The sequence below is a fragment of the Caulobacter sp. HJHS_5 genome (genome assembly GCF_056683955.1).
In genome coordinates this window covers 169,003-221,810 of sequence record NZ_JBWZNC010000003.1, presented here as the reverse complement: position 1 = coordinate 221,810, position 52,808 = coordinate 169,003, and the positions used below count along the sequence as shown (strand labels likewise).

Below are 52,808 nucleotides of genomic sequence, written 5' to 3'. Positions count from 1 at the left end.
CCGAGAGCGGCGTCGACGACCGCGTCTTCCGCCGCCAGCAGGCGATCATCTCGTCGATGACCAAGCTGGAACGCAAGAAGCCCGATGTGCTGGCCGCTTCACGCAAGCGCCGCATCGCGGCCGGCGCCGGCGTCGACGTGGCCGAGGTCAATCGGCTGCTGAAACAGCACCGCCAGATGGCGGACGTCTTCAAGTCGATGAGCAAGAACGGCGGCAAGGGCCTGGCCCAGATGGCCCGCCAGATGGGCATGCCCATGCCCGGCGGCAATCCGCTGAAGGCGCTCGGCGGCGGCAAGGCGCCCAGCCAGGACGAGCTGCAGAAGATGGCCCAGCAACTCGGCGGCGGCGGTCCCGGCGCGCCCGACCTTTCGAAACTTCCCGGCCTCGGCGGCGGCCTGCCGCCGGGCTTCAACCCGTTCAAGAAATAAGCCCAACCCCTTTCAAGAACGACTCCTAGAGAACTGAGAGACCTGAAATGCTGAAGATCCGCCTCGCCCGCGGCGGCGCCAAGAAGCGCCCCTACTACTCGATCGTCGTCGCCGACAGCCACTCGCCGCGCGATGGCCGCTTCATCGAGAAGGTGGGCTCCTATAACCCGCTGCTGCCCAAGGACGGTCCGACGCCGCGCGTCACCCTGAAGCTGGAAAGCATCCAGGCCTGGATCGCCAAGGGCGCCCAGCCGACCGACCGCGTCGCCCGCTTCCTGGCCGCCGAAGGCGTCGGCCAATGGGCCCACGGCAACAACCCCAACAAGGCCAAGCCGGGCAAGAAGGCGCAAGAGCGCCTGGCCGAGCGCGCTCAGCGCGACGCTGACCGCGCCGAGGCGGAAGCCGCCGCCAAGGCCGCCGCCGCTGAAGCCGCCGCGGCCGCCGCCGCTGCTCCGCCGGAGCCGGAACCCGTCGCCGAAGAAGCGCCGGTCGAAGCCGCCGCCGAAGCCCCGGTGGAAGCCGAAGCCTCGGCCGACCCGCAGGCCGACGGCGTGGCTGAAGGCTCGGAAGAGCCGGCCGAAGGCTAACTGCGATTACCGGCCGGCTTATCCTGGTCGGCCGGGTGGCCGGCGGTTTCGGGGTGAAGGGGGAGGTGCGCCTCTCGACCTACACCGCCGAGCCGCTGGCGCTCGCCCACTACAAGACCCTGCTGCGTGAGGACGGCTCGCCCGCCCTCACGCTGCTTTCCGCCCGCGCGGCCAAGGACGGCGTCGTCGCCCGCTGCGCCGGGATCGAGAGCAAGGAGGCCGCCGACGCCCTGCGCGGTCTGCGCCTCTACATCCCGCGCGAGGCCCTGCCGGAGCCGGATGAGGACGAGTTCTACCTCACCGACCTGATCGGCCTCGCCGTCGAGGACCTCACCGGCAACCCGCTCGGCCGCATCAAGGCCGTGCCCAACTTCGGCTCCGGCGATCTGCTGGAAATCGAGCCGCCGCGCGGCGGCCCCACCTTCTATCTGCCGTTCACCCGCCAGGTCGTGCCCGAGGTGCGTATCGCCGAGCGCAGGGTGATCGCCGACCCGCCCGGCGAGATCGAGGCCGATCCCAACGAAGGCCGCGACGTCGAGGCCGACTGACGGCTTCCGTCAGCTGACAAGTTTCGGTGAACGCCGTCATGACAAAAGGGTCATGACGCAGGCTTAACTGGGGAACGAACCGGGGGCGTGCGATTTGACGAACGTCCCCTTCGTCACTTCAGCCGCTGGTCGCCATGCCCCGCCTCGCCCACCGTATCGCAGTCGTCCTCGGCGTTCTCGCCATGGCCGCCGCTTCGGCCGGAGTGACCGCCGCCGTGATCCTCTGGCCGCAGGGCGTCGAGATCGCGGCGGGTTTCTAGGTCCTGGGCGCGCGGACCCGCATCAGGGCTTCCTGCGCCATGGAGGCGACCAGGGTTCCGTCGCGGCGGAACATCTCGCCGCGCACCAGGCCGCGGCTCTCGGAGGTCGAGGGGCTGTCCTGGGCGAACAGCACCCAGTCGTTGAAATCCACCGGGCGGTGGAACCAGATGGCGTGGTCGAGGCTGGCCGGCTGCAGGCCCGGCGTCCAGAAGTTCAGCCCGTGCACGCGCAGGGCCGTCTCCATGAAGGTGAGGTCCGAGGCGTAGGCGAGGGTGGCCTGCTGCAGGCGGATGTTGTCCGGAACCGGCTCCTTGGCCCGCATCCACACTTCCTTGCGGGCCGGCTTGGGGCCGGGATTGACCAGGGTCGGCGGATCGACCCAGCGCACCTCGATGCGCCACGGGCGATCTGTGACCCGCATCACCTGCGGCGGGACCTTGTCGCCGAGACCTTTCAGGAGCTCGGCCTCGGTGGGCAGGCTGTCCGCCTCGGGGACCGTCGGGGCGTCGAACTGGTGCTCGGGCCCGTCTTCGGCGGCCTGGAAGGAGGCGGCGAAGTTGAAGATTTGCTCGCCGTGCTGGATGGCGGTGACCCGGCGGGTGGTGAAGCTGCCGCCGTCGCGGGCCCGGTCGACCTGATAGAGCACCGGCGCCGTCACATCGCCCGGGCGGATGAAATAGCAGTGCAACGAGTGGCAGACGCGGTCGGCCGGCACGGTCTCGTAGGCGGCCAGCAGGGCCTGGGCGATCACCAGGCCGCCGAAGATGCGCGGATAGCCGTCGTCGGGCGAAATCCCCCGGAACAGGTTCACCTCGATCTGTTCGAGGCGGAGGATGTCCTGCAGGCTGGCGAAGTCGGCGGAGCTGGGCATGGGCCGCTTATGACGCCGGTGACGTGGCGTCATCAAGCGCCGTCGGTCTCAGAGCACGCAGTCCGCGAGACCGTCGCGGCGGACCGTGCCGCTGGCGGCGTTGATGCGGCTGGAGCGGCGGCGGACATAGGGGCCGCTGTCGGCCGCCTTCCATTTCAGAGGGCTCGGCAGGATGGCGGCCAGGCGCGAGGCCTGGGTTGCGCTGAGCTTTTCGGCCGAGACGCCGAACCACTTCCTGGAGGCGGCTTCGGCCCCATAGACGCCGGGGCCCCATTCGACGCTGTTGAGGTAGACCTCCATGATCCGGCGCTTACCCCAGATCACCTCGATCAGCGCCGTGAAATAGGCCTCCAGGCCTTTGCGCACGTAGGAGCGATCGGGCCACAGGAAGACGTTCTTGGCGGTCTGCTGGCTGATGGTCGAACCGCCGCGGATGCGGGTGGGCCGCTTCTCGTTGTTGGCCATGGCCTTCTGCATGGCGTCGAAGTCGAAGCCGTGGTGCTCGCAGAACTGGGAATCCTCGGCGGCGATGACCGCGCGGGTGAGGGCTGGCGAGATCTTGCGGATCGGCCGCCAGCGATGATCGAGGCCGCGCCCCTCGAACAGGCGCTGCACCATCAGGAAGGTCATCGGCGGCGGCAGGAAGCGGTAGACGATCACCCCGCCGATTGGCGCGACAATGGCCACGATCAGGCAGGCGAGCGCGGCCCGGCGCACATGGCCCCAGAAGCCGCCACGCTTTCCCGTGCGGGGCGCGCTGCGGCGGCTCGGCTTGGCTTTCGACTTGCCCGGCATGGGGTGAAGCTTAGACGGCGGGCGTTGGGCGTCAAAGCGTCGGGATGGTGAAGACGCCGGCGGCGCCGGCCTCGTCGCCGAAGGCCACGCGGGCGCCGTCGGCCGAGAGCGCCAGGGCGCTGATCGGCGCCGCGCCCTTGCCGCGCAGATTGGCCTGCTTCAGCCCGCCGAGCCTGGCGGCCCACACTCCGCCGTCGGAGAGACCGGCGGCGATCAGGCCTTCGGCGGCGAGGCTCGCCACCTGGGTGACTAGGCTGTCCTCGCGGTGGCCGATCTCGGCGGCTTCCTTGCCCATCGGGCCGTTGGCGCCCACGAACGGCCAGATCACCGCCCCGTGCGAGCCGGAGGTGACCAGGGCGGCGCCCTTCTGGGCGAAGGCTAGGCTGCGGGGCTTGGCGGGATAGCCGCCCATCCGCATGTCCTTGCCGTCGGCCATGCGCCAGCCGTGCAGCTGGTTTTCCTGCATGGCGCTGATCAGGAACCTGCCGTCCGGGCTCCAGGCGACGGCGGCGTGGCTGCCGGCCCACTTCATGATCTGCGGCTTCTGTTCGGCGATGCGCGCGAACCACAGCCAGGCCCCGCCATAGGTGGCGGCGGCGAGGCGGCGGCCCTTGGCGTCGAAGGCGAGGCCGGCGACGGATTTCTCGTGCTGGAACGCGCGGCTGAAGGCGGGATCGGCGACGTCCAGAACCCGGGCCTCGCGTCCGGCGGCGAAAGCGATCAGGCCGGAAGCCGCGCTGGCGGCGACCACGTCGATCCATCGGCCCGGGGCCTCGGCCAGGACTTGCGGCGCGGCGCCGGCGCGGGTCCAGACCAGGCGGCCGTCGTCGCCGCCGGTGACGACGCCGTCGCCGCTCGGATGGGCGGCGGCGGCCAGCACCGCGCCGTCGTGCGCGACCTTGGCCTCGAAGCCCTCTCCGGCCTCGATCATCACCCGCCCGTCGCCGAGGGCGAACAGCGCGCGGCCGGCGGAATCGAACAGGGCGGCGGTGACGAAGGCGTCGAAAACGGCGGCAGGGGCGTCGGAGAGGTCAGGCATGGGCGCGAAATAGCGTCGCGGCGCCGATTTCGCCAGCACGACGGCGGATTCGTTCGCTTGGTGCGGGAAGCGCGGAAATGACCTGCCTTAGGCTTTGACTTACGTCTCCGGACGCGGCATTGGTTCCGCCGAGCAATGACAAGCCCGCTCGTTTGGCGGGCGTTTGGGAGAAGGTGGTCGATGGCCGCGAAACTCGCCGGTAGTGGCGGATCCAAGTACTCGCTCGGGCAGAACTCCGAGATTAACGTCACGCCTTTCGTCGACATCCTCCTCGTGCTGCTGATCATCTTCATGGTCGCGGTTCCGATGGCGACCGTGTCGATCAAGCTCGACCTGCCGCCGGCGACCCCGCCGCCCCCGGATGCGAAGCCGGTGGAGCCGACCTTCATCTCGATCCAGAAGGACGGCGGCATCTATATCGCGGACACCCAGACCCAGCTTGATCGCCTGGCGGTCGACCTGGAAGCCCGCATGAAGCAGAACAACCCGGAAATGACCGGCCCGGCCACGGAAGAGCGCGTCATGATCCGCGCCGACGCGGACGTGACCTACAACGACTTCATGACCGTGGTGAACCAACTGCAGACCGACGGCTTCTACAAGGTCGGCCTGATCAACGAAGACATCTCCTAAGCGCTTCCGAGCGCTGCTGGAGAACGGGCAAGCCCCGGCGTCCGAGACGCCGGGGCTTTTCTGTTTCTGGGGTCGATCTCTGTTCTGGGTTCATCCCGACGAAAGTCGGGACCCAGGAGTTTTATCGAAATGCAAAAGGCCGCCGGGTTCGCCCCTGCGGCCTTTTTCATGTGCTCGTGGCTGTCAGAAAAAGCCTGGGTCCCGACTTTCGTCGGGATGAACCGCGTTGGGGTCTACGCCGCGCAGGCCTCGAAGCCTTGGCGCAGGGCCGCCTCGTCGAGGTTGCGGCCGATGAAGACCATGCGGCTGTAGCGCTTCTCGTCGTCGCGCCATTCGCGCTGCAGGTCGCCTTCCAGGATCATATGCACGGCCTGGAAGACCAGACGCTTGGACTCGCCGGCCACGTCGATGATGCCCTTGGCGCGCAGGATGTCCGGGCCCTGCTGCTGCAGCAGCGCGTCCAGCCACTGGGTGATCTTGCGGCCGTCGATCGGCCGGTCGAGGGTCAGGGCCACGCCCTTCACGTCATCGCCATGGTCATGGCCGCCCGCGCCGTGGTGATGGTGGTCGTCGTGAGCGTGGTCGTGATCGTGGTCATGGTGTTCGTGGCCGCAATGCTCGTCGTGCACGTGGCCTTCCTCGCCGTGGGCCGGGTTCAGGAAGGCCGGCTCCAGGCTGACTATGTGGTCGAGGTCGAAGCCGCCGCGGCCGAGCACGGTTTCGAGCGGCACGTTCGAGCGCTGGGCGCGGTGGATCGGCGCCAGCGGGTTGATCCGGCGGATGCGGGCCTCGACCTGGGCCAGCTCGGCCGGGGTCACGAGGTCGGTCTTGTTCAGCACGATCTGGTCGGCGAAAGCGATCTGCTCGACCGCCTCCTTGCTGTCCGTGAGGCGCAGCAGAATGTGCTTGGCGTCGACCACGGCGGTGACGCTGTCCAGCCGCGTGCGGTCGGCGACGTCCTGGTCGACGAAGAAGGTCTGGGCCACCGGACCGGGATCGGCCAGGCCCGTGGTCTCGACGATGATCGCGTCGAACGCGCCCTTGGAGCCCTGGCGCTTCATCAGGCCCGAGAGCACCCGGATCAGGTCGCCGCGCACCGTGCAGCAGACGCAGCCGTTGTTCATTTCGAAGACTTCCTCGTCGGCGCCGACGATGAGGTCGTTGTCGATGCCCACCTCGCCGAACTCGTTGACGATCACGGCGTAGCGCTTGCCGTGGTCCTCGCTGAGGATGCGGTTGAGCAGGGTGGTCTTGCCGGCGCCGAGGTAGCCGGTGAGCACGGTGACGGGCGTTTTCGCCGAGGCGGCGGGAGCGGTGTCGAGAGCCATGGCGGCTATTTAAGAGAGCGCTCGCAGAATCCTAGAGTTCACTTTTGTTTGGTGCGCGACGGGCGCCAAAACCGGCGGCCGCCTTTGGCGGTCGCGCTTTAGAGTTCAACTGCGATCATCGCCACGCCGAGGGCGCACATCACCCCGCCCAGGATGGCCGGCTCGCGCCGCGCCAGCCAGTCGAGCTTCAGCCGCGAGGCCCCGGCGAGGCTGAGAGCGGTGAACAGCGTCATGCCCGCCGTGGTGGCGATCAACAGCACGGCGGAGAGGAGGGCGAAGGCGCCCCAGCCTTCGCCGACGTTGGCGAGATAGAGCGGCAGGAAGGCCTCGCAGGGGCTGACCGCCAGCAGGAGAAACAGGCCGGCCACGGCCGCCGCGTCGGAGCGGTAGCGGCGCGGCTCGCCGCCGTGGGCGTGGCCCGTCAATTGCCAGAGGCCGAGCGCGACCAGCAGGCCGCCAGCGATCCAGTGCAGGCCGTGACCCAGCCAGGGCGCGACGACCATGCCGGCCGCGAGTACGCCCGCGCCCAGCAGCACAGTGCAGGCCACGTGGCCCAGACCCGCGAAAGCCGCGACCGCCAGGGTGCGGGCCCGGCTCCACCCGCGGGCGCGCGACACCAGAACGAAAGGCAGCCAGTGCGTCGGCAGGGCCGCGTGCAGGAAGGCGACCACGAAGCCGGCGGCGGCGAGGGACAGGAGCGCGGGAGGAGCGGCGAGCATGAAGCGCATGTAGAGTGTTATGCTATAACAAGCTAGCCCGGCGCCGACGGATTCTGGGGATGACGCGCGCGCGCGGCGGCAAGCCTCGGTTTCGACTCGGGTTTCAGTGCGGTTTTGGCCCCGCCCCGCGTTGACTTGGAGAGTTTGGGCTGTATAAGACCGGCCCTCGCCCGCGGGTCCGGCTCGCGGGCGCACTCATTTTTGCGATTTCAGAATTCAAGGCGCGACCACGATGTACGCGGTGATCAAGACCGGCGGCAAGCAGTACCGGGTTCAACCGGGCGACCTGCTTGTGGTCGAAAAGCTGGATGGCGAACCCGGCGCGGAAGTCGCCTTCGGCGAGGTTCTTCTCCTGGGCGACGGCGCGGACGTGACCGTCGGCGCCCCGACCGTGGCCGGCGCCTCCGTGGCCGCCACCCTGGTCGAAACCCGCAAGGGTGAGAAGGTTAAGATCTTCAAGAAGATCCGCCGCCAGGGCTATCGCCGCACCAAGGGTCACCGCCAGCTCGAGAGCGTGCTGCGCGTCACCGGCCTGACCGTCGGCGGCAAGGAAACCAAGTGGGACGGTACGGTTGACCTGACCACCAAGGCCGAGCTGGACCTGCGCGCCCGCAACCTCGCCAAGCTGGTGAAGGCGGACGCCGCCGCGACCCCGGCCGGCGTGGAAGCCACCCCGGTGGTGACCAAGGCCAAGAAGTCGAGCCCGAAGGTCGAGGCCGCCGTCGTCGAACACGCCGACGCCGCCCCGGTCGAAGCCGCCCCGGCCAAAAAGGCTGCGCCGAAGAAGGCCGCCGCCCCGAAGGCCAAGAAGGACACCGGCGGCGAAGCCTAAGGGCCCGCCGTCAGTAGAGTTAGGAGAGCACAATGGCTCACAAGAAATCCGGCGGTTCCTCGCGTAACGGTCGTGACTCGGCCGGCCAGCGCCTGGGCGTGAAGAAGTTCGGCGGCGAAGCTGTGCTCGCCGGCAACATCCTCGTGCGTCAACGCGGCACCAAGTTCTGGCCGGGCGTGAACGTCGGCATGGGCAAGGATCACACCCTCTTCGCGCTGGAAACCGGCGCGGTGAAGTTCGTGACCAAGAAGCTCAACCGCACCTACGTGACCGTGGTCCCGGCCGACGCGCCGATGGCCGCCGAGTAGGCGATCCAGAGAATGCTCTCCGGATCGTCCCGTTAAGGCGATCCGGACAGACCATCCCAAGCGGGGAGTCCGGAACGCCGGGCTCCCCGTTTTTCGTTGTCGAGCCCCTGTTACAAAACCGGCCCACGAGGGCCACGATCGCGGCGCATCCCTTCCCCGCTTGGGAGGGCCCGGTCGAAAAAACAGAGGGAGGCGGACCATGTGCTCGATCGAGGCGCGGCCCACCATCGAAACCCGTCGGCTGAAGCTGCGGCCCCTGGCCAAGGGCGATATCGGCCGCATTGCCAGCTACGCCAGCGACTACGAGGTCGCCCGCATGACCACGCGCCTGCCGCATCCCTATGCGATGGGCGACGCCGAAGCCTTCGTGCAGCGCGCGGAACATCAGAACCTTGAGACCGAGGCCACCTTCGCCGTCGACCTCCAGGGCGAAGGCCTGATCGGGGTGACCGGCTTCTTCACGGCGCCGGGCCAGCCGCTCGAGCTCGGCTACTGGATCGGCAAGCCGTGGTGGAACCAGGGCTACGCCACCGAGGCGGCGCTCGGCGCGCTTAGCTGGGCGGGCCACGATTGGGGCAAGCGCATGGTCATGGCCGGCCACTTCTCCGACAACCCCTCGTCGGGGGCGGTGCTGTGCAAGGCCGGCTTCCTCTACACCGGCGACGTCGCCCTGCGCCCAAGCGTGGCGCGCGGCGAGCCGGCGGCTACCCGCATGATGGTCTGGCTGGCCTAGACAAGCCACAATGGGCGGGATCCGCGCGATCCCGCCCGCCCTTTCCTGATATTTTTGTGTCGGCCCGAACGAAGCTGGGCCAAAAGAAGCCCGCCATGAAGTTTCTCGACCAATGCAAGATCTACGTCCGCTCCGGCGACGGCGGCGGCGGGTCCGTCTCGTTCCGGCGGGAGAAGTATATCGAGTACGGCGGTCCGGACGGCGGCGACGGCGGCAAGGGCGGCGACGTGTGGATCGAGGCGGTCGAGGGGCTGAACACCCTGATCGACTACCGCTACCAGCAGCACTTCAAGGCCGGCACCGGCGTGCACGGCATGGGCCGCAACCGCCACGGCGCGGCCGGCGACGACGTGGTGCTGAAGGTGCCGGTCGGCACCCAGATTCTCGACGAAGAGCGCGAGGAGCTGCTCTACGACCTCGACGAGCCGGGGATGCGCGTGCTGCTGGCCCAGGGCGGCAACGGCGGCTGGGGCAACGACCGCTTCAAGGGGCCGATCAATCAGGCGCCTAAGCACGCCAATCCCGGCCAGCCCGGCGAGGAGCGCTGGATCTGGCTGCGGCTGAAACTGATCGCCGACGCCGGCCTGGTCGGCCTGCCCAACGCCGGCAAGTCGACCTTCCTGGCCGCCGCCTCGGCCGCCAAGCCGAAGATCGCCGACTATCCGTTTACGACCCTGACCCCCAATCTCGGGGTCGTCGACCTGTCGCAGGGCGAGCGTTTCGTCCTGGCCGACATCCCCGGCCTGATCGAGGGCGCCTCAGAAGGGGCGGGCCTGGGCACCCGCTTCCTCGGTCACGTGGAGCGCACCGCCGTGCTGATCCACCTGGTCGATGCGACCCAGGAGGATGTGGCCGGCGCCTACGCCACCATCCGAGGCGAGCTGGAGGCCTATGACGAGGGCCTGGCCGACAAGCCCGAGCTGCTGGCGCTGAACAAGATCGACGCGCTCGACGACGAGACCCGCGCCGAGAAGGCGGCGGAGCTGGAGGCCGCCTCGGGCGTGAAGCCCTATCTGATCTCCGGCGTCTCCGGCGAGGGCGTGCGCGACGTGCTGCGCCGCGCGGCCAGGCTGGTGCGGGAGGCCCGCGGCCTGGCGCCCGTCGAGGACGACGACGAGGATGAAGCGCCCACCCCCGGCGGATGGCGGCCATGAGCATCGTCGCGGGCGGCCCCGGAGGCCGCGAACTCGCCGCCGCCCGGCGCATCGTCGTCAAGGTGGGGTCCGCCCTGGTGGTGGACCCTCATACGGGTGCGCCCAACCGCGCCTGGCTCGCCGACTTCGCCGCCGACGTGGCGCGCCTGCGCGCGCGGGGCCAGTCGGTGCTGGTCGTGTCCTCCGGGGCTGGGGCGCTTGGCCGTAAGCGACTGGGCCTCGCCCGCCGCCCGAGCACCCTGCCGGAAAAGCAGGCGGCGGCCGCCGCCGGCCAGTCCCTGCTGATGCGCGTCTGGGAGGAGGCGTTCGAGCCGCACGGCGTGGTCTGCGCCCAGATTCTGCTGACCCGCGACGACACCGAGGTGCGCCGTCGCTGGCTGAACGGCCGCGCCACGCTCGAAACCCTGCTCGGGCTCAATGTCGTGCCGGTGATCAACGAGAACGACACGGTGGTCACCGAGGAAATCCGCTACGGCGACAACGACCGGCTGGCCGCCCGCGTGGCCCAGATGATCGGCGCCGAGGCCCTGGTGCTGCTCAGTGACATCGACGGCCTCTACACCGCCGACCCGCGACGCGACCCCGCGGCCCGCCACCTGCCGCGCGTGGGACGCATCACCGAGGAGATCGAGGCCATGGCCGGTGGCGCGAACGCCGGCGCGGGGGTCGGCACTGGCGGCATGGCCACCAAGCTGATCGCCGCCCGCATGGCGGGCGCCGCCGGCTGCGCCACCATCATCACCCTCGGCGCCCGGCCATCGCCGCTTTGGGAAGTGGAGGACGGCGCCCGCGCCACCGTGTTCGAACCCTCGACCTCGGCCACGGCCGCCTACAAGGCCTGGATCGCCGGCGCGCTGCATCCCCAAGGCGCGGTGCGTGTCGACAGCGGCGCGGCGATAGCGCTCGCCCAGGGCAAGAGCCTGCTCGCCGCGGGGATGACGGGCGTCGAAGGGCGTTTCGAAAAGGGCGACGCGGTGGTCATCCGCGACCTGGCCGGCCGCGAGATCGCCCGTGGGCTGGTGCGCTACGACGCCGATGACGCCCAGAAGATCGTCGGCCTGAAGTCCGCCTCCATCGAGCCGGTGCTCGGCTACACCGAGGGTCCAGTCGTTCACGCCGACGATCTGGCCTTCACGGACCGGCCGGTTCCGGTCTAGAGCGAAGACAATGGATGACGCTGATATGACGCTGGAAGCCCGCATGGGGCAGTTGGGCCGCGCGGCGCGCGTCGGCGCCGCGGCCCTGCGCACGGCGACGGCGGAGCAACGCACCGCCGCGATCCGCGCCATGGCTCGCGCCATTCCGCGCCACGCCGAGGCGATCCTGGCCGCCAACGCCCGCGACATGGAGGAGGCCGCCGCCAAGGGGATCAGCGGCCCGATGCTGGAGCGCGGCCTGCTCAACCCCGAGCGTGTCGCCGCCCTGGCCAAGGCCATCGACGAGGTGGCCGAGATTCCCGACCCCGTCGGCGGCGAAATCGCCCGCTGGACCCGGCCCAACGGCCTGGACATCGCCCGGGTGCGCACGCCCATCGGCGTGGTGGCCATCATCTACGAGAGCCGTCCGAACGTGACGGCCGACGCCGCCGCGCTCTGCGTGCGCTCCGGCAACGCCGCCATCCTGCGCGGCGGCTCGGAGTGCATCCGCTCGAACCTGGCCATCTACGCCGCCATCGCCGAGGGCCTGGCCGAGGCCGGGCTGCCGGCCACCTGCGTGCAGGTGGTCGGAACCACCGACCGGGCGGCGGTGGGCATGATCCTGGCGGGGCTGGACCGCAACGTCGACCTGATCATCCCGCGCGGCGGCAAGAGCCTGGTCGCCCGGGTGCAGGCGGAGGCGCGCGCGCCGGTGCTGGGCCATCTCGAAGGGCTGAACCACGTGTTCGTCCACGCCGCCGCCGACCCGGTCAAGGCGCGCGACATCGTCATCAACGCCAAGCTGCGCCGCGTCTCCGTCTGCGGGGCCGCTGAGACCCTGCTGGTCGACAAGGCGGCGGCCAAGACCTTGCTGCCCCTGCTGGCCGAGGGCCTGGCGAACGGCGGCTGCGAACTGCGCGGCGACGCCGCCGCCCGCGCCATCGCTCCGGGCATGGCCGAGGCGGTCGAGGACGACTGGACGACCGAATACCTGGAGCCGATCATCTCGGTGGCCGTGGTCGACGGGGTGGAGGGCGCCGCCGCCCACATCGCCCGCTACGGCTCGGGCCACACCGACGCCATCGTCACCGAGGACGCTGAGGCCGCCGAGCGCTTCGTCGCCCTGGTCGACAGCGCCATCGTGCTGGTCAACGCCTCGACCCAGTTCGCCGACGGCGGCGAATTCGGTTTCGGCGCCGAGATCGGCATCGCCACCGACAAGCTTCATGCCCGCGGCCCGGTGGGGGCCGAACAACTGACGACCTTCAAGTATGTGGTTCGCGGGACCGGCCAGACTCGTCCCTGAGGCGGGCCGGCCCGGCGCCCTGCGCACAGGCTTCGCCCTGGCGCCGGGGATGCGCGTGGGCCTTTACGGCGGCTCGTTCAATCCGGTCCACGAAGGTCACCTGCATGTCGCCGAGACGGCCCTGACCCGCCTGGGTCTCGACCGGGTGATCTGGCTGGTCTCGCCGCAGAATCCCTTAAAGCCGTCGCACGAGACCGCCGGCCTGGCCGACCGCCTCGCCGCCGTGCGGACCCGCGCCGGGGGGCCGTGCATGGTGGTCTCCGACGTCGAGAGCCGGGTCGGCAGCCGCTACACCATCGACACCCTGCGCATCCTCAAGGCCCGCTATCCGGGGGTGCATTTCGTCTGGATCATGGGGGCCGACAGCCTGGCGACCTTCCACCGCTGGCGCGGCTGGACCCAGATCATGCGGACCATGCCCGTCGCCGTGGTCTCGCGCCCCTGGGCGGCGCTGAAGTCGCGAACCTCGCCGGCCGCCCGCCGTTTCGCCCATGCCCGCATCCCCGCGGACGCCGCCGGGGGGCTCGCCACGCACCGGCCACCGGCCTGGGTCTACCTCACCGGACCCCTGAACTTCGCTTCTTCGACGGCGCTGCGCGAGCGGTCGCGCAAGGGCGGCTGATTCGACCCCTGACGGGGCGGGGTTTTCGTGCTATGCCTGCTCTTCGCGTAAACGCACTGGAGCAATCCGCTGAGTAACGACCCCGCGCCCCTGGCGCATGAAGCGAGCGCCGACAAGGCCGCTTCCGAGGTTCCCAGTAAGAGCCGGACCCTGCCGGCCGAACGCCTGGAACCTCTGATCCTCGCCCGTCTCGACGACGACAAGGCGCAGGACGTTGTGCACATCGACCTGAAGGACAAGAGCTCGGTCGCCGACAGCCTCATCGTGGCGTCGGGCCGCTCGCACCGTCACGTCGGCGCCATGGCCGACCACCTGCTGCGCGCCTTGAAGGACGCCGGCGTCGGCAAGGCTCGCGTCGAGGGCCTGCCGCATTGCGACTGGGTGCTGATCGACGCCGGCGACGTGATCATTCACCTGTTCCGCCCCGAAGTGCGGGCCTTCTACAACATCGAGAAAATCTGGTCGGTCGAGCCGCCGCCGCGCGCGGCCTTCGCCAACTAGGTGAAGATCACCCTTCTGGTGGACGGCAAGCTCTCGGGCGCGCCCGAGGGCAAGCTGGCGCTCGACTACGCCCAGCGGGCGACGGCGTCCGGCCGGTCCCTGGGGCTCGGCCCGGTCGAGATCGTCGAAATCGATCAGGCCAGGGGTAAGCTGGAGCCGCACCTCGAGGGCGCCCGCATCATCGCCTGCGACGAGCGCGGCAAGGCCTGGGCCAGCCGCGCTTTCGCCGAGCATATCGGAAAGTTGCGGGACGGCGGCGAGCGCAAGCTGGTGTTCCTGATCGGTCCGGCCGACGGCCATGACCCGGCGATCCGCGCCCGGGCGCACGAGATGCTGGCCTTCGGGCCGCAGACCTGGCCGCACGCCCTGGCCCGCGCCATGCTGGCCGAGCAGGTCTACCGCGCCGTCACCATCCTGGGCGGCGGCCCGTATCACCGGGATTGAAGCGCCCTACTGAGCGCGGTGAAGCTGTCCGAAGCGGTCCTGCACATGCAGGGTCACCGGCAGTTCGACGATCTGTTCCGCCAGGCGCTGAGCCACGAGCTTGGCTTCGTCCACGGTGGCGAACGAGCCGAATCTCAGACCGTCTCCGATGATCGTCCACCGCCCCGCGATGGCGACCACTCCATAGTTCAGATCGAGCATGGGGCGCTCTCCCTAATGACGGGAGGTTGCGCCTCGATCACTCGCCTTGCAAGCGAAGCTGAGGGCGATCTGGTTAACGCGCGGCCGTTCGTCGATATCGCTCAGGGCGGTGGCGGCGGCGTCGCCAGCCTTGTCCCGGCGCAGGCTGGCGCGTTCCGCATACAGCCTTCCAGACGCAACCGACGATAGATCGTCGGGGGTCGGTCGCCAAAGGGTCCGCACCGCGTTCGATATTTTTCGATATATCGGACTTGACGTCCGGGCGGGGCAAGTTAGATATATCGGCAAGTTCGTTATATCGGAGTTACATCGAACATGTTTGGACGACATCACCATCACTTCCACGGCCGCCATGCCTTCGGGCGCGGCCCGTTCGGCTTTCACGGCCATGATCGCGAGGGCTTCGGCCGGGGGGAGGGCCGGGAAGGCTTCCGCGGTCGCGGCCGCGGCGGTCGCCATGAACGTATTGGGGGCCGCTTCTTCGAGCAGGGCGACCTGCGCTTCGTGGTGCTCAAGCTTATCGCCGACAAGCCGGCCCACGGCTATGAGCTGATCAAGGCGGTGGAAGAAGCCGCCGGCGGCGCCTATGCGCCCAGCCCGGGTGTGATCTACCCGACCCTGACCCTGCTGGAAGATCTCGGCTATGTCTCGGCGAGCGAAGGCGGCGGGCGCAAGCTCTACACCATCACCCCCGAAGGCGAGGCCTATCTGGCCGACAACCAGCCGATGGTCAGCGGCCTGTTCGAACGCATGGCCCAGGTCGCCGCCGCCAGCGCCGCCTTCTCGCCGCAGATCCTGCGGGCCCGCGAGAACCTGAAGACCGCCCTGCGGTTGAAGCTCACCGCCGGCGCCCTGACGCCCGAACAGGTGAAGGCCATCGCCGAGGCGCTGGACGCCGCCGCCCAGGCCGTGGAGCAGGTCTAATGGCTGAACCGATCACCGTGCGCGTGCCGACCGACAAGTCGGCCCGCTACATGACCCAGCTGGCCAAGCACTGGAGCCACAAGTTCGAGGTGCAGCTGACGGAGACGACCGCGACGGTTCCGCTGCCATTCGGCCTGCTGACCATGCAGGCCGAGCCGGACGCCATCGTCGGCCGGTTCGAACCGACCCCGGAGGCCGACATCAAGCGGCTGAAGGAGGTGTTCGAAAACCACCTCAACCGCTTTGCGTTTCGCGAGGGCGAGCTGGTCTACGAATGGAGCGCATAGGGCGTTCGTCATCCTGAGCGGCCCGCAGAAGCGGGCAAGTCGAAGGACGCACCGCATTCCGCCTTGCGTGCTTCGACTGGCGCTACGCGCCGCTCAGCATGACGAAGTGTGCCTCAGTCCATAAGCTTGCGGCTGAGGTAGACGTATTCGAGGGCGTATCGCATGGCGGTCTCGTTCAGGTTGGCCGCCCCGGCGTGACCGCCGTCGATGTTCTCGTAGTAGAAGAACGGATAGCCCAGCGCCTTCAGCCGCGCCCCGGCCTTGCGGGCGTGGGACGGGTGGACCCGATCGTCCTTGGTCGAGGTCTCGATGAACGCCTCGGGGTATTTCTGGCCCGCCTTGAGGTTCTGCAGCGGCGAGTAGCGCTCGATCACCGCCCGCTCGGCGGGCACGGCCGGGTCGCCGTACTCGCCGACCCAGGAGGCGCCGGCCCCGATCTGGGTGTAACGCAGCATGTCGAACAGCGGCACCTGCACGACGATGGCGTTGTAGAGGTCCGGCCGCTGGGTCAGGGCCACGCCCATCAACAGGCCGCCGTTGGAGCCGCCCATGATCCCGAGGCGGCGGGGCGAGGTGATCTTGCGGGCGATCAGGTCCTCGGAGACGGCGAAGAAGTCGTCGTAGGCCTTCTGGCGGTCGGCCTTCAGCGCCGCCTCGTGCCAGGTCGGGCCGAACTCGCCGCCGCCGCGGATGTTGGCGACCACATAGGTTCCGCCGCGCTCCAGCCACAGCTTGCCCATCGAACCCGAATAGGCCGGGGTCATCGAGATCTGGAAGCCGCCATAGGCGTAGAGCAGGGTCGGGGCCGAGCCGTCGTAGGTCACGCCCTTCGGCCGGACGACGAAATAAGGAACCTTGGTCCCGTCCTTTGACGTCGCCTCGAATTGTTCGACCACATGGGTGGAGGCGTCGAAACGCGGCGGCAGGGCCTTGATCGCCTCGACCTTCATGTCGGCGCCGTCGACCAGCCACAGGGTGGTGGGGGCGAGATAGCCGGTGACGCTGACTAGCAGCCGGTCGTCGTCGTCGGAGGCGGAGACCAGGTCGACGCTGCTGTCGGCCGGCAGGGCCGCCGCCTGGAAGCTCCAGCCGCCGGGGCCGTGGCTATAGACGCGCAGGGCGCCGCGAACGTTGTCGTAGAGCGAGACGGCAAGCTTGCCGTGGCTGATCGCCGTGTTTTCCACCGACTGCCGCGCGGTCGGCCGCACGATCAGCGTTGGCTTGGCCGAGGCGGGCGCGGCCTTGAGGGCGGCGAGGTCGTAAGACGCCAAATCGCCCGACTTAAGGCTCTGCTCCGGCCAGTCCTGCTCCAGGCTGAACACCATCTGGCCGTCGACCAGACCCCGGATGCTGGACCGCAGCGGCAGGGGCAGCTTCACCGGGGCGGCGGCGCCCAGGAGATAGAACTCGGACTCGAAAAAGCTGACGGCCCGCAGGATCATCGACGCCTGGGCGACACCGCGATTGTCGCGCAGCACCATCGGCTGGACTGAGACGTCCTCCGGCTTGCCGCGAAACACCTCGACGGCCTGGTCGAGCGGCTGGCCGCGCGTCCAGCGCTTGACGATCATCGAATAGCCGGAGGCGGTGAGGGTGTTCGGACCCCAGTCGCGGCCGATCAGCAGCGCGTCCGCGTCCTCCCACTCGATGTTCTGCTTGCTGGCCGGGGAGATGAAGCCGTCCTTCACGAAGCCGCCGGCCGCGATGTCGAACTCGCGCACCGTCACCGCGTCCTTGCCGCCGTCGGACAGGTAGACGAGGCAGCGCTTGCCGTCCGGTCGCAGGCAGTCGGTCCCCTTCCACACCCAGTTGGCGTTCTCGGCCTTGGCCAGGGCGTCGAGGTCGATCAGCGTGCGCCAGCGCGGGGCGGCGGTGCGATAGCTGGCCAGGGTGGTGGTCCGCCACAGGCCGCGCACATGCTCGGCGTCCTGCCAGAAGCCCCGCAGGCTGCCGTCGGCCGCGAAGCCGGCGGGCGGGATGCGGTCCTTGGCGGTGAGAATGTCGAGCGCCTTCTGGCGGAAATCGACGTAGCGGGCGTCGCCCCGCAGCACGGCCAGCGAGCGGGCGTTCTCCGCCCGGGCCCAGTCCAGCGCCTGCTGGCCCTCGATCTCCTCCGTCCAGCCGAGACCGTCGGAATCGAGCGCGGGAACTTGGGACATGGCGACCGTGGAACTGAGGGCGAAAGCGGCGAGGGCGACGAGCATCAGACGCATGCCGACAGCCTAGCTGGGCGGCCTATGCCAGAGCCAGGGGTTATAAAGCCTTCGATTGACATGGGGGCCTGGCGGGCGTGTCCTCCGCCCGTCGAGGGAGCGAAGGCTCCCCGCTCAGAAGGAACTCGTCATGAAGCGTATGATCCTCGCCGGCGTCCTCGCGGCCGCCGCCTTCGTCGCCGGTACGGCCAGCGCGGCCACGGAGACCTTCACCGCCGCGCTCGCGCCGGGCGCGGGCATCACATCCTCCGGCAAGGGGACCGGGACCTTCACCTTCGACACCACCAGCAAGGCCCTGACCTATTCGGTGACCTACGAGGGTCTGACAGGCCCGGCGACCATGGCCCACATCCACGGCCCGGCCGACCCCGGCGCCAACGCCGGCGTGCAGGTGCCGTTCGCGAACCCCGCCAGCCCGATCACCGGCACGGCGACCCTGACCGACGCCCAGGCCGCCGACCTCGAGGCCGGTAAGTACTATGTGAACATCCATACGGCGGCCAACCGCGGCGGCGAAATCCGCGGCCAGCTGACGAAGAAGTAAGGGCTTATCCGCCCTGCGTGCTTCGACACGCGCCTGCGGCGCTGCTCAGCATGACGAAGGTGGATTGGCCCTCGATCCGCTGGGATCGTCATCCTGAGCGGGCCGCGAAAGCGGCCGTGTCGAAGGGGACGCAAAGACTGTAAGCGCGAGCGTGACCTTGCTGCACGTGCGCTTGGGCTCTGCTTGCCCTATATACCGCCGGCCATGGGCCGCTCGTTCTTGAAGATGAACGGGCTCGGCAACGACTTCGTCGTTATCGAGACCCGCACCCAGCCGTTCCAACCGACGGCCGAGGAGGTGCGCGCCATCGCCGACCGGGCGACGGGCGTCGGCTGCGACCAACTGATCGCCATCGATCCCTCGGCCAAGGCCGACGCCGGCATGCGCATCTGGAACGCCGATGGCTCGGAGGTCGAGGCCTGCGGCAACGCCACCCGCTGTGTCGGCTGGATCCTGATGCAGTCGTCCGGCCGCGACGCCGCCAGCATCGAGACCGCCGCCGGCATCCTGCACGCCCGGCACGGCGAGGGGACCGATGTCAGCGTCGACATGGGCGAGCCCGGTCTCGACTGGACGCAGGTGCCGCTCGCCGAGGCGATGGACACCCGCAACATCGAGCTGCAGCTCGGCCCGATCGACAATCCGCACCTGCACACGCCCGGGGCGGTGAGCATGGGCAATCCGCATGTGGTGTTCTTCGTCGACAGCGCCGAGGCCGCGCCGGTGAAGGAAGCCGGCTCGCTGATCGAGCATCACCCGCTGTTCCCGGAAGGCGTCAACGTCGGCTTCGCCGAGGTGCGCGCCCGTGACGACATCCGGCTGAAGGTGTGGGAACGCGGCGCCGGCCAGACGCTGGCCTGCGGCACCGGCGCCTGCGCGGCCTTGGTGGCGGCGGCCCGCCGCGGCCTGACCAACCGCCGCGCCAAGGTCGAGATGGACGGCGGCGTGCTGCAGATCGAGTGGCGCGAGAGCGACGGCCACGTGATCATGACCGGCCCGGCCACCTTCGACTTCGCCGGCCATCTGCCGTGAACGCGCCCTTCAAGCTCGCGGCGTCGAAGGCCAAGGCGGCGCCCGCTTCCGCGCCCGACGTCGAGGTCGTCACCTTCGGCTGTCGGCTGAACTTCTATGAATCCGAGGGGCTGAAGGCCCGCGCCGCCGCCGACGGCGTGACCGACGCGGTGGTGTTCAACACCTGCGCCGTCACCGGCGAGGCCGTGCGCCAGGCCCGGCAGGCGATCCGCAAGGCCCGCCGCGAGCGTCCCGGCGCCCGCATCGTCGTCACCGGCTGCGCGGCGCAGATCGATCCGCAAGCCTTCGCCGACATGCCCGAAGTCGACCTCGTGCTCGGCAACGCCGACAAGATCGAGGCCGGCGCCCTGCTGTCCAACGAGCGGGTGGTGGCCTCCGACATCATGGCCCTGACCAAGGTCGCGCCGCGCACGGTGACCGGCCTGCGTGAGCGGGCGCGCGCGCACGTCGAGGTGCAGAACGGCTGCGACCACCGCTGCACCTTCTGCGTCATCCCCTACGGCCGGGGCAATTCGCGCTCGGTGCCGGCCGGCGATATCGTTTCCGAAGTGCGCCGCCTGGCCGCCGACGATTGCCGCGAGGTGGTGCTGACCGGCGTCGACCTGACCAGCTGGGGGGCCGACCTGCCCGGCCAGCCGAGCCTCGGCCAGCTGGTCGCGCGCATTCTCAAACTCGTGCCCGAGCTGCCGCGCCTGCGCCTGTCGTCGATCGACGCGGCCGAGATCGACCCCGATCTGCTGCGCTGTCTCGCCGAGGAGGAGCGCCTCGCGCCCTATCTGCATCTGTCGCTGCAGCACGGCGACGACCTGATCCTCAAGCGCATGAAGCGCCGCCATCTGCGGGCCGACGCCCTGAAGCTGGTCGCCGATGTGCGCGCCGCGCGGCCGGATATCGCCTTCGGCGCCGACCTGATCGCCGGCTTCCCGACCGAAACCGACGAAGCGTTCGAAAACCTCCTGAGCCTGGTCGAGGAGACCGGCCTCGCCTGGGTTCACGCCTTCCCGTTCAGCCCGCGCCCCGGCACGCCCGCCGCGCGGATGCCGCAGCTGCCGCGCGGCCTGATCAAGGACCGCGCGGCCCGCCTTCGCGCCGTCGGCGAGACGGTGCTGGCGCGCCATCTGGCCGCCCAGGTCGGCCGCGTCGTGCCGGCCTTGGTCGAGAAGGAGGGCGTCGCGCGCGCGCCGGACTTCACCGAGATTCGTCTGCAGGGACCGGCGGCGCCGGGCGAGATCACCGCCATCCGCATCACCGGCCATGACGGCAAGCACGCCCTCGGGGTCGCGGCGTGAGCCGTTCCGGCGGCTGTCAGTGCGGCGCGGTGCGCTTCCACGTCGAGGGCGAGCTCGGCCGCGCTTCCATCTGTCATTGCCGCATGTGCCAGAAGGCGTTCGGCGGCTTCTTCGGCCCGCTGGTCTCGGTGCGGACGGCGGGCCTGACCTGGACGCGCGGCGCGCCCGCCCGCTTCCAGAGCTCCAACAAGGCCGCACGCGGCTTCTGCGCCGCCTGCGGCACGCCCCTGACCTTCGAATGGAGCGACAAGGTCATCGACCTGGCCATCGGCGCCTTCGACGATCCGGCGGAGATCGCGCCGGCGGTACAGCTCGCCGTCGAGCGGCGCCTGCCCTACGTGGAGGGCCTCGCCCGTCTGCCGGAGCGCGCGGTTGGTCTGTCGGACGAGAGCGCGGACTATCTCGGTGTTGTTTCGCACCAGCACCCGGACGAAGACACCGAGGTCTGGCCGCCGCGTTAGGAGGCCGGCGGGTCCGCCTTCTCGAACAATCCCTTGCGGAAGCCGGGCAGTGTCCAGCCGTAGTGCAGCGCCAGGCCGCGAATGGCGAAGGCGATGACGAAGCCGGCCAGGGCCGCCGGCCAGAATGGGACGTGCGCCACGCTCAGCGCGGTGAACAGGCCGGAGCCGAGCATGGCGGGGGTGACATAGATTTCCCGCCGCAGCAGCACATTGGGCTCGTGGGCCAGGATGTCGCGCACGATGCCGCCGAACGCGGCGGTCAGCACGCCCATCACCGCCGCCGGGACAGGATGGACGCCGAGCGACAGGGCCTTGGCGGCCCCGACCACGCAATAGGCGGCCATGCCGAGGCTATCGAGCCAGAGCAGGAGGTTAAGGCGCCCGCCCTTGCCCGGGCCGAACAGCCATACGCCGGCGGCCCCCAGCAGGCTGATCAGCAGATAGTCGGGCCGCTGCACCCAGAACACCGGCGCGCCGATCAGGAGGTCGCGCAGGGTGCCGCCGCCGACGCCGGCGACAGCGGCGAAGAAGACGAAGGTGACGACATCGCGCCCCTGCCGCGCCGCCGCGAGAGCGCCCGACGCGCCGAACACCAGCACGGCGCCGTAGTCGAGCCAGGGCAGGGCGGCGAGCAAGGGTTCCATCCGCCCGTTATGGCGCGGCCGGCATCGTCTCGAAAGCCGTCAAAGAGGGGCCGAAGCGATCCTCACGCCTCCCCGGCGATTTCGCCGAGCCGGGGTACGATCTGCCGCCAGCCCTTGCCCATGTTCTCGAAGGCGCCTTGGTTGCGCGGCATGGCGAAGCCGGAGTGGACGAGTTGCACGCGCGTGCCGCCCTCGGTCGGCGTCAGGGTGAAGGCGACGATGGTGTCGAGCGGGGCGCCGTAGCCGGTCACGTTGTCCGGGTGGCCGCCCTTCCAGGCGTAGGCCAGGCGACGTTCGGCGACGACCTCCAGCACCTTGCAGTGGATCACCCCGTCCCAGGCCCCGCCGGGCGTGGTCTGGTAGGTGAACTCCGTGCCGACCACGGGGGCGAATCCCTTGGGCGCCATCAGCCAGCGGCCGATAAGACCGCCGTCGGTCAGGGCGCGCCAGATCAGGTCGGGGGCGTGGGGCACGGTCTCGTCGACGACGATGTTGCGGGTTTCGGGCATGAGGGCGGCTTGGATCATTGTTCGGAGTCCTTTGGAGGATCGAGGTCCTTGAGGAGGGCGCGCAGATCGCCGAAGCGCTCGCGCCAGAAGACGGCGTAGTGGTCCATCCAGTCGAACAGCGGGGCGAGGCCCTCAGGCTGCACGCGGTAGTAGACTTTGCGGCCGTCCGGACGTTCGGCGACGAGGCCGGCCTGCTTGAGGGTCTTCAGGTGCTGCGAGACCGCGCCCTGGGTCACGCCGCTGACACGGGTCAGGTCGGCGACGGTGATCTCCTCGCCGCGCGCCAGGCGTTCGTAGACGGCGCGACGGGTGGGATCGGCCAGGGCGCGGAAGACGCCATCGATGGAAAATACATCAGTCATGGCTAATTCATTAGTCAATACTAATTGATGAGTCAAGCGAGACACGATGCGATGGCGCGCGGCCTTCCATCCCGCTATGAGCAGCGCCCATGACGCAGCAGAAAAAAGGCTGGTTCCAGCGGCTGACCGACGGGCTCTCGCGCTCGTCCAAGGCGATGGGCGACCAGGTGGCCGAGGCCTTCGGGGTTCGTAAGCCGCTCGACCAGGAGCAACTCGACCAGCTCGAGGAGATGCTGATCGAGGCCGACCTCGGTCCCGCCGCCGCCGAGACGATCACCGAGCGCTTCAAGGCCCTGCGGTTCGGCAAGGAATCCAACGAGCGCGAAGTGAAGGAAGCCCTGGCCGAGGCCGTGGCCGCCGAGCTGATCCCTCGCCAGGGCCGGTTCGATCCCCTGGGCGGGCCGAAGCCGTTCGTGGTGCTGTTCATCGGCGTGAACGGCTCGGGCAAGACGACGACGCTGGGCAAGATCGCCAACGACCTGACCGGCCGTGGAGCCAAGGTGCTGATCGCCGCCGGCGACACCTTCCGCGCCGCCGCCGTCGAACAGCTGAAGGTGTGGGCTGACCGCGCCGGGGCCGACTTCATGTCCAAGGAGACCGGCGCCGACGCCGCCGCCCTGGCCTATGAGGCGGTCGAGCGCGCCAAGGCCGAGCACTACGACGTGGTGCTGATCGACACCGCCGGCCGGCTGCAAAACAAGCAGGGGCTGATGGACGAGCTGCTGAAGGTCATCCGCGTGGTCAAGAAGGTCGACGCCGAGGCGCCGCACGAGACCCTGCTGGTGCTCGACGCCACGGTCGGCCGCAACGCGCTGGCGCAGGAGAAGGTGTTCGGCAACTCAGTGGGTGTTTCGGGCGTGGTGATGACCAAGCTCGACGGCACGGCGCGCGGCGGGGTGCTGGTGCCGGTGGCCCAGGCCTCCGACAGCCCCATCGTGCTGATCGGCGTCGGCGAGGGTATCGACGACCTGCAGCCGTTCGACGCCAAGGCCTTTTCGCGCTCGCTGGTCGGCCTGGACGAAGGATTTTCCGCTTAATGGCTATGACCGACAAGCAGCGCGGCTGGTTCCGTTACGGCGTCGACTACCTCGCGCCCCTGGCCTTCTTGGTCACCTACTTCGTGACGAAGGACATGATGAAGGCGTCCGGCGCCCTGGTGGTCGGCTCGCTGATCGCCCTGGCCGCCGGCCTGATCGTCGAGCGCCGCATCGCGCCGCTGCCGGCCTTCGCGGCGGTGGCGGGCATCGTGTTCGGCGGCCTGGCCCTGGCCTTCCACGACGAACGGTTCGTGAAGATCAAGGCCACGGCGATCAACGCCGCATTGGGGGGGCTGCTGCTCGGCGGCGTGGCGCTGGGCAAGAACCCGCTGAAGCTGCTGCTGGGCGAGGCGGTGAAGATGCCGCTCGAGGCCTGGCGCAAGCTCGCGGTGCGCTACGGGGTTTTCTACCTGTTCCTGGCCGGGCTGAACGAGATTGTCTGGCGCAACTTCTCCAACGAAATCTGGGTGCCGTTCCGCATGCCGGGCCTGATGATCCTGACGCTGATCTTCAGCCTCAGCCAGGTGCCGTTCTTCATGAAGTACGCCGACCCGAGCGACCCTGAGGCGGGTGAGCCCCCGCCGCCGCCAGTCGGGTGATCCCCAATGATCCCGCTCACTCCCGCGAAGGCGGGGGGTAGGCTTTTTATCGATAGGCGCAGTGGGATTCAGAAAAAGCCTGGGTTCCCGCCTTCGCGGGAATGAGCGGAATAGAAATCACACCTTGATGTCGATGAACGAGCCGGGGCGCAGGATGCGTTGCGGCGGCTCGTCGGGGATGGTCGCGCGCTGGCTGGCCTGGGGCGTGAAGCGGCCGGCGGCCTGAACCGGATCGACCGGCCGCGGCTTCGGCGTGGTCGGGGCCTCGACGCCGCCCATCGCCGCCTGGAAGAAGGCCCGCTGGGCGGCCGCGCGCGCGGTGTCGACGGTCGGTCGCGTCGGCGTCGTCGTTTGCGGCGTCATCGCGGTGCGGACGGGCGGCAGGGCCATGGCGATCTCATGCGGCGATTATGGTCAACGCGCAGTTAACCATAATTCGCACCGAGGTGTCGTCGGCGGTTGAAGCTCAGCCAGTGACGCGGAAACGGGCGAACAGCATCGAGCTCGTCGGGTCGCCATAGGCGGGTTTGATCGCCGCCGGCAGGTCGTAGCGGCTGACGAGGCCGCCGAGGTCGAGGGCGACGGGGCCGAAGGGCACACTGTGATAGGCGCCGAGGCTGAGCTTGCCGACGGTGAACACCCGGCCCGCCAGGGGATTGGCATGGTCCTCGCCGAACAGCTCGTCCTTGTCCACGCGCTCGGCGCGGCCGAACAGGGTGTTGCGCCCCCATTGGACCGCGCCGTCGAGCAGCCAGGCGTCGGTGACCTGGCCGTCGTGGCCGCCCGTCGGGTCGTTGCGGCCCCAGGCGAGGGTGGTCTGCCAGAGCTTGTTTTCGCCGAACGACCGGCCCCAGGTCGCCGAGGCGGTGGTGCGGCGCACGTCCTCTTCCGGGTGCAGGGACTCGGGGCTGTTCAGGCGGCCGTGGCTGACCTGCAGCGAAAGGTCGGAGGTCGGGTTCCAGCTGGCGCGCGCCGACCAGCTGTCCATGCGCGGGCGCTCGATGTCCCAGCGCCTCTCGTCGGGCTCGCGACCGGTGAAGCGCGAAGCCTCCAGCTTGACGTCGCGCCAGACGAGGCCGGCGGTGGCGACGCCGAAGGTGACGTGCGTCGAGTCCAGCCAGTGGTGGTCGATAGGCGCTTCCGGGTTCGCCAGGCCGGAGAAGCGGTGCATGTAGGTTGCGGGGCCAAGCGCGGGTTCGCCCGGCAGGCCGAGATAGACGAAGCCCGAGACCCCCTCGCTGATCGGGCGGCTGTAGACGGCGGCCAGTTCCATGAAGGCGTCGTGCGGATGCTGGCGGTCGACCAGCTCGGTCTTGCCGTCGGCCGTCTCGCCGGTGGCCAGCAACAGGGGATAGCCGCGCTTGCCCATCAGGGGGTCGAGGCTGCCCATGGCCTTGAGGGTCAGGGTCCCGCCCGCGGCCGGACGCTGGGCCATGAAGCCGATCATCGAGGCGACGAACGTCTGATCGTCGCCGCGTGGACCGCCCTGCCGGTCGGAGACGGCGGTGGCGAAGCCGTGGAGCATGGTCGACCAGCCGCCGGCCTCCCCCATGATCGCCATCATCGGGGCGCTGTCGGGTTGCCAGGCGGTGCCCGAGGCGTCGCGGGTCATGGCGTAACCGCCGAGCGCGCCGGTCATGCCGTGGTTCATGCCGGCCATGTCGCCATGGCTCGTGGTCGCATGATCCATCTGGGAATGGTCCATCTGCGAGTGATCCATGCCGGGCATCGACATGCCGGGCATCTCTTGGGCGAAGGCGATGGCGGGGGCCAGCAGCAGGGCGGCGGCGAGGGTGGTTCGGGCGATCATGCGAGCAACATCCAGGCGGCCATGGCCACCATCATCAGGTTTTCGGTGAGGGAAACGAAGCCGAGCGGCACGGTGCTGGAGCCGCCGACGCAGGCGCACTTGAGCTGGCGCTTGTCGATGTAGACCGCCTTGAACACCGAGACCGCCCCGACGCCGCCAATGAACAGGGCGACCGGCGCCGACAGCCAGGTGAAGGCATGCGCCGCCATCAGGAGGCCGGCCGCGCCCTCCGCGAACGGGTAGATCACGCCATAGGGCGGCCAGCGGCGAGCCAGCAGGTCGTAGTTCAGGAACATGGTCGAGAAGCGCTCCACGTCCTGCAGCTTCAGGATCGACAGGACGACCATGGAGAAGGCGATGAACCACTCGCCGGCGGCGACGGTGAAGGGCGAGCCGAAGGCCATGTGGCTGGCGGCGAGGGCCAGCAGGGCGGTCATGGCGAAGACGGCGATCACCGGCCGGTAGCTGGTTTCGCCGGGCGCGGCGACGTGCAGGCCGAAATGGCGACGCAGGTCGTCGTAGCCGCCGATCCGCTCGCCGCCGACGAACACCTGCGGCGTGGTCTTCACGCCGTGCTCGGCCTTGAAGGCGTCGGTGGCTTCGCGGGTGGTCAGGTGTCGATCGTCGACGGTGAAGCCGCGGGACTTCAACAGATGCAGGGCTTTCAGCCCGTAGGGGCAGACGTGCTCGGGCATCACCATGCGGTAGAGCACAGCCGTCTTGGGAGCGGGGTCGGTCATGGTCTGGCGCCTCCGTTGCGCCGGTCTCCAGACCCTTGTACGGTCCGTACCATGGTACGGAGTCAACCGATGAATGCGCTGACCATCGCCAGGCTCGCCGACGAGGGCGGCGTCGGGGTGGAGACCGTTCGCTACTATCAACGCCGGGGCCTGCTTGCGGAGCCGGACCGGGTGCACGGCGGCGTGCGCCGCTACGGCGAGCCGGAGGTGAAGCGCCTGCGGTTCATCCGCGCCGCCCAGACGGCGGGCTTCACCCTGGAGGAGATCGGCGAGCTGCTGACGCTCGACGCGCGGGATGACCGCGCCGAGGCCCGAGCCATGGCCCGTTCGCGGGTGGCGGCGCTGGACGAGAAGATCGCCGAACTGCAGGCGGCCCGCGCGGCGCTCAGCCGTCTGGCCGACCAGTGCGGCGCGGGCGGCAAGGGGCCGTGCCCGATCCTGACCGCGTTCGAGGCCTAGCGCGCCTTGGCCAGCATGGCCTGGGCCTGCTCCATGGTGAGCGGTCCGGCGGCATATTTGGCCAGGATCTTCCCGTCGGTCCCGACGAGATAGGTTTCCGGCACCCCGGTGGCGCCGAACTCGATGCCGGCGCGACCGTCGGGATCGGCCAGCACGATGCTGAAGGGGTCGCCGAACTTCTCGAGGAAACCGCGAGCGGTCTCGACCGAGCCGCGCGGCGGGTCGTCCTCATAGTCGATGCCAACGATGTTCACGCCCTGCTGCTTGAGTTCCATTAGCACCGGCGCCTCGATCTGGCAGGGGGCGCACCATGAGGCCCAGATGTTGATCAGGGTCGGGCCCTTCAGAGTCGAGGCCAGGGGCGTCATCTCGCCGGTGTCGAGGCGGGCGAGGGTCAGGGCCGGGACGGGTTTGCCGACCAGCTTTTCCGGTTCGATCTGCGGATTCCGCTTCAGGGAGAAGAAGAGGAACATCAGGCCCAGCGCCACCAGGATCAGCAGGGGCGAAAAGGCGATCCAGCGTTTCATCGAAGGCGTCCTAGTCGTTGGCCCGGCGCGCCTGGGCGGCCTCGGCCTTGCGCTTCCAGGCGCGGGTGCGCAGCAGGCTGTCGCCGATCATCCAGGCGAAGCCCAGGGCGGTGGCGATGAAGGCCGGCCAGATATAGGGCGCGTACTTTCCGAACTCGAACATCGGCTCAGGCTCCGGCGGCGCGAAGGGCGGCGGCGCGGGCGCGGCGGCGCCACACCTCGCCGCGGATGCGCACCAGCCACAGGGAGCCGAAGGCGGCCATGAAGCCGAGGCTCATCAGCAGCAGGGGTACGAGATAAACGGTCGGCAGGCGGTCGCCTTCGTCGGCCCCGAAGGTCGAGCTGCCTTGGTGCAGCGAATTCCACCAGACCACCGAGTAGTGGATGATCGGCAGGTTCACGAGGCCGACGAGGGCCAGGATCGAGGCCATGCGCGAGGCCTTGGTCTCATCCTCGATGGCGGCGCGCAGGGCGAGATAGCTGAGGTAGAGCAGGAACAGGATCAGCACCGAGGTGATCCGCGCGTCCCACACCCACCATGTGCCCCACATCGGGCGACCCCAGAGGGAGCCAATGATCAGGGTCAGGGCCGTGAATACGGCGCCCAGCGGGGCGGCGGCCTTGGCGGCGGCGTCGGCCAGCAGCTGGCGGAAGACCAGGGCCAGGAAGCTCGCCCCGCCCAGGCAGGCGTAGGCGAACATCGACATCCAGGCGGCGGCCACGTGGATCGGCAGCAGCACGACCGTGCTGCCCTGCTGATAGTCGCCCGGGGCGGTCAGGGTCAGCCAGAGGGCCGGCAGGATCATCGCGGCGGCCAGCACGCCGAGCGTGGGCGCGAGCCAGCGCGAGACGGTCATGAACCGCTCGGGGTTCTGCAGGAAATCGAGCGCGCGGGGCAGCTTCATGAGCTCTGATTACAGACCGCCTGTCCCGCGCGCAATTGACCTCAACCCGCCCGTGGCGGAGCCGGCGGACGCGGCGGGGCGGGCGGCGCCGGGGGCGGGCCTTCGAAGCGCATGACGCGGGTCCGCATCATCGGGCCGCCGCCCATGCCGGCGGTGGTGTCGAACACCTTCTTCTGCGACGGGGTGAGGGCGGCGTAGAAGGCGCGGGTGGCGTCGGCGCGCTTCTTGGTGTCGGCGGCGATGCGGGCGGTGGCTTCCGCCATGCGGTCGGCGCGTTCGACGGCGGTCTGCGGCCCGCGTTCGGCCACGGCCGGACGGAGGACGTCGCGGCGCGGCGGGGCGGTGGCGGTGAGGAAGGCCTGCAGGGCGCCCTCCTGGTTGGCGGTCAGTTGCAGCATGGTCCGCAGGCGCTCGGCGCGGTTCTCGGAGCTGCGCATCATGATGTCGGCGCGATCGCGGCCGGGGCGGCGAACCTCGACCCGGCGCGGGCCGTCACGGTCGTCGCGGCGGATGATGACCTGGCGCTCCTGTCGGACGACAGGCGCGTTCGCCGCGGGCGGCGGAGCGGGCTGGGCCACGGCGGCTCCGGCCAACGACAGGGCGGCCACGGCGCCGAACGCCAGGCCTTTGCGGGTCAGGTGAGGCATGAGGGTCAATCCTTGCGGGACAGGTGGGAAAACACTGGTCTCAGGCTGACCCTGGTTTAAGGCGAAGGCGTGTCCGGAAAAGTTACGTTTGTTTCATGTTCACGCCGAATTTGTCGCGTGAAGACAATCGGTTGCAATGCTGCTCAGGGTCAGGAGAGCGCGTTGCGGCAGGCCGCGGCCATGCCGATCGGGGCGAGGGCGACGGCCGCCGCCGTATAGCCGCCGAGCAGCAGCAGGCCGGAGGCCCAGGGCAGGCCCTCGGAGAAGGCCCACAGGGCGCCGGCCCCGAAGATCACCGGCGGGGTGAACAGAGGCAGCACGATCACCGCCACCAGCAGGCCGCCGCGCCGGCTGCCGAGCGACAGCGAAGCGCCGAGGCCGCCGAGGAAGGCGAACGAAAGCCCGCCGACCAGGGCGGTGAAGACGGTCAGGGGGGCCAGCGAGACCGGGGCGCCTAGGGCGATGGCGGCGATCGGGGCGGCGAGGGCCAGCGGCGCCCCGGTGGCCAGCCACTGGGCGAGGCACTTGGTGGCGCAGGTCAGTTCCAGCGGGATGGGCCCCAACGCCAGGAGGTCGAGCGCGCCGTCTTCATAGTCGCGTTCAAAAAGCCGTTCGAGCGACAGCAGGCTGGCCAACGCCAGGGCCAGCCAGGCCAGGCCCGGCGCAACGGCGGCCAGGGTCTCGGGCGCGCGCCCGGCGGCCAGCGGCGCCAGCGAGGTGACGCAGGCGTAGAAGGCCAGGGCCAGCAGCGGCCCGCCGCCACGCCCGAAGGCGAGCGAGAACTCGCGGCGCAGAAGGGCTGAAAAGGCGCTCACTGGATCTGCGCCTCGCGGGTCTGCACCGGCAGGGGGTCGTGCACCGCCGCCAGGATCAGGCCGCCGCCGGTCAGATGCCGGCCCATCAGGTCGCCGAAGCGCACACGCTGTTCCGCGTCGAGCGGGGCCAGCGGCTCGTCGAGCAACCACAACGGGCGGGGCGAGGCGACCAGGCGCGCCAGGGCGAGACGCCGGCGCTGGCCGGCCGAAAGCCGGCGCACCTCGATGTCCAGCAGGCGGGCCAGCTGCATGGTCTCGATCGCCTGTTCCACCGCCTCGGCCCTGGCGCCGGTCCATTGCCCCTGGAACTGCAGCTCCTCGCGGGCTGTGCGGCCAGACTTCAGGCCGTCGTGGTGACCCATCAGGTGCAGGCCCTCGGCGCGGGCGGCGTCCGCCTCCAGCGGTCCGGCCGCGCCTTCGAAGCGCACGGCGCCCGCTTCGGGACGAATCAGGCCGGCGACGGCGCGCAGCAGGCTGGTCTTGCCGGCCCCGTTGCGCCCGGTGAGGGCCACGGCGTCGCCCGCGCGCAGCGCAAGGTCGAACCCCTCGAACAGCAGGCGTTCGCCCCGCCGCAGGGCGAGGGCGTCGATCTCAAGGGCGACGATCATAGAAAGACCATGCCGCCGACATGGACGAGTAAGGGTCTCGCGTCTATGAAGCGCGCGGCTGCCCATCGCACGGGCGCAAGCGACGCTGCCGGGGACGCTGTGAGTCCTCCGCCGCAGGCGCAGCGCATCGGGAGCGGGTCCAGGTCGGCCGGGAACAGAAAAGGATCTCCCACCATGGCGTCTATCGACAGCCTTCAAGTTCGCCGCACGCTCAATGTCGGCGGCGTTCCGTACGTCTACTACAGCCTTCCGGCCGCTGAGGAAGCCGGCTTGAACGGCGTCTCGCGCCTTCCCTACTCGCTGAAGGTCCTGCTGGAGAACCTGCTGCGCAACGAAGACGGCGTGGAGACGGACGGCGCGGACTTCAAGGCCATGGCCGCGTGGGTGCAGAACCTCGGCGCCGAGCAGCACGAAATCGCCTTCCGTCCGGCCCGCGTGCTGATGCAGGACTTCACCGGCGTTCCGGCCGTGGTCGACCTCGCCGCCATGCGCGACGCCATGTCGGCCCTGGGCGCCGACGCCACCAAGATCAACCCGCTGGTCCCCGTCGACCTCGTGATCGACCACTCGGTGATGGTCGACTACTTCGGCGCCAAGACCTCCTTCGAGCAGAATGTCGACAAGGAATACGAGCGCAACCTCGAACGTTACCGCTTCCTGCGCTGGGGCTCCTCGGCCTTCAACAACTTCCGCGTCGTGCCGCCCGGCACCGGCATCTGCCACCAGGTGAACCTGGAATACCTGGCCCAGACCGTGTGGACCGCCAAGGACGCCGGCCACGAAGAGGCCGGTGAGGTCGCCTACCCCGACACCGTCGTCGGCACCGACAGCCACACCACCATGGTCAACGGCCTGGCCGTGCTGGGCTGGGGCGTCGGCGGCATCGAGGCCGAGGCCGCCATGCTCGGCCAGGCGATCCCGATGCTGATCCCGGAAGTCATCGGCTTCCGCCTCGACGGAAAGGTGCCGGAAGGCGCCACCGCCACCGACTTGGTGCTGACCGTTACCCAGATGCTCCGCAAGAAGGGCGTGGTCGGCAAGTTCGTCGAATTCTTCGGCCCGGGCATCGCCAGCCTGACCCTGGAAGACCAGGCGACCATCGCCAACATGGCCCCGGAATACGGCGCCACCTGCGGCTTCTTCCCGATCAGCCAGGTGACCGTCGACTATCTGCGCGCCACCGGCCGCGACGCCGCCCGCGTCAACCTGGTCGAGGCCTACGCCAAGGCCCAGGGCATGTGGTTCGACGCCGACGCGCCGGAACCGGTGTTCACCGACGTGCTGGAACTGGACCTCGCCACGGTGATGCCGTCGCTGGCCGGCCCGAAGCGTCCGCAGGACCGCGTGCTGCTCAACGAGGCCGCCGAGAAGTTCAATGAGGCCCTGGCCAACGACTTCGGCAAGAAAGAATCGGCCGATCTGCGCACCAAGGTCGAAGGTTCGGACTTCGACGTCGGCCACGGCGACGTGGTCATCGCGGCCATCACCTCCTGCACCAACACCTCCAACCCCAGCGTGCTGATCGCCGCCGGCCTGGTCGCCAAGAAGGCCGTGGCCGCCGGCCTGAAGGTCAAGCCGTGGGTGAAGCCGTCGCTGGCGCCGGGATCCCAGGTGGTCACCGACTACCTGGCCAAGGCCGGCCTGACCAAGTCGCTGGACGCCCTGGGCTTCAACCTGGTGGGCTACGGCTGCACCACCTGCATCGGCAACTCGGGCCCGCTGCCCGAGGCGATCAGCGCCGCCGTGCAGACCGGCGACCTGGTGGCCTGCTCGGTGCTGTCGGGCAACCGCAACTTCGAGGGTCGCGTGAACCCCGACGTCCGCGCCAACTACCTGGCCAGCCCGCCGCTGGTCGTCGCCTACGCCCTGGCCGGTTCGATGAAGATCGACCTGACCAAGGAGCCGCTGGGCAAGGGCAAGGGCGGCAAGGACGTCTACCTGGCCGACATCTGGCCGACCAACCAGGAAATCGCCGACGTCCAGCGCAAGGCCGTCACCAAGGAGATGTTCGACAGCCGCTATGGCGACGTCTTCAAGGGCGACAAGCACTGGCAGAACATCCCGATCTCGGGCGGCCAGACCTATGCCTGGGAAGCCAGCTCCACCTACGTGCAGAACCCGCCGTACTTCGTCGGCATGTCGATGACCCCGAAGCCGGTGACCGACATCGTCGAGGCCCGCGTGCTCGGCATCTTCGGCGACTCGATCACCACCGACCACATCAGCCCGGCCGGTTCGATCAAGAAGACCGGCCCGGCCGGCGTCTATCTGATGGAGCACGGCGTCGAGCCGGCGGACTTCAACAGCTACGGCGCGCGTCGCGGCAACCACGAAGTGATGATGCGCGGCACCTTCGCCAACATCCGCATCCGCAACAAGATCACGCCGGATATCGAAGGCGGCGTGACCAAGCACTTCCCCTCGGGCGAGGTGATGTCGATCTACGACGCGGCCATGAAGTACGAGGCGGAAGGTCGTCCGGCCGTGGTGTTCGCCGGCAAGGAATACGGCACCGGCTCGTCGCGCGATTGGGCCGCCAAGGGCGCCAAGCTGCTCGGCGTCCGCGCCGTGATCGCCGAGACCTTCGAGCGTATCCACCGTTCGAACCTGGTCGGCATGGGCGTGCTGCCCTTGCAGTTCCTGGCCGACGGCTGGCAGCGCCTGGGCCTGACCGGCGAGGAGATCGTCTCGATCCGCGGCCTGGCGGACCTGGCGCCGCGCAAGCAGCTGATCGTCGAGCTCTATCGCCCGTCGGACGGCCGCATCGCGCGCTTCCCGGTGCGCTGCCGCATCGACACCGCCACCGAGCTGGAATACTTCCGCGCCGGCGGCGTCATGAACTACGTCCTGCGCAACCTGGCCAAGGACGCGGTGGCGTAAGGCGCTTCACAAACGGCGGGGCCGGCCCTCACGGGCTCGTGACGGTCGGCCCCGACCGAGTTCGCATAAAGAAGGCGGGATGCCCAAGGCGCTGATCTTCATCGCTGGCCTGCTGGCCGCCGCCGCTTCGCCGGCCCTGGCCCGCCCGCCGGTCGTCGTCGAACTGTACACCGCCCAGGGTTGCGCGGCGTGCAGCGGCGCGAACGACACCCTGGCCGAGCTTTCGAGCGACCCGGACGTGCTCGCCCTGACCTTTCCGGTCGACTACTGGGACTATCTCGGCTGGGAAGACACCTTCGCCAAGCCGGAGTTCGCCGAGCGGCAGCGCGCCTACACCGAGGCCCTGGCGCTGCGCGACGTCTTCACCCCGCAGGTGGTGGTCGACGGGCGCGTGCAGACTTCCGCCGCTCGCCCCGACGCGGTGGAAAAGCTGGTCGCCGCCCAGGCCAGGGCGCCGCGCAATCCGCCCGACATGGAATTCCGCCGCGATGGCCGCGTGGCCGTCGGCTCGGGCCCGTCGCCCCGCGGCGGCGGCGAAGTCTGGCTTGTGCGCTATGACCCGCGGCCGCAGGAGGTCGTCGTCCGGCGCGGCGAGAACCGCGGTCAGACGGTGAATCAGAAGAATGTGGTGCGCGAGATCGTGCGCCTCGGAAGCTGGAGCGGCCGGCCGCGCGTCTATTCCCTGCCGCCCAGCGCCGACGAAGGCCTGCAGAGCGTCGTGCTGCTGCAGGGCGCCAAGGGCGGCCGCATCATGGGCGTGCTTCCCGGCAAGGACGGCTGAACCAGCTCCGCCCGCGCTCCCGGCGATTTGCCTGAACCCCAGACAGCGAAAAGCCCGCGCGGCAGGGGGGAGGACCGCGCGGGCTGGGGATATCGCTTGGTATAGCGTCGGCCGACCGATCGCCCCGTTGTCCAGGGGGGCTGGGGGGGCTGTTCAGGATCCGGGACCTCGGGACGCCGATCAGCCGACCTGTCTTGTATCGAGGGTCGATCAGGCGGCGGCTGGACCGAAATAAGGTCTTATCGTGGCCGTACGCTACAGCTTCCGCACAAAGCTGAGCAGTGTGTCGCCGCTGCGACGCTCGCCAAATCAGCAATTTGCGCGTTAGCCTGCTGGGCGATGGCTTTGGATCCTGTTTCCGGGTCAGGACCGTCTTCCGGCGGCCTGCCCCTCATCTTCTTCGAGCGGCGCGAGCTCGACCGGTTGATGCGCCTCTATGGCCAGCGCGTCGCCGCGGGCGAGTGGCGCGACTACGCCATCGCCGGCCTGGCCGAAGTGGCGGTGTTTTCCGTGTTCCGCCGCGCTTCCGAACAGCCGCTCTACCGCATCGAGAAACGCCCCGCCCTGGCCCGCAAGCAGGGCGCCTGGAGCGTGGTCGGCGAGGGCGGGATGATCCTGCGCCGCGGCCACGAGCTGGAGCAGGTGCTCAAGGTGTTCGAGAAGGGCAAGTTCAAGGTGGTGGATTAAGGAGCGGCGGCCTCGGGGCAAAACGATCCCGGCGATACAAGCTACCGCCTTTCTCGCCCTTGTGCCGCGGACCCCTGCGTCCGCCCCGATGCGCCCGTCGATCAAGTACAGCAGCGCCGCCGAGAGGAGCCCTCGGCACAAAGCCGAGGGAAGCGGGATCTGGGTGGGAGTTTGCACAAAGAAAAAGCCCCGGCGGTTTCCCGCCGGGGCTCTTCGTTCCGGTCTGGCTGGCGGTTAGCGGCGGTTGCCGAGGAACTGCAGCAGGAATTGGAACAGGTTGATGAAGTTGATGTAGAGGCTCAGCGCGCCGTAGTTGGTGGCCACGCCCATGGCCGCCTGGTCGCCGCCCAGCTGGTAGTAGGTCATCTTCAGGCGCTGGGTGTCGTAGGCGATCAGGCCCGCGAAGATCAGCACGCCCAGGGCGTTGATCACGAAGGCCATGGCCGGGCTCTTCAGGAAGATGTTGACCAAGCCGGCGATGATCAGGCCGAACACGCCCATGATCAGGAAGCTGCCGAAGCCGGTCAGGTCCTTCTTGGTGGTGTAGCCCACCAGCGAAAGGGCGCCGAAGGCGGCGGCGGTGATCAGGAAGGTCTGGAAGATCGAGGCGCCGGTATAGACCAGCACCACGGTGCCCAGGCTCGCGCCGATCAGGCTGACGATCGTCCAGTACAGCGCGCCGGAGCTGGCCGGGCTGGGATTGCGCAGGGCGAAGCTGCCGAACAGCATCACGGCCAGCGGCGCGAAGGCCACGATCAGGCCAAGGATGGTGAAGCCGGCCAGGCGGCCGTCCGGCGTCACCTGGTACATCAGGTCGCGAACGGGCGGGAAGGCGCCGGTGACGAAGGCCAGGGCGGCGGACAGGACGAGACCCAACGCCACCTTGTTGTAGACGCCGAGCATGAAACTGCGGAGGCCGGCGTCAACCGACATGTCGGCGCGATCCGCGGGGATCGAGCGCGCGTAGCCGCGGTTGAAGTCGCTCATCGAGGGTAAACCCTTGTTTTGGCGCGTCCCAAGCGGACGCCCGTCAAATATCGGCGTGGAACCCGCCGTATGCAAGGCGCCCCCGCGCCGCCCCGTCGCGGGCGTTTGCGACAAAGGATTGCCGGGCCCACATGGAGATCATGAGCTTCGACGACAAAACCGACCGCCGCGCCGTGCTGGGAGCCTTCGTCGCCGCGGCGACCGGCGCTCCGGCCCTGGCCCAATCCCGCCGGAAGGCGCCCGCGCCGCCGCGTCCCCGCACCGTCGCCCTGCTCGGCGACTCGATCACTGCCGGCTTCGGCCTGCCGATGGCGGCCGCCCTGCCGACCCAGCTGCAGGCTGAAATGACCCGCCTCGGCTCGACGGCCCGCGTCCGTCCATTGGGCGTCTCGGGCGACACCACCGCCCTGGGCCTGGCTCGTCTCAATCTGCTGACCGACGCCGAGGCCGATCTCTGGGTGGTGGCGCTGGGCGGCAACGACCTGCTGCAGGGGCTCGATCCCACCATCACCCGCGCCAACCTCGAGGCCATCGTCGCCCACCTGAAGACGCGGGGCGAACCGATCGTGCTGGCCGGAATCAAGGCGCCGAAGTTTCTGGGACGGGCCTATGCCGCAGCCTTCTACAGCGCCTTCACCGAGACCGCCCGCAACAACCGCCTGCCGTTCTTTCCCGACCTTCTGGAGGGAGTCATGGGCGTGCGGCGCCTGAACCAGGGGGATGGCATTCACCCCAACGCCGAGGGCGTGAAGGTGATCGCCAAGGCGCTCGCGCCGGAGATCGTCAAGGCGCTGAGCTTCATCCGCTAGGCAAGCGCTGCTCGGCGGGTCTAGGCTCGGCGCTCGCCGGAGACCGCCGTTGGCCGACAGCACGCCCGTTCTCACCCTCGAAGACCTGACGGTGACGTTCGACGCCGTCGAGGGGGCGGTTCAGGCGGTGCGGGGCGTGTCGCTGACCGTGCGTCGCGGCGAGTGCCTGGGGGTGGTGGGCGAAAGCGGCTCGGGCAAGAGCCAGACCTTCATGGCCGTGATGGGCCTCCTGGCCGGCAACGGCCGGGCGACCGGCTCGGCCCGCTTTCGCGACCAGGAGCTGCTGGGCCTCAAGCCGCGCGCGCTGAATCGGCTGCGCGGCTGCAAGATGACCATGATCTTCCAGGATCCGCTGACGGCCCTGACGCCGCATGTGCGGATCGGCGAGCAGATCGCCGAGCCCCTGCGGGTGCATCTCGGCCTGTCGCGCAAGGCCGCCGAGGCGCGGGCGCTGGGGTGGCTGAAGCGGGTGCGCATCCCCGAGCCGGAGCGGCGGATGCGGCAGTATCCGCATGAGCTATCCGGCGGCATGCGCCAACGGGTGATGATCGCCGCCGCCATGGCCTGCGGGCCGGAGCTGCTGATCGCCGACGAGCCGACCACGGCGCTCGACGTCACCGTCCAGGCCGAGATTCTCGACCTGATGGCCGAGCTGATGCGCGAGACGGGGACGGCGATGGTGCTGATCACCCACGACATGGGCGTCATCGCCCGCCTGGCCGACCGCGTCTGCGTGATGAAGGACGGGGCCTATGTCGAGGAAGGCCCGGTCGCCGAGGTCTTCACCGCGCCCAAGGCGGCCTATACCCAGGGGTTGCTCGCCGCCATTCCGCGCCTGGATCGCGACGATCGCGGCGGTCGGCCGACCTTGCCGCCGGCTCCCGAGGACGCCCCGGTGGTGGTCGAGGCGCGCGCGGTGAAGGTCTGGTTCCCGATCCCGCAGGGCCTGTTTCGCCGATCGAAGATGCTGCGCGCCGTCGACGGCGTCGATCTCGTGGTGCGGCAGGGCGAGACCCTGGGTGTGGTGGGCGAGAGCGGCTCGGGCAAGTCGACCCTGGCGCGCGCGGTGCTGAATCTCGCGCCGCCCACCGCCGGCGCCGTGACCGTCATGGGGCGGGACATCACCCACGCCGACCGCGACGCCCTCCGCAAGGCGCGACGCGATCTGCAGATCGTCTTTCAGGACCCGCTCGCCAGCCTCGATCCGCGCATGACCATCGGCGACTCCATCGCCGAGCCCCTGCGCGCCTTCCGGCCGGACCTGAGCCGCCGGGCCGCCGAGGTCGAGGTGCGGGCGATGATGCAGCGGGTCGGCCTCGCCGAGGCCCTGATCAACCGCTATCCGCACGAGCTGTCCGGCGGGCAGAACCAGCGGGTCGGCATCGCCCGGGCGATGATCCTGAAACCGAAGCTGGTGGTCTGCGACGAGGCGGTCAGCGCCCTCGATGTTTCGATCCGGGCGCAGATCATCGACCTGTTGATCGCCCTGCAGGCCGACCTCGGCATGGCGATGATCTTCATCAGCCACGATCTGGCGGTGGTGCGCGAGATCAGTCATCGGGTGATGGTGCTCTACATGGGGCGGGTGATGGAGGCGGGCTCGCGCCAGCGGCTCTACGAACACCCGCAGCATCCCTACACCAAGGCGCTGCTGTCGGCGGTTCCGATCCCCGATCCGGCGCGCGAGCGCTCGCGGATGCGGGTGAAGCTTTCCGGCGAGCCGCCCAGCCCGATGAATCCGGCCGCCGCCCTGCGGTTCCTCCCCTCGAAACTGCCGGTCGATCCGGGTCAGCCGTTCTATGTTCCGGCGCTGCGCGAGGTGGCGCCGGGGCATCTGGTCAGCGAGTTCGACGCGGTTTGATGGGGGGCCGCCGGCGTTCTGGATCAGCGCCAACCCACGACGGGCAGGATCTGCGGCGTTCGCGCGGCGTAGGCGTCATAGGTCTCGGCCCCCAGTTCCTGGCGTAGGAAGCGCTCCTCGGCGCGGGACTTGAGGATCATCAATCCGGTCAGCCAGGCGGCGCCCGCGAGGCCTACGGGGGCGGCCAGGATCAGCGCCAGGCCCCAGGCCGCGAGGATGAAGCCGGTGTAGATGGGGTGCCGAACCAGGCGAAAGGGACCGGTGTCGACCACGCGGTGATCCTCGCGCACCTCGACGCCGCCCGACCATAGACGGCCCATGTGAATCCGCGCCCACCAGGCGAAGGCGAATCCCGCGACTTCAACGGCCAGAAGCCCGGCGGCGGCGGGCTCGGGGGTGCGCCAGAGCGAGGCGAGCACGGCGGGGAGGTCGTGGCCGCGCAGGGTGGACCAGGTGCTGAACAGCAGGGCGAAGCCCACGCCCCAGCCGATGTTCCAGGCGGCGACCCGCCCGCGACCGGCGTTGGCCTTTCCCCGAGACACCCAGAAGGCGGCCAGCCACCAGCTGAGCATGAAGAGGCCCCAAAGCTGGAAGGCGAGCAGCCCGAGGGTCATGCCGTCAGCCCGGAACCCCGGCCTCCAGTTCGGCCAGCCACGCCGTCGCCGCCCCGTCGCTCGGCGCGCGCCAGTCGCCGCGCGGCGAGAGAGCGCCGCCGGCCGAGACCTTCGGGCCGTTGGGCATGGCCGAGCGCTTGAACTGGGCGGTCTGGAAGAAGCGGCGACAGAAGCCGGCCAGCCAGCGCTTGATGGTCGGCAGGTCGTAGGCGACGCGGTCCTCCAGCGGGATGGCCGGGGGCCACAGGCCGGTCCCGGCGTCCTTCCATGCGTGCCAGGCCAGGAAGGCGGCCTTGCTGGGGCGCTGGCCGTAGCGGGCGATGTGGAACAGGCTGAAGTCCTGCAGGGCGTAAGGGCCGACGACGCTTTCGGTCGACTGGGCCTGGCCGTTCTCGGCGGGCTTCAATTCCGGGCTGATCTCGGCGGCGACGATGGCGTTGAGGACGGCGCCGACCTGCGGCTTGAAATCGGAAAGGCCGGCCGTCCAGCGGATCAGATGCTGGATCAGGGTCTTCGGCACGCCGGCGTTGACGTTGTAATGGCTCATGTGATCGCCGACGCCATAGGTCGCCCAGCCGAGCGCCAGTTCCGAAAGGTCGCCGGTGCCGACCACGAGGCCGCCGCGCTGGCCGGCCGCGCGGAACAGATAGTCGGTGCGCAGGCCGGCCTGCACGTTCTCGAAAGTGAGATCGTAGACGGGCTCGCCACGGGCATAGGGGTGATCGAGGTCTGCCAGCATGCGCAGGGCGGCGGGCTTGATGTCGATCTCCTCGGCGGTGATCTCCAGGGCGCGCATCAGGTCCCAGGCGTAGCCCTTGGAGGCCGCGCCGGTGGCGAAGCCTGGCAGGGTGAAGCCGAGGATGCCGGACCGCGGCTTGCCCATCAGGTCGAAGGCGCGTGCCGCGACGATCAAGGCGTGGGCGCTGTCGAGGCCGCCCGAGACGCCGATGGTCACGGTCTTCGAGCCGGTGGCCTCCAGGCGGCGGATCAGGCCGTGGACCTGGATGTTGTAGGCCTCGTAACAGTCCTGATCGAGGCGGGCCGGATCGGCGGGCACGAAGGGGAACCGGGCGAGGTCGCGCTTGAGGCCGAGATCGCCCTTCGGCGGATCGAGAGTGAACTCGACGGTGCGGAACAGCTGCTCCGGCTCGCCCTCGGCGCGGGCCGAGTCGTGGAAGGTGCCGGTGCGCAGGCGCTCCAGATGGACGCGTTCGAGATCGACGTCGGCCAGCAGGATGCGGGGGTCGAGGGCGAAGCGTTCGCCGACCGCGATCTCCTCGCCGAGCTCATAGACCGAAGCCTGACCGTCCCAGGCCAGGTCGGTGGTCGATTCCCCCACGCCGGCCGCGCAATAGACATAGGCCGCCATCAGCCGGTTCGACTGGGCCATGCAGAGCGTGCGGCGCACGTCGGCCTTGCCGATGACGATGTTGCTGGCCGAGAGGTTGAGCAGAAGGGTCGCCCCCGCCAGGGCGCCGTGCTGGCTTGGCGGGGCGGGCGACCACAGGTCCTCGCAGATCTCGGCGTGGAGGGTCAGGTGCGGCAGGTCCTCGGCCTGGAAGATCAGGTCGACGCCGAACGGCGCGGTCTGGCCGGCGAGGCGCACGTCGAGGCCGACGGAGTCGACGCCCGAGGCGAACCAGCGCTTCTCGTAGAACTCGCGATAGTTGGGCAGGAAGCTCTTGGGCGTCACGCCGAGGATGCGGCCGCGGTGAATGAAGACCGCGCAATTGTACAGCCGGCCGCCGCGGCGCACCGGCGCGCCGAGCACGATCACCGGCGTCAGGGCCTTGCTGGCCTCCACCACCTCGGCGAGGGCCGTCTCGACGGCGGCGATCACCGTCGCCTGCAGGTGCAGGTCGTCGATGGCGTAGGCCGAGAGGCCGAGTTCGGGGAACACCGCCACCGCCGCCCCGGCCGCGTCCGCTTCGCGCGCCAGGGCGATGTGGGCCGCCGCGTTGGCGGCCGGATCGGCGATGACCGCGCGTGGGGTGCATGCGGCGACACGCGCGAAACCCTGGGCGTAGAGCGAATAGAACGGGTGTGTGCTCATCTGATCTCGACTTCTAACCGAAGACGCCCGGCTTCTAAACCTTACCTCAAGTGTTGGGGGCGTAAGAGCCGCGCACCGATCTTGTTCCAAAGGCTCGACCGAGACCGAAGCGTGGACATCGACGTCATCAATCCGCTGGACCTGTCGGCCTCCGCCGTCGCGCGCTGGAGCGCGCTGCAGGAGCAGGCGCTGGCCTATGACAGCCCGTTCCTGTCGCCCCATTGGGCGCGGGCGGTGGCGCGCGCCCAGGCCCCTGAAGTGGAGCGGCAGGGCGGCGGCACGCGGGTGCGCGTCGCGGTGATGTCGGACGGCGAAGGCCTGCAGGGCTTCATGGGCGCCCGGGTCGGCGCGATCACCGCCATCCCGGCCGGGGCGCCGATGTGCGACTATCAAGGGCTGATCGCCGCGCCCGAGGCCGAGGTCGACCCGCGTCGGCTGGTCCAGGCCCTCGGCGTGGCGCGCTACGACTTCACCCACATGCTCAGCGAGCAGCCCGCCTTCTTTCCTCACCTGCGCGGGGCGGTCGACAGCTGGATCATCGACGCTCGCGACGGCTACGAGGCCTGGGCGGCGCAGCGCAAGGCGGCCGGGGTCGGCATCATCAAGGACCTCGACAAGAAGGGCCGCAAGGCCGAGCGCGATCTCGGCGCGCCGGAGTTCACCGCCTTCTCGCGCTCGCGCACCGACTTCGACCAGTTGATCGCCTGGAAGCGCGAGCAGTTGAACGCCACCGGCCAGACCGACATCTTCGCCTCGTCATGGGTCAACCGTCTGGTCCGCGACCTGTTCAACAGCCGCGATCCGGACTTCGGCGGCGTTCTGTTCACCCTGCACTACGGCGGCGAGCTGGCGGCGGCGCATTTCCACCTGCACGGCCGCCACACGATCCACGGCTGGCTGATCGCGCACAACGCGGCTTTCGAGAAGCATTCGCCGGGGCTACTGCTGTTCCAGCACATCCTGCGCTGGATGGATGAGACCCCCTACCGCCGTCTCGACCTTGGAGCCGGCGACTATCGCTTCAAGCGCGAGCTGGCCAACGCTGTGCAATCGGTGGCCCACGGCTTCGTCGGCGTGCCCTCGCCGGTGACCTTCCTGCGTCAGGCGGCCTATGGCGTGCGCCACGCCGCCGAGCGCCTGCCGCTCGGCAAGGTGTCGGAAATCCCCGGCAAGGCCATGCGTCGCCTCGACGTTCTGCGCGCCCTTCGCTGAACCTGGTCGCGGCGTTTCGACGTCGTGACATTGCGGCGCCGCCAAGCGCCCGCTAGACCGCCACGACCATGACCCTTTCTCTCGACACTATCCGCGCCGCCGCCGCCCGTCTCGCGGGCCAGATCGAGCGCACGCCCTGCCGCTATTCGCGCACCCTGTCGCAGATCACCGGCGCCGAGGTGTGGGTGAAGTTCGAGAACCTGCAGTTCACCGCCGCCTACAAGGAGCGCGGCGCGCTGAACAAGCTGCTGCTGCTCAGCGAGGAAGAGCGTTCGCGGGGCGTCATCGCCGCCTCGGCCGGCAACCATGCCCAGGGGCTGGCGTACCATGGCGCGCGCCTCGGCGTGCCCACCACCATCGTCATGCCGCGTTCGACCCCGTTCGTGAAGGTGCAGCACACCCGCGACTTCGGGGCCAATGTGGTGATGGAGGGCGACAGCTACGACGACGCCTCGGCCTTCGCCCGCCGCCTGCAGGAAGAGCGCGGCCTGACCTTCGTCCACCCGTTCGACGACCATGACGTCATGGCCGGCCAGGGCACCATCGCGCTGGAAATGCTGGAGGACGTGCCGGACCTGGAAATCCTGCCAGTGCCGATCGGCGGCGGCGGCCTGATCAGCGGCGTCGCCACCGCGGCCAAGGCGATCAATCCCGAAATCCGCGTTATCGGCTGCGAGCCGGCGATGTATCCGTCGTTCACCGCTCGCATGCGCGGCATGAACGCCCCGGCTGGCGGCGGCAACACCATCGCCGAGGGCATCGCGGTCAAGCGCGTGGGCGACCTGACCTACGCCACGGTCCGTCCGTTGCTGGAGGACGTGCTGCTGCTGGAAGAGCCGTATCTGGAGCAGGCGGTCAGCCTCTACGCCAATGTCGAGAAGACCATCGCCGAGGGCGCGGGCGCCGCGTCGCTGGCGGCGCTGTTGGCCTATCCGGAGCGCTTCCGCGGTAAGAAGGTCGGCCTGATCCTCACCGGCGGCAACATCGACACCCGCCTGCTGACCGGCGTGCTGACCCGCGAACTGGTGCGCGCCCAGCGCCTGGTCTCGCTGCGGATCATCGGCGACGACCGGCCGGGCCTGCTGGCCACGGTCTCGACCGTGATCGGCCAGCAGGGCGCCAACATCATCGAGGTGGCGCACAACCGCCTGGCGCTCGACGTGCCGGCGAAGGGCGCGGAGTTCGACCTCTTGATCGAAACCCGCGACGCCGCCCACACCCAGGAGATCGTCGACGCCCTGCGCGAGGTCGGTTACCCGCCTCGCACCGTGGGCTGATCGGCTTTTAGAGCAGCGCGGTGATGGCGGCGCGAGCCGCCTCGCCGAGGTCGGCGCGCTTCAGAGCGAGGCCGACGTTGGCGCGCAACAGGCCGATCTTGTCGCCGCAATCGTGGGTCACGCCCTGATAGGCCAAGGCGTGGAAGGCCTGCTCGCCCATCAGCGCGGCCATGGCGTCGGTGAGTTGGATCTCGCCGCCGGCGCCCTTGCCCTGCTTGGCCAGCATCGGGAAGATTTCCGGCTGCAGGATATAGCGGCCGGCGATGGAGAGATTGGACGGGGCCGTGCCCGTCGGCGGCTTCTCGACCATGCCCTTCATGGCCACCAGCGGGCCCGAGGCGTCTCCCGAGGGATCGACGACGCCGTATTTGTGGCACTCGCTGTCCGGCACCGGCTCGACGCCGATCAGGTTGCCGCCGACGGTCTCGTAGGCGTCGATCAGCTGCTTCAGGCAGGCGGTCTCGGCGTCGACGATGACGTCCGGCAGCATTACCGCGAACGGCTCGTCGCCGATGATGTCGCGGGCGCACCACACGGCGTGGCCCAGGCCCAAGGGGGCCATCTGGCGCACGAAGCTCATCTCGCCCGGCTTCGGCAGCTCGGCGAGCAGTTGGTCGAGGATGGCGGTCTTGCCCTTGGCGGCCAGCTGGGCCTCCAGCTCCACCTGGTGGTCGAAGTAGTCCTCGATGGCGCCCTTGGAGCGGCCGGTGACGAAGACGAAGTGCTCGATGCCGGCCGCGCGGCCTTCCTCGACGATGTAGGACAGGATCGGCCGGTCGACGACGTTCAGCAGCTCCTTGGGGGTCGTCTTGGTGCCGGGCAACACCCGCGTGCCCAGACCCGCCACCGGCAACACCGCTTTACGGACGCGCTTCTGACTCATCGATCGTTCTCCAAACCTTTTGCTCGCCCCCGCGAGCCAGCAAGACTTACGCCATGCCGGTTGACGCTATGCGTGCCAGTACGGCCTATGCCGGTCCAGAACCTAACCGAGTGTTTCGATGAATCGGCGACTAGTGCTCTCTTCCCTGACCGCTTTCATTCTGGCCGCCTGCGGAAAGCGCGAGGGCGCAAGCCGCGCCGACGCGGACGCCAACCTGACCAAGGCCAAGGCCTTCATGGCCGAGAACGCAAAGGCCGAGGGCGTGAAAAGCTTTCCCGACGGCCTGCAGTACAAGATCGTGCGCCAGGGGCCGGGCGAAGGCCCCAATCCGCGGCCGCAGGACCTGGTGAAGGTGCACTACGAGGGCAAGCTGACCGACGGCTTCGTCTTCGACAGCTCCTACGACCGTGGCGCGCCGGCGGTCTTCCCCCTGCGCGGGCTCGTGCCGGCCTGGGTCGAGGCCCTGCAGCAGATGAAGGCCGGCGACGAATGGACCTTGTGGGTGCCGCCGGAGCTCGGCTACGGCGCCGAGGCCAAGGGGCCGATCCCGCCCAACAGCGTGATGATTTTCCGCATCGAACTGCTGGGCGTGTCGCCGCAGGGCGGCTGATAGTGGGGCCGTCCTCGTGCTTCGAGGCCCGCTCACGCGGGCGCCTCAGCATGAGGACTGCTTGAGGCTCGGCGTCTCACTCGAAATCCTCATGCTGAGGTGCGAGCATGGCGAGCCTCGAAGCACGAGGATTTCGCTCCTCAGTCCGTGAACACCACCGTCTTGCGGCCGTTGAGCAGCACCCGGTCCTCCAGCTGCCAGCGCACGGCGCGGGCCAGGACGCGGCGTTCGATGTCGCGGCCCTTGCGGATCAGGTCTTCCGGCGTGTCGCGGTGGCTGATGCGCTCGACGTCCTGTTCGATGATCGGACCCTCGTCGAGGTCGCCGGTCACGTAGTGGGCGCTGGCCCCGATCACCTTCACCCCCCGCGCATGGGCCTGGTGGTAGGGCTTGGAGCCCTTGAAGCCCGGCAGGAAGGAGTGGTGGATGTTGATGCAGCGCCCCTCGAGTTTGGCCGAAAGGCCTTCCGACAGCACCTGCATGTAGCGGGCGAGCACGACCAGCTCGGCGCCGGTCTCGCGAATCAGGGTCCAGAGCGCCGCTTCCTGCTCCAGCTTGGTCTCCTTGCTGATCGGCAGGTGGTGGAAGGGCAGGTCGGAAAGGTCGACGTGCGGGAAGCTGTCGGCCGGGTGGTTGGAGACCACGGCGACCACGTCCATGGGCAGCTCGTCGATGCGCCAGCGGTAGAGCAGGTCGCTGAGGCAATGGTCGAAGCGCGAGGCGAGGATCAGCACCTTCTGTCGCACCGCCCGGTCGCGCATGCGCCAGGTCATCGAGAAGGCGGCGGCGATCTCAGCGAAGCTGAGACGCAGGTCTGCGACATTGGACTGCGCTGGATCGAACACCACCCGCATGAAGAAGCGACCGGTCTCCTGGTCGTCGAACTGCTGCGCGTCGAGGATGTTGCAGCCGGCGTCGAACAGGAAGGTCGAGACGCGGGCGACGATGCCGGGGCGGTCGGGGCAGGAGAGGGTCAGGATCATAGCGGAGGCTGTTTAGCGTTCCTACCGGGCCTCTGTCATGCCCGGCTGCTCGGCGATTGGGCGTTCGCGCCCTGTTTGCGTGTCCGCGAGGCGTGGCGGGGCGGCCGAACGAGGTCTAGAGTTCGGCGATGACGTCCACCGAAGCCCTGGCCCAACGCGCCGTCGACATCCTCGCCCGCCTGGTCGCCTTCGACACCACCTCGCGCAATTCGAACCTCGCCCTGATCGAGTGGGTCGAGGCCTATCTCGCCGACCTCGGGGTCGAGACGCGTCGCGTGCCCAACCCCGACGGGCACAAGACCAACCTCGTCGCCACCTTGGGCCCGAAGGTCGACGGCGGCGTCGTGCTCTCGGGCCACACCGACGTGGTGCCGGTCGACGGCCAGCCGTGGAGCACCGATCCCTGGACCCTGACCGAGAAGGACGGGCGGCTCTACGGCCGCGGGACCTGCGACATGAAGGGGTTCCTCGCCCTGGCCCTGGCCGCCGCGCCGGACCTCGTGGCCGCACCGCTGGCCCGCCCGGCTCACCTGGCTTTTTCCTATGACGAGGAGGTCGGCTGCCTGGGCGCGCCGGACATGATCGCGACGATCGCCCGCGAGTTTCCCAAGATCTCGGCGGTGGTGGTCGGCGAGCCCACCGATATGCAGGCGGTCAGCGGTCACAAGGGCATCGCCACCTTCCGGGTGACCGTGACCGGCCGCGAGGCTCACTCCAGCCTGCCGAGCCAGGGCCTTTCGGCCAACATGGTCGCCATCAAGCTGATGAGCCGCCTGGTCGCCCTGTCCGAGCGGCTGGCGGCCGAGGCGGACCCGGCCTCCCTGTTCGCGCCGTCCTACCCGACCCTGACGGTCGGCCAGGTGAACGGCGGCACGGCCGTGAACATCCTGGCCCGCGAGTGCGTCTTCCTGTTCGACCTGCGCTGCCCGCCGCCGGCCGATCCGAAAGCCATCCTGGCCGACTTCTTCGCCGAGGCGGCGCGAATGGACGCCGAGATCAAGGCCCGCTTCCCCGAGTGCAGCGTCCGCATCGAGACCCGCTCCCAGACGCCCGGCTTCGCGCCGGAGCGCGACGGCGCCGCCGAGGTCCTGGCCCGCCGCCTGGCCGGGGACAACGGCCCGCCCCGCGTGGTCAGCTACGCCGCCGAGGCTGGCCAGTTCCAGGGCGCGGGCTTCTCGGTGGTGATCTGCGGCCCTGGCTCGATCGAACAGGCGCACCAGCCGGACGAGTATGTCGAGATCAGCCAGATGCAGCGCGGCGCGGCGTTCATGGCGCGGTTGATCGAGGAACTCCAGGCCTAGCCGCGGATGACGATCCTTCGGCCGAGGAAGGCCACCGGGTCGAGGGCCATGACGCGCAGGATGTCGATGGCCGGTGTCTTGCGCGCCGCCTGAATGGCCCGTCGCTGGGCAAGCACGGGCTCAAGATCCTTCAGCGCCGCGCGGATGCCGCGCATCACCGGCCCGGCGTCGCGCCGCCGAAGGTGCAGCAGCAGGAGGCCGGCGGTGACCGCCGCGTGCAGGGGCGCGGACCACCACAACATGGCCGAGGGGGTGTTCTTGACGAAGGTCCACACCCGGTTGCGCGAGCCGTGGAACAGGGCGAAGTCCGAGCGGACGCCGAGGGTCGCCGAGCCGACGTGGCGGACCACCGCCTTGGGCGCCAGCCGCACGCGTTCTCCGGCCAGGCGCAGGCGGTAGCCGAGGTCGACGTCCTCGCAGTAGCAGAAGAAGCGCTCGTCGAAGCCGCCGAGGTCGAGGAACAGCGGGCGGTCGATCAGCATGGCGGCGCCGCAGGCGCTGAACACCTCGCCCTCCTCCAGCGCCTTGGGACGCTGGCGACGATAGCCGCCGCGGAAGGGGATGCCGGCGCTGGTCATCACATCGCCGGCGCCGTCGAGGCGGGTCGGATCGGCGGCGTCGAGCTGCAGGCTGGTGAGGCATCGGGCGTCGGGATGGCGCGCGGCGGCGGCTAGCAGCTCGGCCAGCCACTCGGGCTCGGGCGTGGCGTCCGGATTGAGCAGGGCCAGCCAGCGGCCCCTGGCCGTGCGGGCGGCGAGGTTGTTGGCGGCGGCGAAGCCGAGGTTGTCGCCGGCCTCGATCAGCCGGAGGTGCGGGTGGGCCTCGGCGACGGCCTGGGGCGCGCCGTCGGTCGAGGCGTTGTCGACCAGGATCACCTCGAAGTCGCGGAAGGTCTGGGCGGCCAGACCCGTCACGGCCTCGGCCAGCAGCGGACCGCTCTGATAGGCGACGATCACCACGCTGACGGCCGGCGCGGCGGGCGGTTTGGGCAGGGTGGAAGCGGCGGCCATCGCATCGCTTATCGCTGCTGGCCAGGCGCTTGGCGAGGGGGCTACATCTTGGCCATGTTCACCGACATCTACTGGACGGCCGCCGACGGCCTTCGCCTCCACGCCCGCGACTACGCCCCGGCCTCAGGCGGCGGGGCGACGCCGGTGATCTGCATCCACGGCCTGACCCGCAACGCGCGCGATTTCGAGGACCTTGCGCCGCGCATCGCGGCCCTGGGCCGGCGGACGATCGCCGTCGATGTGCGTGGCCGGGGCCTGTCGGCGCGCGACCCCGAGCCCATGCGCTACCAGCCGCCGATCTATGCCGCCGACGTATTGGCGCTGATGGCCGACCAGGGGATCGAGCGGGCGGTGTTCGTCGGCACCTCGATGGGCGGGCTGATCGCCATGGTGGCGGCGGCGATGAACCCGAAGGCCGTGGCGGGCTCGGTGCTCAACGACGTCGGGCCGGAGCTGTCGCCCGTGGGCCTGAAGCGCATCGGCGGCTATGTCGGCGCCAAAGACGGTGCTTGGGAACCCGTGACGACTTGGGCCCAGGCCGGCGCCTATGCCGCGATGATCAACGGCGTCGCCTTCCCCGACTACCAGACCGACGACTGGGACCGCTTCGCGCGGCGCCTGTTCGACGAGGGCGAGGACGGCGTCCTGGCCCTCGCCTACGACCCGGATATCTCCGCGCCCTTCAAGGCGGCGCCGACTGGCCCGGCGCCGGACCTCTGGCCGCTGTTCAAGGGCCTCGTCGCCTGCGGCCCGACCTTGCTGGTGCGTGGCCAGCTGTCCGATCTGGTCGACGAGGAGATCGCGGCGAAGATGCGCGAGGCGGCGCCGGACCTGCGTTACGTCGAGGTTCCCCGCGTCGGGCATGCGCCGGAACTGACCGAACCGGAGGCCTGGACGGCGATCCGGCAACTGCTGGCGGACGCGCCTTAGGCCGCCCATTCGGCGAGGACTTCGCGGTCGCTTTCGGCCAGGTCCTTAAGCTTGAAGGCGTCCTCGCCCAGCAGGCGCCGCGCCGCCCAGACCGCCGCGCCGCGCACGACGGAATCGGGATCGCCCAGCAGCGGGACGACGACCGCCGCCAAGCTTGCGTTGCCGCTGTTGCCCAGGGCGTAGAGCACATTGCGCACGAAGCGGTCGCGGCCGATGCGCTTGACCGGGCTCTTCGAGAACATCGCCCGGAAGGCCGCGTCGTCGAGGGCCGCGAGCTCGGCGAGCAGGGGCCCGCGCAGGGCCTCGCGGGCGTGGAAGGCGCTCTCCCGCGCTGTCTGGGCGAACTTGTTCCACGGGCAGACGGCCAGGCAGTCGTCGCAGCCGTAGATGCGGTTGCCGAGCAGGGGGCGGAACTCGGTCGGGATCGGCCCTTTCAGCTCGATCGTCAGGTAGGAAATGCAGCGCCGGGCGTCGAGCTGGAACGGCGCGGGGAAGGCGTTGGTGGGGCAGACGTCGAGGCAGGCGCTGCAGGCGCCGCAGTGCTGATCGCCGGCCGCGTCGGTCGGCAGATCGAGGCTGGTCAGCACCGAGCCGAGGAACAGCCAGGAGCCGAGCTCGCGCGAGACGAGGTTGGTGTGCTTGCCCTGCCAGCCGAGGCCGGCGATCTGGGCCAGAGGCTTTTCCATCAGGGGCGCGGTGTCGACGAACACCTTCACGTCGCCGCCGAAGCCGCGCTGCATCCATCCGGCCAAGCGCTTGAGCCGCTTCTTAATCACCTCGTGGTAGTCGTCGCCCTGGGCGTAGACCGAGATCGCCGCGCGGGTCCGGTCTTCCAGCACGTCCAGCGGATTGCGGTCGGGCCCGTAGTTGACCCCCAGCACCACGGCGGAGCGCGCCTCGCCCCACATGGCGGTGGGGTGGCTGCGGCGCTCCCGCGTCGTCTCCATCCATTCCATCTCGCCGTGCCGACCGGCCTCGACGAACTCCGCCAGCCGCGCGCCGGCCGGCCAGGGATCGGCGGCCGAGGCGAAGCCCACGACGTCGAAGCCGAGCGCGAGGGCTTCGGTTCGGATCAGGGCGCGGGGGTCGGGGGGAGAGGGCACGAAAGGATTGTAAGGCAAAACGCTGCGTCATGCTGAGCCGCCGCCTTGGCGGCTGTCGAAGCACGCAGGGCGGTGCAGCCATGCATCCTTCGACCGTCCGCTGCGCGCTCGGGATGAGAAGTCAGGAGATTCTCAGAAATCCAAGTCGTCGTAGAACGCCGCCGGGGCGAGACCCGGCCAGCGGTCGGCGAGGATCGGGCGGAAGCAGGGGCGGGATTTCAGCTTCATGTACCAGGTCTTGGCGCTGGGAAAGTCGCGCCACGGCACGTCGCCAAAGTAGTCGATCACCGAAAGGTGCGCCGCGGCCGCGAAGTCGGCGAGGCTCAGGCGGCGGCCGGCCAGCCAGTCGCGGACCTCGAGCAGGCCCTCGATATAGACCATGTGGGCGCGCAGGGCCTCGCGACCGCGCCGCAGGGCGCCGAGGTCGGGGGCGCCCAGGCCGAGCACGCGCTTCTCCATCTTTTCGTGCAGCAGCAGGCCGTTGACCTCGAAATTGAACTTGCGGTCGAACCATTCGAGCAGGCGGCGCGCCTCGGCCCGCTCCTCCGGCGATCGGCCCAGCAGCGCGGGCTCAGGGGTCTGTTCCTCGAGATGCTCGAGGATCGCGCGGTTCTCGCAGACGGTCAGACTTCGGCCGCCCTGGGCCTCGACCAGCACCGGCGTCAGGCCGGAGGGGTTCAGGGCCAGGAAGTCGCGCGGCCCTTCCCAGTAGCGCACCACCACGTCGGTGAACGGCAGACGCTTTTCGCCCAGCACGAGGCGCACCTGGCGCGAGGCGGGGTCGAGCGGGAAGTGATGGAGGGTTCGTTCGAGGCTCATGCCGGTGGTGCGACGCAGTTGGACGCCACCTTAAACGCCAAAGCCGTTAAGAGCCCGTTCACCACGCGGGCGTCGATGTCGCACCCCCCTAGGGGCGCGACATCGATTTTTCGGATCAGGCGCGCTCGAACATCGCCTCTTCGCGCGCCAGCGGCACGTCGAGGCGACCCAGCATCTCCTTGGGGGTGACCTGCCAGAAGTCCGGCAGGGCGCGGTCCCATTCGCGCAGCAGTTCGCTGGCGAAGCGGCTGTGGGTCTCCTCGGCATGTTCTTCGACGAGGGCCTTCAGCACGCCTTCCCAATGCGACGAACGCAGACGGTCGATGACCACGCTCTCCGGGTTACACTCGGCCGGGAAGTGGCCGTGCGGATCGTAGACGAAGGCCATGCCGCCGGTCATGCCGGCCGCGAAGTTGCCGCCGGTCGGCCCGAGGATCACCACCTGGCCGCCGGTCATGTATTCGCAGCCGTTGGCGCCGCAGCCCTCGACCACGGTCACGGCGCCCGAGTTGCGCACCGCGAAACGTTCGCCCGCCTGGCCGGCGGCGAAGACGCGGCCCGAGGTCGCGCCGTAGAGGCAGGTGTTGCCGAGGATGGCGTTCTGCTCCGGCTGGGCCAGGTGCGTCGCCGCCTTGACCACGATGGTCGCGCCCGACAGGCCCTTGCCGACATAGTCGTTGGCCTCGCCGGTCAGCTCGATGCGCAGGCCCTGGACGGCGAAGGCGCCGAGGCTCTGGCCGGCCGAGCCCTTGAGCTGGACGGTCAGGTGGCCGGGGGCCAGGCCCTTCATGCCGAACTTGCGCACGATGTGGCTGGAGGTGCGCGAACCGATCGCCCGGGCGGTGTTCCGCACGGTGTAGGTCAGCTGCATCTTCTCGCCGCGTTCGAGCAACGGGGCCGCGTCGCGCACGATCTGGGCGTCCAGGGTGTCCGGCACGGCGTTGCGGCCTTCCACGGTGCAGTACGGCTTGCCGCCGCCGACGTCGGCCTTCACCAGCAGGGGGTTCAGGTCGAGGTCGTCGAGGTGTTCGCCGCCGCGGCTCACCTGGGCGAGCAGTTCGGTGCGGCCGACGACCTCCTGCAGGCTGCGGAAGCCCAGGGCCGCCAGGATCTCTCGCACTTCCTCGGCGATGAAGCTGAAGAGGTTGAT

General features: G+C 69.5%; 61 protein-coding genes (2 of these 61 only partly in view). 33 read left to right on the top strand and 28 right to left on the bottom strand.

Annotated elements, in window-relative coordinates; translation table 11 throughout:
* The 4 genes from ffh to ACFLIT_RS07300 form a co-directional block, all read left to right on the top strand.
* Window positions 1-428: the 3' end of a signal recognition particle protein gene (gene ffh, locus ACFLIT_RS07315; protein WP_479910550.1), read on the top strand. 1,093 nt of this gene lie to the left of the window's left edge; 428 of the gene's 1,521 nt are visible here — the last part of the coding sequence; the start codon falls outside the window, past its left edge; it ends in the stop codon at window positions 426-428.
* 47 nt (window positions 429-475) lie between these two features.
* Window positions 476-1,015, top strand: coding sequence for a 30S ribosomal protein S16 (rpsP, locus tag ACFLIT_RS07310; RefSeq protein ID WP_479910549.1), 540 nt, complete (start codon window positions 476-478; stop codon window positions 1,013-1,015).
* Between the two features lie 5 nt (window positions 1,016-1,020).
* A complete protein-coding gene (rimM, locus tag ACFLIT_RS07305; RefSeq protein WP_479910757.1) occupies window positions 1,021-1,563 on the top strand; it encodes a ribosome maturation factor RimM in 543 nt (180 codons plus the stop codon).
* Between the two features lie 134 nt (window positions 1,564-1,697).
* The gene (locus ACFLIT_RS07300) at window positions 1,698-1,823 is read left to right on the top strand and encodes a hypothetical protein (protein ID WP_479910548.1); all 126 of its coding nucleotides are present in this window, start codon (window positions 1,698-1,700) and stop codon (window positions 1,821-1,823) included.
* On the opposite strand, the gene ACFLIT_RS07295 is transcribed toward ACFLIT_RS07300, so the two are convergent.
* Genes ACFLIT_RS07295 through ACFLIT_RS07285 form a run of 3 tightly spaced genes read right to left on the bottom strand, consistent with a single transcriptional unit; the run spans window position 1,820 to window position 4,529 of the window.
* A complete protein-coding gene (locus tag ACFLIT_RS07295) occupies window positions 1,820-2,695 on the bottom strand; it encodes an acyl-CoA thioesterase (protein WP_479910547.1) in 876 nt (291 codons plus the stop codon). The two genes, ACFLIT_RS07300 and ACFLIT_RS07295, sit on opposite strands and share 4 nt — an antisense overlap.
* A gap of 48 nt (window positions 2,696-2,743) precedes the next feature.
* A complete protein-coding gene (mtgA, locus tag ACFLIT_RS07290) occupies window positions 2,744-3,490 on the bottom strand; it encodes a monofunctional biosynthetic peptidoglycan transglycosylase (protein WP_479910546.1) in 747 nt (248 codons plus the stop codon).
* Window positions 3,491-3,521: 31 nt separating this feature from the next.
* Window positions 3,522-4,529 carry a WD40 repeat domain-containing protein gene (locus ACFLIT_RS07285; protein WP_479910545.1) on the bottom strand — a complete coding sequence of 336 codons (1,008 nt, stop codon included), beginning with the start codon at window positions 4,527-4,529 and terminating at the stop codon, window positions 3,522-3,524.
* Between the two features lie 180 nt (window positions 4,530-4,709).
* On the opposite strand from ACFLIT_RS07285, the gene ACFLIT_RS07280 reads away from it, so the two are divergent.
* Window positions 4,710-5,162, top strand: coding sequence for a biopolymer transporter ExbD (locus tag ACFLIT_RS07280; RefSeq protein WP_479910544.1), 453 nt, complete (start codon window positions 4,710-4,712; stop codon window positions 5,160-5,162).
* Between the two features lie 233 nt (window positions 5,163-5,395).
* Here the strand turns inward: ACFLIT_RS07280 and ACFLIT_RS07275 are convergent, their stop codons facing one another.
* Window positions 5,396-6,490, bottom strand: coding sequence for a CobW family GTP-binding protein (locus tag ACFLIT_RS07275; RefSeq protein ID WP_479910543.1), 1,095 nt, complete (start codon window positions 6,488-6,490; stop codon window positions 5,396-5,398).
* A 98-nt stretch (window positions 6,491-6,588) separates the two neighbouring features.
* The gene (locus ACFLIT_RS07270) at window positions 6,589-7,209 is read right to left on the bottom strand and encodes a hypothetical protein (RefSeq protein WP_479910542.1); all 621 of its coding nucleotides are present in this window, start codon (window positions 7,207-7,209) and stop codon (window positions 6,589-6,591) included.
* A 232-nt stretch (window positions 7,210-7,441) separates the two neighbouring features.
* On the opposite strand from ACFLIT_RS07270, the gene rplU reads away from it, so the two are divergent.
* The 9 genes from rplU (at window position 7,442) to rlmH (ending at window position 14,245) form a co-directional block, all read left to right on the top strand.
* Window positions 7,442-8,041: a 50S ribosomal protein L21 gene (gene rplU / locus ACFLIT_RS07265; protein ID WP_479910541.1), complete on the top strand. Its 600-nt coding sequence runs from the start codon at window positions 7,442-7,444 to the stop codon at window positions 8,039-8,041.
* 32 nt (window positions 8,042-8,073) lie between these two features.
* Window positions 8,074-8,349 (top strand): 50S ribosomal protein L27, encoded by a 276-nt coding sequence (gene rpmA, locus ACFLIT_RS07260; RefSeq protein WP_479910540.1) that lies wholly within the window; start codon window positions 8,074-8,076, stop codon window positions 8,347-8,349.
* A 199-nt stretch (window positions 8,350-8,548) separates the two neighbouring features.
* Entirely contained in the window at window positions 8,549-9,082 is a 534-nt protein-coding gene (locus ACFLIT_RS07255) for a GNAT family N-acetyltransferase (RefSeq protein ID WP_479910539.1), read from the top strand.
* 95 nt (window positions 9,083-9,177) lie between these two features.
* Window positions 9,178-10,236: a GTPase ObgE gene (obgE, locus tag ACFLIT_RS07250; protein WP_479910538.1), complete on the top strand. Its 1,059-nt coding sequence runs from the start codon at window positions 9,178-9,180 to the stop codon at window positions 10,234-10,236.
* Complete coding sequence (proB, locus tag ACFLIT_RS07245) at window positions 10,233-11,393, top strand: glutamate 5-kinase (RefSeq protein WP_479910537.1); 1,161 nt, start codon at window positions 10,233-10,235, stop codon at window positions 11,391-11,393. Before obgE ends, proB begins: the two co-directional genes overlap by 4 nt.
* Before the next feature lie 10 nt (window positions 11,394-11,403).
* On the top strand, window positions 11,404-12,678 hold the full coding sequence (locus ACFLIT_RS07240; RefSeq protein ID WP_479910536.1) for a glutamate-5-semialdehyde dehydrogenase: 1,275 nt from the start codon (window positions 11,404-11,406) through the stop codon (window positions 12,676-12,678).
* Entirely contained in the window at window positions 12,644-13,300 is a 657-nt protein-coding gene (locus tag ACFLIT_RS07235) for a nicotinate-nucleotide adenylyltransferase (protein ID WP_479910535.1), read from the top strand. Before ACFLIT_RS07240 ends, ACFLIT_RS07235 begins: the two co-directional genes overlap by 35 nt.
* Before the next feature lie 69 nt (window positions 13,301-13,369).
* The gene (rsfS, locus tag ACFLIT_RS07230) at window positions 13,370-13,801 is read left to right on the top strand and encodes a ribosome silencing factor (RefSeq protein ID WP_479910756.1); all 432 of its coding nucleotides are present in this window, start codon (window positions 13,370-13,372) and stop codon (window positions 13,799-13,801) included.
* Complete coding sequence (gene rlmH, locus ACFLIT_RS07225; RefSeq protein ID WP_479910534.1) at window positions 13,802-14,245, top strand: 23S rRNA (pseudouridine(1915)-N(3))-methyltransferase RlmH; 444 nt, start codon at window positions 13,802-13,804, stop codon at window positions 14,243-14,245.
* 6 nt (window positions 14,246-14,251) lie between these two features.
* On the opposite strand, the gene ACFLIT_RS07220 is transcribed toward rlmH, so the two are convergent.
* Window positions 14,252-14,446, bottom strand: a complete 195-nt coding sequence (locus ACFLIT_RS07220; protein ID WP_479910533.1) for a hypothetical protein — start codon at window positions 14,444-14,446, stop codon at window positions 14,252-14,254.
* 315 nt (window positions 14,447-14,761) lie between these two features.
* On the opposite strand from ACFLIT_RS07220, the gene ACFLIT_RS07215 reads away from it, so the two are divergent.
* On the top strand, window positions 14,762-15,370 hold the full coding sequence (locus ACFLIT_RS07215; protein WP_479910532.1) for a PadR family transcriptional regulator: 609 nt from the start codon (window positions 14,762-14,764) through the stop codon (window positions 15,368-15,370).
* Window positions 15,370-15,657 carry a DUF2218 domain-containing protein gene (locus ACFLIT_RS07210; RefSeq protein ID WP_479910531.1) on the top strand — a complete coding sequence of 96 codons (288 nt, stop codon included), beginning with the start codon at window positions 15,370-15,372 and terminating at the stop codon, window positions 15,655-15,657. The genes ACFLIT_RS07215 and ACFLIT_RS07210 overlap by 1 nt, the downstream gene beginning before the upstream one ends.
* A gap of 113 nt (window positions 15,658-15,770) precedes the next feature.
* On the opposite strand, the gene ACFLIT_RS07205 is transcribed toward ACFLIT_RS07210, so the two are convergent.
* Window positions 15,771-17,870 (bottom strand): prolyl oligopeptidase family serine peptidase, encoded by a 2,100-nt coding sequence (locus ACFLIT_RS07205; RefSeq protein ID WP_479910530.1) that lies wholly within the window; start codon window positions 17,868-17,870, stop codon window positions 15,771-15,773.
* Window positions 17,871-18,000: 130 nt separating this feature from the next.
* On the opposite strand from ACFLIT_RS07205, the gene ACFLIT_RS07200 reads away from it, so the two are divergent.
* The 4 genes from ACFLIT_RS07200 (at window position 18,001) to ACFLIT_RS07185 (ending at window position 21,196) form a co-directional block, all read left to right on the top strand.
* On the top strand, window positions 18,001-18,414 hold the full coding sequence (locus ACFLIT_RS07200) for a CHRD domain-containing protein (RefSeq protein ID WP_479910529.1): 414 nt from the start codon (window positions 18,001-18,003) through the stop codon (window positions 18,412-18,414).
* 204 nt (window positions 18,415-18,618) lie between these two features.
* A complete protein-coding gene (gene dapF / locus ACFLIT_RS07195; protein ID WP_479910528.1) occupies window positions 18,619-19,446 on the top strand; it encodes a diaminopimelate epimerase in 828 nt (275 codons plus the stop codon).
* Window positions 19,443-20,735: a tRNA (N(6)-L-threonylcarbamoyladenosine(37)-C(2))-methylthiotransferase MtaB gene (gene mtaB, locus ACFLIT_RS07190; RefSeq protein ID WP_479910527.1), complete on the top strand. Its 1,293-nt coding sequence runs from the start codon at window positions 19,443-19,445 to the stop codon at window positions 20,733-20,735. Before dapF ends, mtaB begins: the two co-directional genes overlap by 4 nt.
* Window positions 20,732-21,196, top strand: coding sequence for a GFA family protein (locus ACFLIT_RS07185; protein ID WP_479910526.1), 465 nt, complete (start codon window positions 20,732-20,734; stop codon window positions 21,194-21,196). The genes mtaB and ACFLIT_RS07185 overlap by 4 nt, the downstream gene beginning before the upstream one ends.
* Here ACFLIT_RS07185 and ACFLIT_RS07180 read toward each other — a convergent pair.
* The 3 genes from ACFLIT_RS07180 to ACFLIT_RS07170 form a co-directional block, all read right to left on the bottom strand.
* Window positions 21,193-21,840 carry a trimeric intracellular cation channel family protein gene (locus ACFLIT_RS07180; protein ID WP_479910525.1) on the bottom strand — a complete coding sequence of 216 codons (648 nt, stop codon included), beginning with the start codon at window positions 21,838-21,840 and terminating at the stop codon, window positions 21,193-21,195. The genes ACFLIT_RS07185 and ACFLIT_RS07180 overlap by 4 nt on opposite strands.
* A gap of 62 nt (window positions 21,841-21,902) precedes the next feature.
* Window positions 21,903-22,367: an SRPBCC family protein gene (locus tag ACFLIT_RS07175; protein WP_479910524.1), complete on the bottom strand. Its 465-nt coding sequence runs from the start codon at window positions 22,365-22,367 to the stop codon at window positions 21,903-21,905.
* Window positions 22,364-22,711 carry an ArsR/SmtB family transcription factor gene (locus ACFLIT_RS07170; RefSeq protein WP_479910523.1) on the bottom strand — a complete coding sequence of 116 codons (348 nt, stop codon included), beginning with the start codon at window positions 22,709-22,711 and terminating at the stop codon, window positions 22,364-22,366. Before ACFLIT_RS07170 ends, ACFLIT_RS07175 begins: the two co-directional genes overlap by 4 nt.
* Before the next feature lie 89 nt (window positions 22,712-22,800).
* On the opposite strand from ACFLIT_RS07170, the gene ftsY reads away from it, so the two are divergent.
* Both ftsY and ACFLIT_RS07160 read left to right on the top strand, forming a co-directional pair.
* On the top strand, window positions 22,801-23,748 hold the full coding sequence (gene ftsY / locus ACFLIT_RS07165) for a signal recognition particle-docking protein FtsY (RefSeq protein WP_479910522.1): 948 nt from the start codon (window positions 22,801-22,803) through the stop codon (window positions 23,746-23,748).
* Complete coding sequence (locus ACFLIT_RS07160; protein ID WP_479910521.1) at window positions 23,748-24,347, top strand: inner membrane-spanning protein YciB; 600 nt, start codon at window positions 23,748-23,750, stop codon at window positions 24,345-24,347. The genes ftsY and ACFLIT_RS07160 overlap by 1 nt, the downstream gene beginning before the upstream one ends.
* Window positions 24,348-24,464: 117 nt before the next feature.
* Here the strand turns inward: ACFLIT_RS07160 and ACFLIT_RS07155 are convergent, their stop codons facing one another.
* The 3 genes from ACFLIT_RS07155 to ACFLIT_RS07145 form a co-directional block, all read right to left on the bottom strand.
* The gene (locus ACFLIT_RS07155) at window positions 24,465-24,737 is read right to left on the bottom strand and encodes a hypothetical protein (RefSeq protein WP_479910520.1); all 273 of its coding nucleotides are present in this window, start codon (window positions 24,735-24,737) and stop codon (window positions 24,465-24,467) included.
* Window positions 24,738-24,813: 76 nt separating this feature from the next.
* Window positions 24,814-26,157: a hypothetical protein gene (locus ACFLIT_RS07150; RefSeq protein ID WP_479910519.1), complete on the bottom strand. Its 1,344-nt coding sequence runs from the start codon at window positions 26,155-26,157 to the stop codon at window positions 24,814-24,816.
* Window positions 26,154-26,897 (bottom strand): glutaredoxin family protein, encoded by a 744-nt coding sequence (locus ACFLIT_RS07145; protein ID WP_479910518.1) that lies wholly within the window; start codon window positions 26,895-26,897, stop codon window positions 26,154-26,156. Before ACFLIT_RS07145 ends, ACFLIT_RS07150 begins: the two co-directional genes overlap by 4 nt.
* 69 nt (window positions 26,898-26,966) lie before the next feature.
* Here ACFLIT_RS07145 and ACFLIT_RS07140 point away from each other — a divergent pair, with 69 nt between their 5' ends.
* Window positions 26,967-27,356, top strand: coding sequence for a MerR family transcriptional regulator (locus tag ACFLIT_RS07140; protein WP_479910517.1), 390 nt, complete (start codon window positions 26,967-26,969; stop codon window positions 27,354-27,356).
* Here the strand turns inward: ACFLIT_RS07140 and ACFLIT_RS07135 are convergent.
* The 6 genes from ACFLIT_RS07135 to ccmA form a co-directional block, all read right to left on the bottom strand.
* A complete protein-coding gene (locus ACFLIT_RS07135; protein ID WP_479910516.1) occupies window positions 27,353-27,883 on the bottom strand; it encodes a DsbE family thiol:disulfide interchange protein in 531 nt (176 codons plus the stop codon). The two genes, ACFLIT_RS07140 and ACFLIT_RS07135, sit on opposite strands and share 4 nt — an antisense overlap.
* Window positions 27,884-27,893: 10 nt before the next feature.
* Entirely contained in the window at window positions 27,894-28,046 is a 153-nt protein-coding gene (gene ccmD, locus ACFLIT_RS07130) for a heme exporter protein CcmD (protein ID WP_479910515.1), read from the bottom strand.
* A 4-nt stretch (window positions 28,047-28,050) separates the two neighbouring features.
* Window positions 28,051-28,788, bottom strand: a complete 738-nt coding sequence (gene ccmC, locus ACFLIT_RS07125; RefSeq protein WP_479910514.1) for a heme ABC transporter permease CcmC — start codon at window positions 28,786-28,788, stop codon at window positions 28,051-28,053.
* A 41-nt stretch (window positions 28,789-28,829) separates the two neighbouring features.
* Window positions 28,830-29,435 (bottom strand): Spy/CpxP family protein refolding chaperone, encoded by a 606-nt coding sequence (locus tag ACFLIT_RS07120; protein WP_479910513.1) that lies wholly within the window; start codon window positions 29,433-29,435, stop codon window positions 28,830-28,832.
* 149 nt (window positions 29,436-29,584) lie between these two features.
* Window positions 29,585-30,250, bottom strand: a complete 666-nt coding sequence (ccmB, locus tag ACFLIT_RS07115; protein WP_479910512.1) for a heme exporter protein CcmB — start codon at window positions 30,248-30,250, stop codon at window positions 29,585-29,587.
* A complete protein-coding gene (gene ccmA / locus ACFLIT_RS07110; RefSeq protein WP_479910511.1) occupies window positions 30,247-30,858 on the bottom strand; it encodes a heme ABC exporter ATP-binding protein CcmA in 612 nt (203 codons plus the stop codon). Before ccmA ends, ccmB begins: the two co-directional genes overlap by 4 nt.
* A gap of 174 nt (window positions 30,859-31,032) precedes the next feature.
* On the opposite strand from ccmA, the gene acnA reads away from it, so the two are divergent.
* From acnA to ACFLIT_RS07095, 3 genes are all read left to right on the top strand, one after another.
* The gene (acnA, locus tag ACFLIT_RS07105) at window positions 31,033-33,738 is read left to right on the top strand and encodes an aconitate hydratase AcnA (protein ID WP_479910510.1); all 2,706 of its coding nucleotides are present in this window, start codon (window positions 31,033-31,035) and stop codon (window positions 33,736-33,738) included.
* 79 nt (window positions 33,739-33,817) lie between these two features.
* Entirely contained in the window at window positions 33,818-34,519 is a 702-nt protein-coding gene (locus tag ACFLIT_RS07100) for a DUF1223 domain-containing protein (RefSeq protein ID WP_479910509.1), read from the top strand.
* Between the two features lie 339 nt (window positions 34,520-34,858).
* A complete protein-coding gene (locus ACFLIT_RS07095; protein WP_479910508.1) occupies window positions 34,859-35,206 on the top strand; it encodes a DUF2794 domain-containing protein in 348 nt (115 codons plus the stop codon).
* Between the two features lie 234 nt (window positions 35,207-35,440).
* Here the strand turns inward: ACFLIT_RS07095 and ACFLIT_RS07090 are convergent, their stop codons facing one another.
* Window positions 35,441-36,193 carry a Bax inhibitor-1/YccA family protein gene (locus ACFLIT_RS07090; protein WP_479910507.1) on the bottom strand — a complete coding sequence of 251 codons (753 nt, stop codon included), beginning with the start codon at window positions 36,191-36,193 and terminating at the stop codon, window positions 35,441-35,443.
* 140 nt (window positions 36,194-36,333) lie between these two features.
* Between ACFLIT_RS07090 and ACFLIT_RS07085 the strand changes: the two genes are divergently transcribed.
* A complete protein-coding gene (locus tag ACFLIT_RS07085; protein WP_479910506.1) occupies window positions 36,334-37,002 on the top strand; it encodes an arylesterase in 669 nt (222 codons plus the stop codon).
* 49 nt (window positions 37,003-37,051) lie between these two features.
* Window positions 37,052-38,863 (top strand): ABC transporter ATP-binding protein, encoded by a 1,812-nt coding sequence (locus ACFLIT_RS07080; protein ID WP_479910505.1) that lies wholly within the window; start codon window positions 37,052-37,054, stop codon window positions 38,861-38,863.
* 23 nt (window positions 38,864-38,886) lie between these two features.
* Here ACFLIT_RS07080 and ACFLIT_RS07075 read toward each other — a convergent pair whose 3' ends face one another.
* Together ACFLIT_RS07075 and ACFLIT_RS07070 are read right to left on the bottom strand one after the other, a co-directional pair.
* Complete coding sequence (locus ACFLIT_RS07075) at window positions 38,887-39,477, bottom strand: methyltransferase family protein (protein WP_479910504.1); 591 nt, start codon at window positions 39,475-39,477, stop codon at window positions 38,887-38,889.
* A gap of 4 nt (window positions 39,478-39,481) precedes the next feature.
* A complete protein-coding gene (locus ACFLIT_RS07070) occupies window positions 39,482-41,530 on the bottom strand; it encodes an NAD(+) synthase (RefSeq protein ID WP_479910503.1) in 2,049 nt (682 codons plus the stop codon).
* A gap of 111 nt (window positions 41,531-41,641) precedes the next feature.
* Here ACFLIT_RS07070 and ACFLIT_RS07065 point away from each other — a divergent pair, with 111 nt between their 5' ends.
* Window positions 41,642-42,742, top strand: coding sequence for a GNAT family N-acetyltransferase (locus tag ACFLIT_RS07065; protein ID WP_479910502.1), 1,101 nt, complete (start codon window positions 41,642-41,644; stop codon window positions 42,740-42,742).
* 68 nt (window positions 42,743-42,810) lie between these two features.
* Window positions 42,811-44,019, top strand: coding sequence for a threonine ammonia-lyase (locus ACFLIT_RS07060; protein WP_479910501.1), 1,209 nt, complete (start codon window positions 42,811-42,813; stop codon window positions 44,017-44,019).
* 7 nt (window positions 44,020-44,026) lie between these two features.
* Here the strand turns inward: ACFLIT_RS07060 and ACFLIT_RS07055 are convergent, their stop codons facing one another.
* Entirely contained in the window at window positions 44,027-44,902 is an 876-nt protein-coding gene (locus ACFLIT_RS07055; protein WP_479910500.1) for a UTP--glucose-1-phosphate uridylyltransferase, read from the bottom strand.
* Window positions 44,903-45,020: 118 nt separating this feature from the next.
* Here ACFLIT_RS07055 and ACFLIT_RS07050 point away from each other — a divergent pair, with 118 nt between their 5' ends.
* Complete coding sequence (locus tag ACFLIT_RS07050) at window positions 45,021-45,512, top strand: FKBP-type peptidyl-prolyl cis-trans isomerase (protein ID WP_479910499.1); 492 nt, start codon at window positions 45,021-45,023, stop codon at window positions 45,510-45,512.
* Window positions 45,513-45,652: 140 nt separating this feature from the next.
* On the opposite strand, the gene purU is transcribed toward ACFLIT_RS07050, so the two are convergent.
* A complete protein-coding gene (gene purU / locus ACFLIT_RS07045; protein ID WP_479910498.1) occupies window positions 45,653-46,495 on the bottom strand; it encodes a formyltetrahydrofolate deformylase in 843 nt (280 codons plus the stop codon).
* Between the two features lie 128 nt (window positions 46,496-46,623).
* Here purU and argE point away from each other — a divergent pair, with 128 nt between their 5' ends.
* Window positions 46,624-47,796, top strand: a complete 1,173-nt coding sequence (argE, locus tag ACFLIT_RS07040; protein WP_479910497.1) for an acetylornithine deacetylase — start codon at window positions 46,624-46,626, stop codon at window positions 47,794-47,796.
* Here argE and ACFLIT_RS07035 read toward each other — a convergent pair.
* On the bottom strand, window positions 47,793-48,806 hold the full coding sequence (locus ACFLIT_RS07035; protein ID WP_479910496.1) for a glycosyltransferase family 2 protein: 1,014 nt from the start codon (window positions 48,804-48,806) through the stop codon (window positions 47,793-47,795). The two genes, argE and ACFLIT_RS07035, sit on opposite strands and share 4 nt — an antisense overlap.
* Window positions 48,807-48,854: 48 nt before the next feature.
* Between ACFLIT_RS07035 and ACFLIT_RS07030 the strand changes: the two genes are divergently transcribed.
* Complete coding sequence (locus ACFLIT_RS07030) at window positions 48,855-49,736, top strand: alpha/beta fold hydrolase (protein ID WP_479910495.1); 882 nt, start codon at window positions 48,855-48,857, stop codon at window positions 49,734-49,736.
* Here the strand turns inward: ACFLIT_RS07030 and queG are convergent.
* The 3 genes from queG to gltB all read right to left on the bottom strand — a co-directional run.
* The gene (gene queG, locus ACFLIT_RS07025) at window positions 49,733-50,839 is read right to left on the bottom strand and encodes a tRNA epoxyqueuosine(34) reductase QueG (RefSeq protein WP_479910494.1); all 1,107 of its coding nucleotides are present in this window, start codon (window positions 50,837-50,839) and stop codon (window positions 49,733-49,735) included. The two genes, ACFLIT_RS07030 and queG, sit on opposite strands and share 4 nt — an antisense overlap.
* A gap of 132 nt (window positions 50,840-50,971) precedes the next feature.
* Entirely contained in the window at window positions 50,972-51,658 is a 687-nt protein-coding gene (gene fzlA, locus ACFLIT_RS07020; protein WP_479910493.1) for an FtsZ-binding protein FzlA, read from the bottom strand.
* A gap of 115 nt (window positions 51,659-51,773) precedes the next feature.
* On the bottom strand, window positions 51,774-52,808 hold the 3' portion of the coding sequence (gene gltB, locus ACFLIT_RS07015) for a glutamate synthase large subunit (protein WP_479910492.1). It continues 3,540 nt past the right edge of the window; 1,035 of the gene's 4,575 nt are visible here — the last part of the coding sequence; its start codon lies beyond the right edge, outside the window — the gene reads right to left on this strand; its stop codon occupies window positions 51,774-51,776.

Excerpts from the sequence above, each read along its gene's own strand:
- rpsP (WP_479910549.1), top strand. The coding sequence starts at position 476 with ATGCTGAAGATCCGCCTCGCCCGCGGCGGCGCCAAGAAGCGCCCCTAC.
- ACFLIT_RS07300 (WP_479910548.1), top strand. The coding sequence starts at position 1,698 with ATGCCCCGCCTCGCCCACCGTATCGCAGTCGTCCTCGGCGTTCTCGCC.
- ACFLIT_RS07295 (WP_479910547.1), bottom strand. The coding sequence starts at position 2,695 with ATGCCCAGCTCCGCCGACTTCGCCAGCCTGCAGGACATCCTCCGCCTC.
- mtgA (WP_479910546.1), bottom strand. The coding sequence starts at position 3,490 with ATGCCGGGCAAGTCGAAAGCCAAGCCGAGCCGCCGCAGCGCGCCCCGC.
- ACFLIT_RS07285 (WP_479910545.1), bottom strand. The coding sequence starts at position 4,529 with ATGCCTGACCTCTCCGACGCCCCTGCCGCCGTTTTCGACGCCTTCGTC.
- ACFLIT_RS07280 (WP_479910544.1), top strand. The coding sequence starts at position 4,710 with ATGGCCGCGAAACTCGCCGGTAGTGGCGGATCCAAGTACTCGCTCGGG.
- ACFLIT_RS07275 (WP_479910543.1), bottom strand. The coding sequence starts at position 6,490 with ATGGCTCTCGACACCGCTCCCGCCGCCTCGGCGAAAACGCCCGTCACC.
- ACFLIT_RS07270 (WP_479910542.1), bottom strand. The coding sequence starts at position 7,209 with ATGCTCGCCGCTCCTCCCGCGCTCCTGTCCCTCGCCGCCGCCGGCTTC.
- rplU (WP_479910541.1), top strand. The coding sequence starts at position 7,442 with ATGTACGCGGTGATCAAGACCGGCGGCAAGCAGTACCGGGTTCAACCG.
- rpmA (WP_479910540.1), top strand. The coding sequence starts at position 8,074 with ATGGCTCACAAGAAATCCGGCGGTTCCTCGCGTAACGGTCGTGACTCG.
- ACFLIT_RS07255 (WP_479910539.1), top strand. The coding sequence starts at position 8,549 with ATGTGCTCGATCGAGGCGCGGCCCACCATCGAAACCCGTCGGCTGAAG.
- obgE (WP_479910538.1), top strand. The coding sequence starts at position 9,178 with ATGAAGTTTCTCGACCAATGCAAGATCTACGTCCGCTCCGGCGACGGC.
- proB (WP_479910537.1), top strand. The coding sequence starts at position 10,233 with ATGAGCATCGTCGCGGGCGGCCCCGGAGGCCGCGAACTCGCCGCCGCC.
- ACFLIT_RS07240 (WP_479910536.1), top strand. The coding sequence starts at position 11,404 with ATGGATGACGCTGATATGACGCTGGAAGCCCGCATGGGGCAGTTGGGC.
- ACFLIT_RS07235 (WP_479910535.1), top strand. The coding sequence starts at position 12,644 with ATGTGGTTCGCGGGACCGGCCAGACTCGTCCCTGAGGCGGGCCGGCCC.
- ACFLIT_RS07220 (WP_479910533.1), bottom strand. The coding sequence starts at position 14,446 with ATGCTCGATCTGAACTATGGAGTGGTCGCCATCGCGGGGCGGTGGACG.
- ACFLIT_RS07215 (WP_479910532.1), top strand. The coding sequence starts at position 14,762 with ATGTTTGGACGACATCACCATCACTTCCACGGCCGCCATGCCTTCGGG.
- ACFLIT_RS07210 (WP_479910531.1), top strand. The coding sequence starts at position 15,370 with ATGGCTGAACCGATCACCGTGCGCGTGCCGACCGACAAGTCGGCCCGC.
- ACFLIT_RS07205 (WP_479910530.1), bottom strand. The coding sequence starts at position 17,870 with ATGCGTCTGATGCTCGTCGCCCTCGCCGCTTTCGCCCTCAGTTCCACG.
- ACFLIT_RS07200 (WP_479910529.1), top strand. The coding sequence starts at position 18,001 with ATGAAGCGTATGATCCTCGCCGGCGTCCTCGCGGCCGCCGCCTTCGTC.
- dapF (WP_479910528.1), top strand. The coding sequence starts at position 18,619 with ATGGGCCGCTCGTTCTTGAAGATGAACGGGCTCGGCAACGACTTCGTC.
- ACFLIT_RS07180 (WP_479910525.1), bottom strand. The coding sequence starts at position 21,840 with ATGGAACCCTTGCTCGCCGCCCTGCCCTGGCTCGACTACGGCGCCGTG.
- ACFLIT_RS07175 (WP_479910524.1), bottom strand. The coding sequence starts at position 22,367 with ATGATCCAAGCCGCCCTCATGCCCGAAACCCGCAACATCGTCGTCGAC.
- ACFLIT_RS07170 (WP_479910523.1), bottom strand. The coding sequence starts at position 22,711 with ATGACTGATGTATTTTCCATCGATGGCGTCTTCCGCGCCCTGGCCGAT.
- ftsY (WP_479910522.1), top strand. The coding sequence starts at position 22,801 with ATGACGCAGCAGAAAAAAGGCTGGTTCCAGCGGCTGACCGACGGGCTC.
- ACFLIT_RS07160 (WP_479910521.1), top strand. The coding sequence starts at position 23,748 with ATGGCTATGACCGACAAGCAGCGCGGCTGGTTCCGTTACGGCGTCGAC.
- ACFLIT_RS07155 (WP_479910520.1), bottom strand. The coding sequence starts at position 24,737 with ATGGCCCTGCCGCCCGTCCGCACCGCGATGACGCCGCAAACGACGACG.
- ACFLIT_RS07150 (WP_479910519.1), bottom strand. The coding sequence starts at position 26,157 with ATGATCGCCCGAACCACCCTCGCCGCCGCCCTGCTGCTGGCCCCCGCC.
- ACFLIT_RS07145 (WP_479910518.1), bottom strand. The coding sequence starts at position 26,897 with ATGACCGACCCCGCTCCCAAGACGGCTGTGCTCTACCGCATGGTGATG.
- ACFLIT_RS07140 (WP_479910517.1), top strand. The coding sequence starts at position 26,967 with ATGAATGCGCTGACCATCGCCAGGCTCGCCGACGAGGGCGGCGTCGGG.
- ACFLIT_RS07135 (WP_479910516.1), bottom strand. The coding sequence starts at position 27,883 with ATGAAACGCTGGATCGCCTTTTCGCCCCTGCTGATCCTGGTGGCGCTG.
- ccmD (WP_479910515.1), bottom strand. The coding sequence starts at position 28,046 with ATGTTCGAGTTCGGAAAGTACGCGCCCTATATCTGGCCGGCCTTCATC.
- ccmC (WP_479910514.1), bottom strand. The coding sequence starts at position 28,788 with ATGAAGCTGCCCCGCGCGCTCGATTTCCTGCAGAACCCCGAGCGGTTC.
- ACFLIT_RS07120 (WP_479910513.1), bottom strand. The coding sequence starts at position 29,435 with ATGCCTCACCTGACCCGCAAAGGCCTGGCGTTCGGCGCCGTGGCCGCC.
- ccmA (WP_479910511.1), bottom strand. The coding sequence starts at position 30,858 with ATGATCGTCGCCCTTGAGATCGACGCCCTCGCCCTGCGGCGGGGCGAA.
- acnA (WP_479910510.1), top strand. The coding sequence starts at position 31,033 with ATGGCGTCTATCGACAGCCTTCAAGTTCGCCGCACGCTCAATGTCGGC.
- ACFLIT_RS07100 (WP_479910509.1), top strand. The coding sequence starts at position 33,818 with ATGCCCAAGGCGCTGATCTTCATCGCTGGCCTGCTGGCCGCCGCCGCT.
- ACFLIT_RS07095 (WP_479910508.1), top strand. The coding sequence starts at position 34,859 with ATGGCTTTGGATCCTGTTTCCGGGTCAGGACCGTCTTCCGGCGGCCTG.
- ACFLIT_RS07090 (WP_479910507.1), bottom strand. The coding sequence starts at position 36,193 with ATGAGCGACTTCAACCGCGGCTACGCGCGCTCGATCCCCGCGGATCGC.
- ACFLIT_RS07085 (WP_479910506.1), top strand. The coding sequence starts at position 36,334 with ATGAGCTTCGACGACAAAACCGACCGCCGCGCCGTGCTGGGAGCCTTC.
- ACFLIT_RS07075 (WP_479910504.1), bottom strand. The coding sequence starts at position 39,477 with ATGACCCTCGGGCTGCTCGCCTTCCAGCTTTGGGGCCTCTTCATGCTC.
- ACFLIT_RS07070 (WP_479910503.1), bottom strand. The coding sequence starts at position 41,530 with ATGAGCACACACCCGTTCTATTCGCTCTACGCCCAGGGTTTCGCGCGT.
- ACFLIT_RS07060 (WP_479910501.1), top strand. The coding sequence starts at position 42,811 with ATGACCCTTTCTCTCGACACTATCCGCGCCGCCGCCGCCCGTCTCGCG.
- ACFLIT_RS07055 (WP_479910500.1), bottom strand. The coding sequence starts at position 44,902 with ATGAGTCAGAAGCGCGTCCGTAAAGCGGTGTTGCCGGTGGCGGGTCTG.
- ACFLIT_RS07050 (WP_479910499.1), top strand. The coding sequence starts at position 45,021 with ATGAATCGGCGACTAGTGCTCTCTTCCCTGACCGCTTTCATTCTGGCC.
- purU (WP_479910498.1), bottom strand. The coding sequence starts at position 46,495 with ATGATCCTGACCCTCTCCTGCCCCGACCGCCCCGGCATCGTCGCCCGC.
- argE (WP_479910497.1), top strand. The coding sequence starts at position 46,624 with ATGACGTCCACCGAAGCCCTGGCCCAACGCGCCGTCGACATCCTCGCC.
- ACFLIT_RS07035 (WP_479910496.1), bottom strand. The coding sequence starts at position 48,806 with ATGGCCGCCGCTTCCACCCTGCCCAAACCGCCCGCCGCGCCGGCCGTC.
- fzlA (WP_479910493.1), bottom strand. The coding sequence starts at position 51,658 with ATGAGCCTCGAACGAACCCTCCATCACTTCCCGCTCGACCCCGCCTCG.